Annotated in this window: 53 protein-coding genes, 1 tRNA gene and 1 pseudogene (1 of these 55 running past the window's edge); 35 read left to right on the top strand and 20 right to left on the bottom strand. The window is 63.2% G+C overall.

Annotated features, from left to right (window positions below; genetic code table 11):
- Window positions 1-233 precede the first annotated feature (233 nt).
- From P9230_RS17525 to P9230_RS17510, 4 genes are all read left to right on the top strand, one after another.
- On the top strand, window positions 234-2,189 hold the full coding sequence (locus tag P9230_RS17525; protein ID WP_278120146.1) for an HWE histidine kinase domain-containing protein: 1,956 nt from the start codon (window positions 234-236) through the stop codon (window positions 2,187-2,189).
- 174 nt (window positions 2,190-2,363) lie between these two features.
- Window positions 2,364-3,833 (top strand): winged helix-turn-helix domain-containing tetratricopeptide repeat protein, encoded by a 1,470-nt coding sequence (locus P9230_RS17520; RefSeq protein ID WP_278120145.1) that lies wholly within the window; start codon window positions 2,364-2,366, stop codon window positions 3,831-3,833.
- A gap of 100 nt (window positions 3,834-3,933) precedes the next feature.
- Entirely contained in the window at window positions 3,934-4,179 is a 246-nt protein-coding gene (locus P9230_RS17515; RefSeq protein ID WP_127216273.1) for a hypothetical protein, read from the top strand.
- Window positions 4,180-4,496: 317 nt separating this feature from the next.
- A complete protein-coding gene (locus tag P9230_RS17510; RefSeq protein ID WP_278111189.1) occupies window positions 4,497-4,769 on the top strand; it encodes a hypothetical protein in 273 nt (90 codons plus the stop codon).
- 189 nt (window positions 4,770-4,958) lie between these two features.
- On the opposite strand, the gene P9230_RS17500 is transcribed toward P9230_RS17510, so the two are convergent.
- Complete coding sequence (locus P9230_RS17500) at window positions 4,959-5,324, bottom strand: hypothetical protein (RefSeq protein WP_278111187.1); 366 nt, start codon at window positions 5,322-5,324, stop codon at window positions 4,959-4,961.
- Window positions 5,325-7,322: 1,998 nt separating this feature from the next.
- Here P9230_RS17500 and P9230_RS17495 point away from each other — a divergent pair.
- Window positions 7,323-7,592: a hypothetical protein gene (locus P9230_RS17495; RefSeq protein WP_245459049.1), complete on the top strand. Its 270-nt coding sequence runs from the start codon at window positions 7,323-7,325 to the stop codon at window positions 7,590-7,592.
- A gap of 689 nt (window positions 7,593-8,281) precedes the next feature.
- On the opposite strand, the gene P9230_RS17490 is transcribed toward P9230_RS17495, so the two are convergent.
- Window positions 8,282-8,355, bottom strand: a tRNA-Gln gene (locus P9230_RS17490).
- Between the two features lie 143 nt (window positions 8,356-8,498).
- Window positions 8,499-9,431 carry a YbhN family protein gene (locus tag P9230_RS17485; RefSeq protein WP_067000626.1) on the bottom strand — a complete coding sequence of 311 codons (933 nt, stop codon included), beginning with the start codon at window positions 9,429-9,431 and terminating at the stop codon, window positions 8,499-8,501.
- Window positions 9,432-9,680: 249 nt separating this feature from the next.
- Between P9230_RS17485 and P9230_RS17480 the strand changes: the two genes are divergently transcribed.
- Entirely contained in the window at window positions 9,681-11,015 is a 1,335-nt protein-coding gene (locus P9230_RS17480) for a Ppx/GppA phosphatase family protein (RefSeq protein ID WP_278120144.1), read from the top strand.
- The gene (locus P9230_RS17475) at window positions 11,012-11,707 is read left to right on the top strand and encodes an RlmE family RNA methyltransferase (protein WP_067329957.1); all 696 of its coding nucleotides are present in this window, start codon (window positions 11,012-11,014) and stop codon (window positions 11,705-11,707) included. Before P9230_RS17480 ends, P9230_RS17475 begins: the two co-directional genes overlap by 4 nt.
- A gap of 45 nt (window positions 11,708-11,752) precedes the next feature.
- Here P9230_RS17475 and P9230_RS17470 read toward each other — a convergent pair whose 3' ends face one another.
- Complete coding sequence (locus tag P9230_RS17470) at window positions 11,753-13,174, bottom strand: MFS transporter (protein ID WP_127404114.1); 1,422 nt, start codon at window positions 13,172-13,174, stop codon at window positions 11,753-11,755.
- A 213-nt stretch (window positions 13,175-13,387) separates the two neighbouring features.
- On the opposite strand from P9230_RS17470, the gene P9230_RS17465 reads away from it, so the two are divergent.
- From P9230_RS17465 to P9230_RS17445, 5 genes are all read left to right on the top strand, one after another.
- Entirely contained in the window at window positions 13,388-13,633 is a 246-nt protein-coding gene (locus P9230_RS17465; protein ID WP_127217512.1) for a type II toxin-antitoxin system prevent-host-death family antitoxin, read from the top strand.
- Window positions 13,630-14,079 carry a PIN domain-containing protein gene (locus P9230_RS17460; RefSeq protein WP_278120143.1) on the top strand — a complete coding sequence of 150 codons (450 nt, stop codon included), beginning with the start codon at window positions 13,630-13,632 and terminating at the stop codon, window positions 14,077-14,079. The genes P9230_RS17465 and P9230_RS17460 overlap by 4 nt, the downstream gene beginning before the upstream one ends.
- A 142-nt stretch (window positions 14,080-14,221) precedes the next feature.
- The gene (gene guaB, locus P9230_RS17455; RefSeq protein ID WP_067329968.1) at window positions 14,222-15,724 is read left to right on the top strand and encodes an IMP dehydrogenase; all 1,503 of its coding nucleotides are present in this window, start codon (window positions 14,222-14,224) and stop codon (window positions 15,722-15,724) included.
- A 43-nt stretch (window positions 15,725-15,767) separates the two neighbouring features.
- Window positions 15,768-16,316 carry a hypothetical protein gene (locus tag P9230_RS17450; RefSeq protein ID WP_245322393.1) on the top strand — a complete coding sequence of 183 codons (549 nt, stop codon included), beginning with the start codon at window positions 15,768-15,770 and terminating at the stop codon, window positions 16,314-16,316.
- 14 nt (window positions 16,317-16,330) lie between these two features.
- Window positions 16,331-16,750 carry an MAPEG family protein gene (locus P9230_RS17445; protein ID WP_067000646.1) on the top strand — a complete coding sequence of 140 codons (420 nt, stop codon included), beginning with the start codon at window positions 16,331-16,333 and terminating at the stop codon, window positions 16,748-16,750.
- 105 nt (window positions 16,751-16,855) lie between these two features.
- Here the strand turns inward: P9230_RS17445 and rnd are convergent, their stop codons facing one another.
- The 4 genes from rnd to P9230_RS17425 all read right to left on the bottom strand — a co-directional run bounded on the left by rnd (window position 16,856) and on the right by P9230_RS17425 (window position 20,318).
- A complete protein-coding gene (gene rnd / locus P9230_RS17440; protein WP_278120142.1) occupies window positions 16,856-18,007 on the bottom strand; it encodes a ribonuclease D in 1,152 nt (383 codons plus the stop codon).
- 168 nt (window positions 18,008-18,175) lie between these two features.
- Entirely contained in the window at window positions 18,176-19,414 is a 1,239-nt protein-coding gene (locus tag P9230_RS17435) for an MFS transporter (RefSeq protein WP_127847432.1), read from the bottom strand.
- Between the two features lie 129 nt (window positions 19,415-19,543).
- Window positions 19,544-20,038, bottom strand: a complete 495-nt coding sequence (locus P9230_RS17430) for an MFS transporter (protein WP_278120140.1) — start codon at window positions 20,036-20,038, stop codon at window positions 19,544-19,546.
- A 76-nt stretch (window positions 20,039-20,114) separates the two neighbouring features.
- Complete coding sequence (locus tag P9230_RS17425) at window positions 20,115-20,318, bottom strand: hypothetical protein (RefSeq protein WP_278120138.1); 204 nt, start codon at window positions 20,316-20,318, stop codon at window positions 20,115-20,117.
- Between P9230_RS17425 and P9230_RS17420 the strand changes: the two genes are divergently transcribed.
- A complete protein-coding gene (locus P9230_RS17420; RefSeq protein ID WP_278120136.1) occupies window positions 20,310-20,777 on the top strand; it encodes a hypothetical protein in 468 nt (155 codons plus the stop codon). The genes P9230_RS17425 and P9230_RS17420 overlap by 9 nt on opposite strands.
- A gap of 118 nt (window positions 20,778-20,895) precedes the next feature.
- The gene (aspS, locus tag P9230_RS17415; RefSeq protein ID WP_067329976.1) at window positions 20,896-22,683 is read left to right on the top strand and encodes an aspartate--tRNA ligase; all 1,788 of its coding nucleotides are present in this window, start codon (window positions 20,896-20,898) and stop codon (window positions 22,681-22,683) included.
- A 309-nt stretch (window positions 22,684-22,992) separates the two neighbouring features.
- Here the strand turns inward: aspS and P9230_RS17410 are convergent, their stop codons facing one another.
- Window positions 22,993-24,183, bottom strand: coding sequence for a hypothetical protein (locus tag P9230_RS17410; RefSeq protein WP_278120134.1), 1,191 nt, complete (start codon window positions 24,181-24,183; stop codon window positions 22,993-22,995).
- A gap of 391 nt (window positions 24,184-24,574) precedes the next feature.
- Between P9230_RS17410 and parC the strand changes: the two genes are divergently transcribed.
- Both parC and P9230_RS17400 read left to right on the top strand, forming a co-directional pair.
- Window positions 24,575-26,830 (top strand): DNA topoisomerase IV subunit A, encoded by a 2,256-nt coding sequence (gene parC / locus P9230_RS17405; RefSeq protein WP_278120132.1) that lies wholly within the window; start codon window positions 24,575-24,577, stop codon window positions 26,828-26,830.
- Window positions 26,831-27,073: 243 nt separating this feature from the next.
- On the top strand, window positions 27,074-28,273 hold the full coding sequence (locus P9230_RS17400; RefSeq protein ID WP_067329987.1) for an AI-2E family transporter: 1,200 nt from the start codon (window positions 27,074-27,076) through the stop codon (window positions 28,271-28,273).
- On the opposite strand, the gene P9230_RS17395 is transcribed toward P9230_RS17400, so the two are convergent.
- The 3 genes and pseudogenes from P9230_RS17395 to P9230_RS17385 form a co-directional block, all read right to left on the bottom strand.
- Complete coding sequence (locus P9230_RS17395) at window positions 28,261-29,157, bottom strand: DMT family transporter (RefSeq protein WP_127324739.1); 897 nt, start codon at window positions 29,155-29,157, stop codon at window positions 28,261-28,263. The two genes, P9230_RS17400 and P9230_RS17395, sit on opposite strands and share 13 nt — an antisense overlap.
- Before the next feature lie 121 nt (window positions 29,158-29,278).
- The gene (locus P9230_RS17390) at window positions 29,279-30,043 is read right to left on the bottom strand and encodes an arginyltransferase (protein ID WP_067000678.1); all 765 of its coding nucleotides are present in this window, start codon (window positions 30,041-30,043) and stop codon (window positions 29,279-29,281) included.
- A 139-nt stretch (window positions 30,044-30,182) separates the two neighbouring features.
- Window positions 30,183-30,652 (bottom strand): annotated as a pseudogene (locus P9230_RS17385) (RDD family protein).
- Between the two features lie 199 nt (window positions 30,653-30,851).
- Between P9230_RS17385 and sthA the strand changes: the two are divergent.
- Complete coding sequence (gene sthA / locus P9230_RS17380; protein ID WP_278120129.1) at window positions 30,852-32,240, top strand: Si-specific NAD(P)(+) transhydrogenase; 1,389 nt, start codon at window positions 30,852-30,854, stop codon at window positions 32,238-32,240.
- A 25-nt stretch (window positions 32,241-32,265) separates the two neighbouring features.
- Here sthA and P9230_RS17375 read toward each other — a convergent pair whose 3' ends face one another.
- Entirely contained in the window at window positions 32,266-32,928 is a 663-nt protein-coding gene (locus tag P9230_RS17375) for an alpha/beta hydrolase (protein ID WP_278120127.1), read from the bottom strand.
- Between the two features lie 203 nt (window positions 32,929-33,131).
- Here P9230_RS17375 and opgC point away from each other — a divergent pair, with 203 nt between their 5' ends.
- Window positions 33,132-34,304, top strand: coding sequence for an OpgC domain-containing protein (gene opgC, locus P9230_RS17370; protein WP_067330202.1), 1,173 nt, complete (start codon window positions 33,132-33,134; stop codon window positions 34,302-34,304).
- 9 nt (window positions 34,305-34,313) lie between these two features.
- Here opgC and P9230_RS17365 read toward each other — a convergent pair whose 3' ends face one another.
- A complete protein-coding gene (locus P9230_RS17365; protein WP_067000691.1) occupies window positions 34,314-35,393 on the bottom strand; it encodes a substrate-binding domain-containing protein in 1,080 nt (359 codons plus the stop codon).
- Between the two features lie 173 nt (window positions 35,394-35,566).
- On the opposite strand from P9230_RS17365, the gene P9230_RS17360 reads away from it, so the two are divergent.
- Complete coding sequence (locus P9230_RS17360; RefSeq protein ID WP_082954112.1) at window positions 35,567-35,710, top strand: hypothetical protein; 144 nt, start codon at window positions 35,567-35,569, stop codon at window positions 35,708-35,710.
- A 57-nt stretch (window positions 35,711-35,767) separates the two neighbouring features.
- A complete protein-coding gene (locus P9230_RS17355) occupies window positions 35,768-35,905 on the top strand; it encodes a hypothetical protein (protein WP_095801262.1) in 138 nt (45 codons plus the stop codon).
- Between the two features lie 44 nt (window positions 35,906-35,949).
- Here the strand turns inward: P9230_RS17355 and P9230_RS17350 are convergent, their stop codons facing one another.
- Window positions 35,950-36,324 (bottom strand): DUF423 domain-containing protein, encoded by a 375-nt coding sequence (locus tag P9230_RS17350; protein ID WP_127246935.1) that lies wholly within the window; start codon window positions 36,322-36,324, stop codon window positions 35,950-35,952.
- A 30-nt stretch (window positions 36,325-36,354) separates the two neighbouring features.
- Complete coding sequence (locus P9230_RS17345) at window positions 36,355-37,599, bottom strand: multidrug efflux MFS transporter (RefSeq protein ID WP_278120123.1); 1,245 nt, start codon at window positions 37,597-37,599, stop codon at window positions 36,355-36,357.
- A 118-nt stretch (window positions 37,600-37,717) separates the two neighbouring features.
- On the opposite strand from P9230_RS17345, the gene P9230_RS17340 reads away from it, so the two are divergent.
- Entirely contained in the window at window positions 37,718-38,383 is a 666-nt protein-coding gene (locus P9230_RS17340) for a GntR family transcriptional regulator (protein ID WP_067330206.1), read from the top strand.
- Between the two features lie 114 nt (window positions 38,384-38,497).
- On the top strand, window positions 38,498-39,469 hold the full coding sequence (locus P9230_RS17335; protein WP_278120122.1) for a glycosyl transferase family 90: 972 nt from the start codon (window positions 38,498-38,500) through the stop codon (window positions 39,467-39,469).
- A 39-nt stretch (window positions 39,470-39,508) separates the two neighbouring features.
- On the opposite strand, the gene P9230_RS17330 is transcribed toward P9230_RS17335, so the two are convergent.
- The gene (locus tag P9230_RS17330; protein WP_067330020.1) at window positions 39,509-40,552 is read right to left on the bottom strand and encodes an aldo/keto reductase; all 1,044 of its coding nucleotides are present in this window, start codon (window positions 40,550-40,552) and stop codon (window positions 39,509-39,511) included.
- 264 nt (window positions 40,553-40,816) lie between these two features.
- Here P9230_RS17330 and ppk2 point away from each other — a divergent pair, with 264 nt between their 5' ends.
- A complete protein-coding gene (gene ppk2, locus P9230_RS17325; RefSeq protein WP_095801266.1) occupies window positions 40,817-41,737 on the top strand; it encodes a polyphosphate kinase 2 in 921 nt (306 codons plus the stop codon).
- A gap of 41 nt (window positions 41,738-41,778) precedes the next feature.
- Here ppk2 and P9230_RS17320 read toward each other — a convergent pair whose 3' ends face one another.
- The 3 genes from P9230_RS17320 to P9230_RS17310 all read right to left on the bottom strand — a co-directional run bounded on the left by P9230_RS17320 (window position 41,779) and on the right by P9230_RS17310 (window position 44,592).
- Window positions 41,779-42,426, bottom strand: coding sequence for a dihydrofolate reductase family protein (locus P9230_RS17320; RefSeq protein ID WP_067330027.1), 648 nt, complete (start codon window positions 42,424-42,426; stop codon window positions 41,779-41,781).
- Window positions 42,427-42,565: 139 nt separating this feature from the next.
- Window positions 42,566-43,597: a porphobilinogen synthase gene (gene hemB, locus P9230_RS17315; protein ID WP_278120119.1), complete on the bottom strand. Its 1,032-nt coding sequence runs from the start codon at window positions 43,595-43,597 to the stop codon at window positions 42,566-42,568.
- Window positions 43,598-43,776: 179 nt separating this feature from the next.
- Window positions 43,777-44,592 carry a DUF2066 domain-containing protein gene (locus P9230_RS17310; RefSeq protein ID WP_278120117.1) on the bottom strand — a complete coding sequence of 272 codons (816 nt, stop codon included), beginning with the start codon at window positions 44,590-44,592 and terminating at the stop codon, window positions 43,777-43,779.
- Window positions 44,593-44,759: 167 nt separating this feature from the next.
- Between P9230_RS17310 and P9230_RS17305 the strand changes: the two genes are divergently transcribed.
- The 12 genes from P9230_RS17305 to ribH all read left to right on the top strand — a co-directional run.
- The gene (locus tag P9230_RS17305) at window positions 44,760-45,803 is read left to right on the top strand and encodes an enoyl-CoA hydratase/isomerase family protein (protein WP_067330035.1); all 1,044 of its coding nucleotides are present in this window, start codon (window positions 44,760-44,762) and stop codon (window positions 45,801-45,803) included.
- The gene (locus P9230_RS17300) at window positions 45,800-46,222 is read left to right on the top strand and encodes a DUF6163 family protein (protein WP_067000719.1); all 423 of its coding nucleotides are present in this window, start codon (window positions 45,800-45,802) and stop codon (window positions 46,220-46,222) included. Before P9230_RS17305 ends, P9230_RS17300 begins: the two co-directional genes overlap by 4 nt.
- A 239-nt stretch (window positions 46,223-46,461) precedes the next feature.
- Window positions 46,462-46,977, top strand: a complete 516-nt coding sequence (locus tag P9230_RS17295; protein ID WP_067001002.1) for a winged helix DNA-binding protein — start codon at window positions 46,462-46,464, stop codon at window positions 46,975-46,977.
- A 176-nt stretch (window positions 46,978-47,153) separates the two neighbouring features.
- Complete coding sequence (locus P9230_RS17290) at window positions 47,154-47,606, top strand: hypothetical protein (protein WP_278120116.1); 453 nt, start codon at window positions 47,154-47,156, stop codon at window positions 47,604-47,606.
- Window positions 47,607-47,941: 335 nt separating this feature from the next.
- The gene (locus tag P9230_RS17285; protein WP_067000724.1) at window positions 47,942-49,195 is read left to right on the top strand and encodes a L,D-transpeptidase family protein; all 1,254 of its coding nucleotides are present in this window, start codon (window positions 47,942-47,944) and stop codon (window positions 49,193-49,195) included.
- Between the two features lie 139 nt (window positions 49,196-49,334).
- Window positions 49,335-50,975, top strand: a complete 1,641-nt coding sequence (locus tag P9230_RS17280; protein ID WP_278120113.1) for a Na+/H+ antiporter — start codon at window positions 49,335-49,337, stop codon at window positions 50,973-50,975.
- Between the two features lie 126 nt (window positions 50,976-51,101).
- A complete protein-coding gene (gene glyA, locus P9230_RS17275; protein WP_067330041.1) occupies window positions 51,102-52,415 on the top strand; it encodes a serine hydroxymethyltransferase in 1,314 nt (437 codons plus the stop codon).
- 79 nt (window positions 52,416-52,494) lie between these two features.
- The gene (locus P9230_RS17270; RefSeq protein WP_067330212.1) at window positions 52,495-53,073 is read left to right on the top strand and encodes a hypothetical protein; all 579 of its coding nucleotides are present in this window, start codon (window positions 52,495-52,497) and stop codon (window positions 53,071-53,073) included.
- A gap of 217 nt (window positions 53,074-53,290) precedes the next feature.
- On the top strand, window positions 53,291-53,770 hold the full coding sequence (nrdR, locus tag P9230_RS17265) for a transcriptional regulator NrdR (RefSeq protein WP_059184872.1): 480 nt from the start codon (window positions 53,291-53,293) through the stop codon (window positions 53,768-53,770).
- 2 nt (window positions 53,771-53,772) lie between these two features.
- Window positions 53,773-54,900: a bifunctional diaminohydroxyphosphoribosylaminopyrimidine deaminase/5-amino-6-(5-phosphoribosylamino)uracil reductase RibD gene (gene ribD / locus P9230_RS17260; protein WP_278120110.1), complete on the top strand. Its 1,128-nt coding sequence runs from the start codon at window positions 53,773-53,775 to the stop codon at window positions 54,898-54,900.
- A 61-nt stretch (window positions 54,901-54,961) separates the two neighbouring features.
- Window positions 54,962-55,579: a riboflavin synthase gene (locus P9230_RS17255; protein WP_095778642.1), complete on the top strand. Its 618-nt coding sequence runs from the start codon at window positions 54,962-54,964 to the stop codon at window positions 55,577-55,579.
- Between the two features lie 544 nt (window positions 55,580-56,123).
- Window positions 56,124-56,389: the 5' portion of a 6,7-dimethyl-8-ribityllumazine synthase gene (gene ribH / locus P9230_RS17245; protein ID WP_278120108.1), read on the top strand. 229 nt of this gene lie beyond the right edge of the window; the window shows 266 of its 495 coding nt (coding positions 1-266); it begins with the start codon at window positions 56,124-56,126; its stop codon lies beyond the right edge, outside the window.

Below are 56,389 nucleotides of genomic sequence, written 5' to 3'. Positions count from 1 at the left end.
CGCGTGGCTCCTCTGTCCACCCCTCGGGCGGGACTCTTTGCAACTCAGTGATTTTCGCTTAGCCGCATTGTCTGGCGCCAAGCGGCCTTCGAACTTGGCCATGTTCAGCAGTGTTAATCCAAGCTTGTCGTTCGCCAGCTTGCGGCTAAGCTTGCAGTATTGGGGAAGACAGGGAAACAGATTTGCCTCGTCGATCGGTACGAGCCCATCTGCTTGGACTAATCGCAGCGGCCGTGTTGCCGGTCTGGCTGTTTGCTGCCTATCTGTTCGTTGCCTACGCCCTGCATGAGCAGTCTCGTATCGAGCAGGAGGCGCTTTGGATTGCTCGTCAGGTGTCGCTGGTCGTTGATGGCGAACTCGTCAATCTCAAGACCCTTCTGGAAGGGCTCTCCAAGTCGCCTGCTCTCGCCAATGATGATCTGCAGGCTTTTAGCAACGAGGCGAGCCGCCTCGTCCAGGGTACGGATCAGGTAATCACGCTGCGTGATCTCGGTGGCCGCGCCTTGGCAAGCACTCAATCCGCCAAGGGCTCCGAGCCTTCGGCCGAACCGCTGACGCCCGAGGAGCGCGAGCACCTGGATCTTGCTGGCGTGCTGGTCAGCAACGTGTTCGCCGCGCCGCGATCGAACGCATACCGGATCGCGGTCACCAGACAAGTGTCGGGCTCGAAAGGCCAGTCGTTGCTGCTTTCGATGTCGGTCCCGACGGAACGCATTCGCCTTGCTATGCTGCCCGCGGTCCCAGCGGGGTGGACGGTCGCTGTCGGTGATCGTGAGGGCAACTACGTTGCAAGGTCCAAGTTGCATGGTGAGGTGACCGGCAAGCCCGGTTTGCCGGAATATTTAGCAAAGGTCGTCGGCCGCTCCGGTACGTTCCGATCTCGCAATTTCGAAGGCACCACGCTGCTGGCCGGGTACTATCGATCGCCCTATTCGGACTGGTTCTACACCGCCAATGTTCCGCTTTCTGATGTTCAGGCACCTCTCTGGTGGTCTCTCGCACAGATTGGCGCAACAGGCCTAACTGCGCTGCTTTTTTCGCTCACTCTGGGCTACGTGGTCGGTAAAACCTTCACCAAGGCGACAGTCGACCTCGCCGCGCGCGCCGATGCGCTCGGCAAAGGGAGCGAGGTCAAACCTATGTCGACGTCTGTCGCCGAGTTCGACACGATTGCCCAAGCCATGATCAAAGCCGGCCGTGCAATCGCGGAACGCACGCGCGAGTTGGAAACCGTTCTGGATACGGCGCCGGTGGCGGTCTGGTTCACCTATGATCCGCAAGCGCGACAGGTGATCCGCAACCGGTTCGCGGCGGAACTGATGGGCCTATCGACGGAGTCCCGGAGATCCTTTGGGACGCCCGACTTGGTGATCGAAACGCTGGCGTACAAGGACGGCCAGACCATCAGCCGGGAAGACCGTCCGCTGAGCAGAGCCATGCGCGGCGAGGAAACGGACAGTGAGGAATTCGCCTATACGCTGCCATCCGGGGTGCAACGCTACCTGCTTTCCAGCGCGCGGCCCGTCCGCGATGCGGCAGGCGCGGTAATAGGCGCTGTCCAGATCAGTCTGGACATCTCCGAGCGCAAACGGAGTGAGGAGCAGCGCCAACTGTTGGTCAATGAACTAAACCACCGGGTCAAGAACACGCTGGCCGTAGTTCAGGCAATCGCGAGCCAGACCATGCGCAGCGCAACCAGCCTCGCGCTCGCAAAGGAGGCGCTTTCGGCCCGGCTGGTTTCGCTGGCACAAGCGCATGATATCCTCACCCGGGAGAATTGGAGCGGTGCCGATCTCAGCACGCTCATTGCCGCCTCGATCGACCCGCATGCCTCTCTCGATCGGTTCGATCTCACAGGCGAGCCGGTTTGGTTGCCCTCGAACGTGGCGCTTTCCTTTGCGCTGGCCATTCATGAACTTACCACGAACGCCATCAAGTATGGGGCGCTCTCCAATCCTACCGGATCGGTCTCGATCTCGTGGCGGTTGGAATACGCAGATGGGGGCCGAATTCTGGTCCTCAAATGGTGCGAGGAAGGCGGCCCGCCGGTCGTGCCTGGCAAACACGGCTTTGGTACGCAACTCCTGCAGCGAGTGTTCGACAGCGAAAGAACGGGCGGGGTTGAGCTGGTCTACGATCGCTCCGGGCTGCGTTGCATTTTTAAGGTGGGATTGGACCGCAGCAAGTAGCGTAAGTGCCGACGCAAACACCAGACGGCGACGAGACCCGCGACGTCTTTCAGCACTACCACCTAGGAAGAATGGAGAGTTTGGCCCGGGAATTTAGGGGGTTGCCTGTTCCGACAACTTCCAAACGTCTAATATGCCCAAATGCAGCGGTGTCGCATCGCCTTCGGTCCGTTCGTGCTCGATCCCGACATGGGGACGCTTCTTAAAGACCAGATCCCGATCACTGTTGGGCATCGTGGGCTGACGCTGCTTGCTGCGCTTACCGCACGGCCCGGTGAGATCCTGACGAAGGCCGAGCTGATGGACGCTGCTTGGCCGGGCACCGCCGTTGAGGAAGGCAACCTTACCGTCCAAATCGCGACGCTGAGAAAGGCACTCGGTCCGGCTGATAACGGCGGTGAGTGGATCGCCACAGTGCCTCGCCTCGGGTACCGCTTCACGGGGACTGTCGAGCCGGTGGCGAGCGCGTCCTACGGAGCGATCCCACCGCCCGGCAAGCCGTCGATCGCGGTGCTGCCCTTTGTCAACTCGGGCGGCGATCCGGACCAGCAGTATCTCAGCGACGGCATAACCGAGGACATAATTACGGAGCTGGCCAGGTTCCGCTCCCTGCTCGTCATCGCACGCAATTCATCGTTTCAGTTCCGTCACCCCGCATTGGACACTGCCGAAGCCCACCGCAAGCTCGGAGTTCGCTACCTCGTCGCAGGCAGCATACGAAAGCTCGGTGATTGCATTCGGATCACCACACAATTGATTGATGCCGCCACCGGCACCCACCTTTGGGCCCAACGGTACGACCGGGCCCTCAACGACATCTTCGCATTGCAAGACGAGGTTGCGGCTCTTATCGCCTCGATGGTCGAAGGCCAAGCCGAGGCCGATTCTGCGAGCCGCAGCAGACGCAAGGGTCCGACCGATTGGGACGCATACGACTACTACCTGCAGGGGCGCGCGCACTTCTACCGATATGAACTGGACAAGGCCGAGCCCCTCTTCGCGCAGTGTATCAAGCTCGATTCGGCATTCGCTCAAGGTCACGCCTTCCTGGCGCAGGCCCTCGTCGGCAGATTTTGGTACGACAACGATCTGCGGACGCTACAGAAGGCCTGGGACGCCGCTCGAACGGCGCTCGCTCTCGACAGGAGCGATGGCGTCTGTCATCAGAGCATGGGGCTGGTGCTTACCCACATGCGCCAACACAGCGATGCGGGAGTGCATTTCGAGCGAGCGCGCTCGTTGAACCCGCTGGACGTGAACATAGCGGGGGATTACGCAAGCTGGCTCAACTACGGCGGACGGGCCGAGACGGCGCTCGACGTGCTCGAAACAGCGCTCCTGCGCGACCCGGTACCACCGATGTGGTTCTGGGAGGTGAAGGGTAGCTCCCTGTTCCTGCTTGGAAGGTACTCCGAAGCCGTCGCTTCGTATCAGAAGGCTGGCGACCAATTCTTCGTCCATGCTTTCCTCGCAGCGTCTTACGCACATTTGGGCGAGACGGAGAAGGCGCGCGCTGAAGTCGAGGAGGCACTGACCAGGAAACACGACCTGACTCTCCGGCTGATTTCAAATCTCCCGTTCGCCGACCATGTCGCCCTCGGGCTTTTCACATCAGGCTTCAGAAAGGCGGGTTTTCCCGCCTGAACGCACCCCAGGGAAGGCTATTTTCACACTCGGAGGGGTGGATGCTTTCCCATCTCTCAAATTTGAATGCGGGTGCAGCTCGTGCGGCCCACAATAATGCATGCCGAACTATCTGTTCGAAGTCTTCCGAAATGGGCAAAGCCTCGGCGATGCTTGGGTCGACCTCGGCAATCTCACCGACCTGCGACGAGAAGCGCTGAAGGCGCTTCACGATATCGCTGCAGACGAAATCGCCTCAAGCGACTTGGATGAGACTGTGACCGTTGCCGTTCATGACGAAGCCGGCAGGCCGGTATATTCCGCAAGTCTCACCGTCTCGCAGCCGTTGCCCGCCTTGAACGGCTAGGAGTCGTCCGCTCATCCTCCAGCGGCAGGAACGCGCCCGGTCGCAGCGAAGCCGGAACTGGTAGTTTGATGAGTGTGGGGGAAAGACGGCAGCGGAAGAGAGCCTTTCCTGCTGCTGATCCATCGGCCGCTCGCCGCCCTGCGCACGAGAGTGGCGTTCCTCTGCAGCATATTGGCTTGGAACACCACCAACCAGCCGGTTGAGCCTGAAGCCGCACATTATTCACCGTGGTGATGAGTGTTTCTGCGTTTTCCAAATTGGACGCGTACAACCTTCTTGGGCGATGGTTCGAGCCCGGGAAGCCCGCAGCGGCGATCGTGGCGCGCGATGGCCGATATGCCGGCACCGCGTTTATAGCGCTGCCCAGCGGCCTCAGGGAACGGCTGTGGAAGCGCGTCCAAGAGGCCAGGGCCTCAAAGCCAGCGCAGCGGGTGCCGAGCGCCTTCGCCGACGATGTCGAATGGGTTAAGCCGGGCATCACCGGCTGGGTGAAATTCCTTCGCGGGGAGCACGCGCTTCGTCATGCGACACTGCAGGATTTCCTCGATGGTAGAAGTTCACCGCCGTGGCGGTCCGCAAAAGAGCAGTAGAAGCGGGAATTTTCAATCCGGCTGAGCTGGAACTCCCGGCCTGGGTCTTCGATGGTTTGAAATATGATGGCCAAACTACGGAGCAGCGTGAGGCCCTAGCTTCCCGCATGATCGCCAACTTCATGGCGGGTATTGTCGACGAGCATGAACCCCTTTCGCTATCCCGGCTCCCTTTAGGCGATACAGGGCTCACATCGCGTCGGCCGGCGCGAAGAAGCAATTCTCGTCTTCTTCGGTCGGATGAAGGCAGATGTGGAAATTGTCGTCGCCAGACGGAATGACCACGTCGTAAGCAACGAAGTATCGGTTTTGGTGAGTGACTCTGTGGTGATCGCCTGGTCGAAGGATGATTACATACCCGTCAGGCCGCGGCGTCACGGCGATGGCGGGGATCTTGCCGCATTCTCCGGTGATGGGATCGCCATGGCAACAGGCAGGTGGATACGTCCAGCTTCTACTGTGGCTATGCGCCAGGGCTAGACCACCATTGAGGGCCGCAGCTGTGACCACAATGCTCGCCAGCCCTGCGCGTTCTCGCGTGCTGACCTGATGCATAGTCGCCCTCGCGTGACCACGTCAACATCTAGATTAGCATCTACTAATATGTTAAGCAAATGCAAGGGTCTTTGCGGGCGAGGCCGGTGCGCACGATTGGTATACGGGCAAGAGGGATTCGGTTCTCCAGTACGATTGCTAGGGCCGTTGACCCCACTTATGAATTTCGAGGCCTATCACAGCTTTAGGTGACCTGTTTTTTCGCCCCGACATGCACAAGTTCAACCGGCCAAAGATAGGACAACAAAACAGATGCCCGCCATCCCAGGCAACGGGATGGCGGGCATCTATCCACTCTCTCATGCCGCCGAACGAAGGGACACATGCTCGCCGGCTCTATCAAATGATGCAGCGACGCGAAGGTTTCAGCACAGGGACCAAAGTGTCCGTCTCTACGACTTCTGTCTGAATAGAACATGGTCGCGACGGCACGGGTCGACCTCGCATTCTATCCGTGCCGTCTCAAAGCATGGAGCCCGCTCGTCCCCCTCAAACGAGCGGGTTCTTGCATGCGACGGATTTCGAGGAAGGACCCGAAGGTAGCGGCCAGATTTTCCTCAGTATGAGCGCGCGGGCTTTGAAATTTCTGGACCGATGGATGGCAGAACATCTGCCAAACGTGAGCACCGAAACCCAGGGGCCATTGCCATCTTGTCGTCGAACTCCTGGCTACTGCCGGGCGTCAGGGCATCGCGCCCAAAGAGATATACGAGGAGTTCGATAGCTTGTTTCACCTTCTGAGCGAAGCGATGGAGCGCCGTAGGGGCGGCTTGGCCCGCTAAAACGGCGACTAGATGCCACTCCACTTACATCATTTCTGAATGACGGTGCGCTTCTGCCCTCGCCAGATAACGGGCCATGTTCAAGCACGGGGGTCTGATGGGTTGTCGCCCTTGAGCGATGCTCCAAGCGGAAAGCCAATGAACCATGGCCGACAAGAAAATAGGCAATGGCGGAAACGGCTTTGAGATCACTATGGTCGCCGTCATCGTCTTCGCCGCGATGGGCTGATCCTGGTCGCAGCTACGGCAATACACTGAATCGCCGCCGAGGAAGCCGCTTCAGCTGTGGAAGGCGTCAGCCGGAAAGACTTGCGTTGCTGTTGGAACATACGCGAGGGTAAGCGGCGGCACGGTTCGTCCCCGGCATCCGAGCCGCCTGCATAAGAGCAACGGTCCGTTCGACTTCCCAAGGCGAGCGGGCTTTTGCGTCCGTCCCGGGCGAGCTGAGGCGCCTAGATGGCGGGTGGCGGCCCGGTAGCCTTTGGGTGTGGCTTAGGGGTGGCCACCGGGCCTTGGCCGGCAGGGCCTATCGGGAACGCCATGCCGGCAAAGAAGTATATGCGCATCTCCTAATAAGCCGAAATTCAGCGAAAAGGGGCTGATCGACATGCAGCACTCCGCGCCGCTCAGAATTTTCCATCCAAGCCTGAACCTGTCCGCCTTTCGGTAGTTGGAAAGGCAGGAGGTTCCATGAACGAAGACACCGGCGATGGGGACTTGAGCGACGCTCCGATGAGATCCCGGCCAGCCGATTGGCCAGAGAGGTAGAGATTTCCGAAGAGCAAGCGCGCGAGCTGATCGAGTTGATCGGGACCGATTGGAATGCGCTGCTTCGAGAGGCTCATTTTCTAAAGGCGCGGCATTGAGCGGACGCGGGGCAGAATTCTTTGCCGAATGGATTGCCGACAACTTGATGCGCGGCAGCGTGGGCGCTGGCTTCCTCAAGAAGCATGCCAGTATTCGGCAATCCTATAACCCGCCGCTCGGTGTGCCCCCACACCCAGCGGCGGGCTAAGGTGACCGGCGCCTTTTCTCGTGGGGGAGAATTGCCTGAGAGCCCGGCGCCGGCCTAGCGACTAGTGGTCCGCCGCATATGCAAGATAGCTAATTTCTACCTCAAAAGGACATGGTGTGATCGCGTAACCTCTTTGGCAATCGCCCCGGCGATCAGGAATAATCCTCACCGGTGCGGCGATCCCAATTTGCGAGGATCGCCATGACAATGAAATTTCCCTTCACGGAAGACACACTCGGCAAAAAGCTGGAGGCCGGGACGGGTCTTTCTGTCTATTGCCTCACTTGCCGGCGGTCGGCGGTATTGGACTTTGCCGCACTGGTGAAACGGCTCGGGCCAGACCATAAATCCCTGCTTTGCGTACCAGTTGATGGGATCGCCTACAGGACTGTTGTTCGATGGCGCAAGAGTGATCGCGTAGGCGTTGAATTCAAGGGCACCGAGCCAAAGCCGAAGTTCCATTACGGTTGAATGCCGGCTCCGGCCTTCCTGTCTCTAGTGGCAGAAATGTCACGCAATCTGAATATGCAGCCCTTCAACTAGGGCGCGCTTATGATCCCTCTTACCGAGGCGTACCGTCTTGGCTGCGAGGGATGCGGGGACCACTGGAGGGCTCGCTGCGGCAACGCAGCGGGCGCTTCGCATGGGAGCGATGGCGATGTGCACCAGAGCAGGGCTAGCATCCAGCTTCCGGGCTTTCTGTCAGCTCACTCTCCGGCTGGACCGCCAGCGCGCGGTCTCGATGTCGTCGCGCGAAATCCCCATGTCGCTGAGCATGTCGTCCGGTGAGTCGCTCAGATCGTCAGTTGCCTTCAATAGCGCCCTCTGATCGGCTCGGCGACCAAACCAATCGACAACGGGACCAGCAACGACTAGAGCAAGGTTCATAAGCATAGGAAGGTTCACAAGCATCACGGCACTCCCTTCACTGCACAAGCTAGGCCGATGCGCCAGGAGCGTATGTGACAGGACTCACAGACCCGTTAGTGCCTGCTAATTCAAGAACGTGCCGAGAACATCACCGCCATTCCGTGTGAGCGGGAATGTTTTGCAATGCACGGAAAACAAGGGCTTAGGTGAGAGCGTGTTGCAAATGTGATGTAACCACGGTCCGGAGACCATGTTTTCATCTAAGGCATTGTTCTGCTTGGATATTTCGTTGGCTGGGGAACCTGGATTCGAACCAGGACTAACGGAGTCAGAGTCCGCTGGTCTACCGTTAACCTATTCCCCAGCAGGCGCGGTCGGCATCGCGCGAAGCGGGCGGCTCAAGCGCCGCGAGCGCTGCCTTGTAGCCGCCATCCGAAAATAGTCAACCCCGCGCCGCAGTTCAACCGCAGCCTTTTTCTCATTCGGTCGCGGGCCGCACGGGAACGCTCAACCTTCGCCGCGGCTGTATTGCGAATGCTCGAAGAACAGCACCACGCCGAGCCCGATCAGCAGCGGGATGATCAGGTAGAACAGGCGGAACACCAGGAGTGCGGCGAGCACGCCGACCGGATCCATATGCGACAGTCCGGCCAGGAAGACGACCTCGAAAACGCCGAGGGCGCCCGGCGCATGCGACAGCAAGCCGACCGAAAAGGATATCATGAAGACGCCCAGCACGACGAAATAGCCGGGATTGCCGGCCGCCGGCAAGGCAAAGTAGATGATGGCCGCCGCCGCGAGCAGCTCGACCGGGCCGATCAGCAATTGCCGCGCCACGATCGGCAGTGCCGGGTAATGCAGCTGGAAGCTGCCGACCTTGAGCGGCCTCAGATGCAGCCAGCTGCAGAACACATAGACCGCAACCAGGATCAGCATGGCAAGGCCGGCGGCTGTTGCCAGCTCGTGGTGCGGGGTCGTGGTGAAACGGTCGACGATCTGCGGCTCCAGCACCAGCACGAGGCCCCCGACAAGCAGGCTGGAGAGCACGAAGGTGATCCAGCAGATCGCCACCAGCACGCCGACATCCTGGCCGGTCAGCCCCCGGGTCCCATAGGCGCGATAGCGGATCACCGCGCCAGACAGCACCGAGCCGCCGATATTGTGCGACAGCGCATAGGTGGTGAAGGAGCAGAGCGTGACGAACAGCCACGAAACTTTCTTGCCGATATGGAGCAGCGCAATGTGGTCGTAGCCGGCGAGGGAGGCATAGGCGACGACGGAACTCAGCGCCGCCAGCACCCAGGCGCGCGGGGGGATGGCGACGATACCGGCCCAGACATCGTCGAGTGAGATGCCGCGCAACTCATGGATGAGCAGCCAGAGCGAGAACACCACGGCCGCTATGCCGATGACCGGCCAGAAATAGCGCGTCCAGTTCATGGCGTCGTCGTCATGCGATTAAGCTCATTGCTATGATGTTGCCCAAACCCGTTCCAAGTCTCATTGAGACATGCCTGATTGAAGCCGGCTATTCAACCGGCATGAGGTGGCCCCTGCGTGACGGCGCCAAAAATCGGGGCATGCGCTCTTGGTGATTGCAAAGCGCGCTGCTAGTCTGTTCTCAACTTGAAACAAATCGAGGTGCCTGCTGCGTCCTTGCTGGTTCGCGCGGCGCCGAAAGGAATCGAAGTGGAAGACCACGATACCGGCGCGGGCGCGTCGGCAGTGGGCGTGTCCGGGGCATCGCCGGCGGTACCGGCGGGCCCGCCCGCGGGGCGTTTCAGCCGCCATGCGGGCGCGCACGCAAGACATGCCGACAATCAAGGCGAGAACCCGAAAGGCAAAACGCGCAAGCGCCGCAAGCGCAGGCGCGGCCGCAAGGTTTTCGCACGCGATGAGAACGGCGGAATACCGTCGCCGGGGCCCGTCGCCGCTCCCGCCAGCCTCGCGCCTGAACCCGCGCCGATCGTCCCCCAGCCGCGACCGTCGCTTCCGAATGGCGCGCGCCCGCCGCATCAGGAACTGCCGGTATTCGCAGCGCTCGATCTCGGCACCAACAATTGCCGGCTGCTGGTCGCGGTGCCCGCCCGCCACGGCCAGTTCCGCGTCATCGATGCGTTCTCGCGCATTGTCAGGCTGGGCGAGGGGCTTTCGGCCAGCGGCCGGCTCGGCCAGGCGGCCATGGACCGTGCCGTCGAGGCGTTGAAGGTCTGCGGAGACAAGCTGCGCAACCGCAAGATCAGGAAGGCGAGGCTGATCGCCACCGAGGCCTGCCGCTCGGCCGAAAACGGCGTCGAGTTCCTCGAACGGGTCGAGCGCGAGGCCGGTCTGAAGCTGGAGATCATCGATCGCCAGACCGAGGCCCGGCTGGCCGTCTCCGGCTGCGGCTCGCTGGTCGAGCGCGAAACGCGCGGCGTGGTGCTGTTCGACATTGGCGGCGGCTCGTCCGAGATCGCATTGATCGACCTCACGCGCGGCCAGCGCTCGCCGCAGCTTGCCAACCACATCGTCTCCTGGACGTCGCTGCCGGTGGGTGTCGTCTCGCTCGCCGAACGTTTCGGCGGCCGCACGGTGACGCGCGAGACCTTCGCCGCCATGGTCGATGACGTTGCGGTGCGGCTCAAGGCCTTCGACGGGCGCAACCGGCTCGCGCATGTGCTCGCCAGTCCGAATTTCCATCTGCTCGGCACCTCCGGCACGGTGACGACGCTGGCCGGCGTCCATCTCGACCTCGAGCGCTACGATCGCCGCCGCGTCGACGGGCTGTGGATGGACCGTCAGAGCGTCGACCGCATGGTGGAAAAACTGATCGGCTGGGATTTTCAGCAGCGCGTCGCCAATCCCTGCATCGGCGCCGACCGCGCCGACCTGGTGCTTGCTGGATGCGCCATCCTGGAAGCGATCCGCGGCGTGTGGCCGTCGGAGCGGCTGCGGGTCGCCGACCGCGGCCTGCGCGAAGGTATATTGAGCGAACTGATGGCCGATGACGGCGTCTGGCGTCATGACGGGCGTGGCCGGCAATGAGCAGGAAGCCAGAGAAGCCGGGCTCGGCCGGCATGCGCGTGTTGAAGACCCGGATCAAGAAGAAGAGCGGCCTGAAGGAATCCTCGCGCCGCTGGCTCGAGCGGCACATGAACGACCCATATGTGCAGCGCTCCAAGGCCGATGGGTACCGTTCGCGCGCCGCCTACAAGCTCACCGAGATCGACGACAAGCATCATCTTTTGAGACCCGGCATGAAGGTGATCGACCTCGGCGCCGCGCCCGGCGGCTGGTGCCAGGTGGCGGCGGCCCGCACGAAATCGAGCGCGGAAAACCCGCATGTCGTCGGCATCGACTATCTTGAGATGGACGCGGTGCCGGGCGCTGTCATCCTGCAGTTGGATTTCCTCGATCACGACGCGCCGCAAAAGCTGTCAGAGGCGCTCGGCGGTCAGCCCGATGTCGTGCTGTCGGACATGGCTGCCCCCACCACCGGGCATCGCCGGACCGATCATCTGCGCACCATGCATTTGTGCGAAGTGGCGGCGGATTTCGCCCTGCAGGTTTTGAAGCCCGGCGGCCATTTCCTCGCCAAGACCTTTCAGGGCGGGGCCGAGAACGAGCTGCTCTCGCGGCTCAAGCAGAATTTCCGCTCGGTTCATCATGTGAAGCCGCCGGCCTCGCGCGACGAGTCGGTGGAGCTTTACCTGCTGGCGAAGGAGTTCAAGGGGTAGCGCCTAACCTTCTCCCCTTGTCAGGAGAGAAGGGAAAGGTGGCGCTCATTTCCCCGCGGTCCCCACCGCCTCCAGCGTCTTCGGCGTCGTCAATTTGCCATGTCCCGACACCGCATTGCCGGCGTCCGGCGCCAGCCGCATGAAGGTCAGCGATGCCGCCGCCGAAACCGCCGCGACGATGAAGAAGGCGATGTGGAAATCGCCAAGCGTCAGCGGGCCGCCATGGATCGAAGTCGACACTTCGAGGATGCCGCCGGCCAGCGCCACGCCGAGCGCGATCGACAACTGCTGGAACACGGCAACGATCGGCGTCGCCTTGCTGGTGTCGGCGGTCGATACTTCGGCGTAGGACAGCGCGTTGACGCCGGTGAAGAACATCGAGCGGATGAAGCCGCCGACCAAAAGGATCGCGAGCATCAGCGCATAGGGGGTTGCGGGGGTGAAAAGGCCGTAGATGGCAATCGAGCCGGCGGCGATCAGCGATCCCCAGACCAGCACCCGCCGGAACCCGGCGAGCCTGAAGAGCAGCGCGGTGACGAACTTCATGCCGATGGCGCCGACCGCGGAGACGAAGGTGATCATACCGGACTGGAACGGCGTCAGCCCGAAGCCGATCTGGAACATCAGCGGCAGCAGGAAAGGCACCGCGCCGATGCCGATGCGGAACAGCGAGCCGCCGAGCACGGAGGAGCGGAACACCTGGTTTCTGAAGAGCTCCAGCGCCAACAGCGGGTTCCTGGCGCGCCGAGCATGCAGCAGATAAAGCACGCCCGAAACCAGGCCGACGGCAACGGTAATGAAGCCAGCGATCGGCGGCAAAGCGGGGAGGCTGACCACCGAGAGGCCGAAGACGATGCCGGACGCCGCGAGGCCGCTGAGCACGAAGCCCGGGAAGTCGAGCGGCGGCGTTTTGGCGGGGTCGGTTTCCGGCAAATAGCGGGTGGCAAGCCAGATGCCCAAAAGCCCGATCGGCACGTTGATCAAAAAGATCCAGTGCCAAGTGAAATAGGTGGTGATGAAGCCGCCGATCGGCGGGCCGACCAACGGCCCGACCAGCGCCGGCACCGTCAGCCATGACATCGCCGCGACCAGCTCGCTCTTCGGCGTCGCGCGCACCAGCACCAGGCGCCCGACCGGCGTCATCATGGCGCCGCCCATGCCTTGCAGGAAACGCGACACCACGAAGGCCGGCAGCGAATTGGAGAAGGCGCAGGCGACCGAGCCGGCAATGAAGACGGCGATCGCGGCGCGAAACACCTTCTTGGCCCCGAACCGGTCCGCCATCCAGCCGCTGATCGGAATGAAGATTGCCAGCGACACGAGATAGGCCGTCAGCGCCAGCTTCAGTGCGATTGGGCTGGTGTGGATGTCAATGGCGATTGCCGGCAGCGAGGTCGCGATCACGGTCGAATCCATGTTCTCCATGAAAAGAGCGACCGCCAGGATGAGCGGGATGATGCGGTTCAAGGGAACGCCCTGATTTGACTTCGCGATTCCGGGCCTGGCTTTGGGGGCGAGCCGGCACGCCGGGGCGGTACCACCAATTGGCCCGGATGTCGCATTAATTTGCGGTCACTTTTGTGCGACCGCAACCCTCGCTGGGAATCATCGCGCGCGCCGCTTGATAAACAGAGCCTCTGTCGTTATTGTAGTGAGAATAACTACAGGTTAGGTGCAGACATGGACGAAACCGTTTCGGCAGCCGATGCCAATCGCAGGTTCTCCCACATCCTGCGTGATGTACGCGAGGGCCACAGCTACGTCGTGACCACCCATGGGCGGCCGGTGGCGCGGATCGTGCCTGCGCAGAAGCACGAGGACGTGGCCTCCCGCTCGCACGCAGCATTGCTGTCGCGCCTCGAACGGCAGCCGATACTCAATGCCGTACACTGGACCCGCGATGAACTTTATGAGGACGATCGGTGAAGGTCGCCATCGACACCAACGTCCTGGCCTATGCTGAGGGCGTTAACAACGCGGAGAAGCGCGACGTCGTTATCGAACTGCTACGCAACGTTCCACGAGAGGCCGCAGTCATTCCGGTCCAGGTGCTGGGCGAACTGTTCAATCTTCTCGTCAGCAAGGCTGGAAGACATTCCCAGGAAGCTCGGGATAAGCTGCTTAGCTGGAGCGACGCCTTCGCGGTTGCCGGAACGACGCCGGAAGTGATGATGAAGGCTGTCGATCTTGCGGCAGACCATCGTTTCGGCATCTGGGATGCTGTCATTCTTTCGACTGCTTCGCAAACGGGTTGCCGGCTACTCCTGTCGGAAGATCTGCAGGATGGCTTTACCTGGGGCGGTGTAACCGTCGTCAATCCTTTTGCATCGCCGCGGCACGCTCTGCTGGATGCTCTCCTAGGTGCGGAATAGGAACCTGAAGCGTCTCGCAACGATCGGCTTTTCATCGCCTGCGGGACGTGTTACCAGCCAGCGCCAATCCTGAAAGGGAAGATGAGAGTCGGCGCTGGCCATTTCGGCCCAGCGCCTTTTCCGCATTCAAAAAGGACTGGCCATGGCAAAAATCATCGAGACGTCCACCGGCGCGCTGGCGCTGACCTTCGACGACGTGCTGTTGCAGCCCGGCCATTCCGAGGTCATGCCCGGCCAGACCGACATCCGCACCCGCATTGCCAGCGACATCGATCTCAACGTGCCGATCCTCTCGGCCGCCATGGACACGGTCACCGAAGCGAGGCTGGCGATCGCCATGGCGCAAGCCGGCGGCATCGGCGTCATCCACCGCAATTTCTCGCCGGCCGAGCAGGCCGAGCAGGTCAGGCAGGTGAAGAAGTTCGAATCCGGCATGGTGGTCAATCCCGTTACCATCGGCCCCGACGCCACGCTCGCCGACGCCCTGGCACTGATGCGCGCTCATGGCATTTCCGGCATTCCGGTGGTCGAGAACGGCGGCACCGGCGGTCATACGGTCGGCCGGCTGGTCGGGATCCTCACCAACCGCGACGTGCGCTTCGCCTCCGATCCGTCGCAGAAGGTCTACGAATTGATGACCCGTGAGAACCTGATCACGGTGAAAGAGAATGTCGACCAGGACGAGGCCAAGCGCCTGTTGCACAAGCATCGCATCGAGAAGCTGGTGGTGGTCGACCGCAAGGGCAATTGCGTCGGCCTGATCACCGTCAAGGATATCGAGAAGTCGCAGCTCAACCCGCACGCCACCAAGGACGCTCAGGGGCGGCTGCGCGCCGCGGCCGCCACCAGCGTCGGCGACGACGGCTTCGAGCGCGCCGAGCGCCTGATCGATGCCGGCGTCGACCTTCTGGTCATCGACACCGCGCACGGCCATTCGCAGCGCGTGCTGGACGCGGTGACGCGGGCGAAGAAGCTCTCCAATTCGGTGCGCATCCTGGCCGGCAACGTGGCCACCGCCGAGGGCACGCAGGCGCTGATCGATGCCGGCGCCGACGCCGTCAAGGTCGGTATCGGCCCCGGCTCGATCTGCACCACCCGCATCGTCGCCGGCGTCGGCGTGCCGCAGCTGTCGGCGATCATGTCGGCGGTGGAGACGGCTGAGAAGTCGGGCGTGAGCGTCATCGCCGATGGCGGCATCAAATATTCGGGCGATCTCGCCAAGGCGCTCGCCGCCGGCGCAAGTGCCGCCATGATCGGCTCGCTGCTTGCCGGCACCGACGAGAGCCCGGGCGAGGTCTATCTGCACCAGGGCCGCTCCTTCAAGGCTTATCGCGGCATGGGTTCGGTCGGCGCCATGGCGCGTGGCTCGGCCGATCGCTACTTCCAGGCCGAGGTGCGCGACACCTTGAAACTGGTTCCGGAGGGCATCGAAGGACAGGTTCCCTACAAAGGACCTGTGGCTGGCGTGCTGCACCAGCTTGCGGGCGGCCTGAAAGCCGCTATGGGTTATGTCGGTGGGCGCGATCTTGCCGAGTTCCGCGAACGCGCCACCTTTGTGCGCATATCAAACGCCGGACTTCGTGAAAGCCACGCCCATGACGTCACGATCACCCGCGAAAGCCCGAACTATCCGGGCGGACTTTGATCAGGCAGACGAGCGGCCGGATCGCTTGGGGCTATGGCGCAACCTGATCGTCACGGTGTTGCGCCTGTCGCGTCACGCGGCGGCGCTCTCGATTGGGTCCGCGGCGATCTTCATCGCCATGACGGCGCTCGAGTTCTTTTATTTCCGCCACCTGAGCGGCGGGCTTCCTTCGCTCGACATGCGTGTTACCGGCTTCACGCCGGATGAGGGCATGGCATGGCTGACGGCGCTCGGCCGGCGCGGCAGCGAGATCATCATCGTTTGGCATTATCTGACGTTTGATCTGCTCTTCCCGGCGCTGCTGTCGCTCACCTTGCTCAGCCTGATCCTGGCCTTCGGCAGGCGGCTGAGCACTTTCCGCTCCATGCCCGCGCAATTGAAGGCGCTGTCGGCACTGGTCCTGGTGTTGCCCTATACGATCGCCGACTACGCGCAGAACTTCGCCGTGGCGCGGCTTTTGTCGGATTTCCAGTCGGCCAATCCCGACTCGCTGGCCTTCGCCTCGTCGCTGACCGTGACAAAGTTCACGCTTCTGGCGATCCCCTTCGCGGTCGTTGCGGTCCTGGCGCTTGCCGGGCAGCGGCGGCGTTAAACGGTAGGGGCAAGATGAACCAGACCGCCATCTTCTGGCCGATGCTGGCGCAGGTGCTGCTGGTCTACATCGTCTATCTGGTGATGCTGAAGCGGCGTTATCTTGCCGTGAAGTCCGGCGAGGCCAAGATCAGCCAGTACAAGGTCCGCTCGACCGAGCCGGCCTCAAGCGTTACCGTCGCCAACAACCTCATCAACCAGTTCGAGCTGCCGGTCCTCTTTCACGTGCTATGCTTGGCGCTGTTCGTTACCAATGGCGTGAATTACCTGACGCTGACGCTGATGTGGCTCTTCGTCGTCACGCGCTATGTGCACGCCTGGGTGCATCTCACCAGAAACTATCTGCTGCACCGCAGCCGCGCCTTCTTCCTCGGCGCGGGCATCCTTCTCGTCGCCTGGATCTGGTTCGCGCTGCACCTGCTTGGGGCGGTGTAGATTGATGCATGTCGCCCAGAAGCGTGCGCGGTTCTGGGACAACGACACGCCATGAAATTCAAGTATTTGAAGGGGTTGCCGGAATCCGTTTCGGCGCGACGCGCTTTAAAGGTCGAACACCGCTATCCTGCGCTTGTCGAACTTGATGCCGATCTCGCCGCGCACCAGTCTAAGCGCCTGTTCGCCAAACACGGCACGCCGCCAGCCTTGCAGCGCCGGCACGTCGGCGGCATCACCCTCGGCGGCGATGCGGTCGATGTCGTCGCTCGAGGCGAGCACCTTGGAGGCGACGCCTTCCTTCTCGGCGACAATCCTGAGCAGCACCTTGAGCAGTTCCGCCGCCGCGCTCGAGCCCTCCGGCGGCTGGAATGTCTTCGGCAGTTTGGGCATCGCTTCCTTCGGAAGGGAAAGGGCGGTGTTGACGGCGCTGAGCAGCGCGGTTGCCGTCTCCGAACGCTCCCTGCCCTTCGGCGTCGTCCGCAGCCGCCCCAACGCAGTCGCGTCGCGCGGCGCCTGTTGCGCGATTTCGTAGATCGCATCGTCCTTGAGCACGCGGCCGCGCGGCACGTCGCGCTCGCGCGCCTCGCGTTCGCGCCATGCCGCCACCGCCTGCACGATCGCCAGCTCCTGCGGCTTGCGCAGCCGCATCTTCAGCCGCTTCCAGGCATCCTCCGGATGCGGATCGTAGGTCTGGCGCGAGGTGAGGACGTCCATCTCCTCATTGAGCCAATGGGCGCGGTCCTCGCGCTTCAACTCGGCGCTGAGGTGCTCATATACCTTGATCAGGTGGGTGACGTCGGCGAGCGCGTATTCGAGTTGCTTGTCGGAGAGCGGCCGGTGCCGCCAGTCGGTGAAACGCGAGGATTTGTCGAGCCGCGCGCCGGTGATGCGCTGCACCAGCTGATCGTAGGAGACGCTGTCGCCGAAGCCGCAGACCATGGCCGCCACCTGCGTGTCGAACACAGGATGCGGCACTAGGTCGCCCAGATGAACGATGATTTCGATGTCCTGGCGTGCGGCGTGAAAAACCTTGACCACCGCTTCGTTGGCCATCAGCCGGAAGAAGGGTTTGAGGTCGATGTCGGGCGAAAGCGGATCGATCAGCGCCGTCACGCCTGGCGCGGCCATCTGGATGAGGCAGAGGATCGGCCAGAAGGTCGTTTCGCGGATGAATTCGGTGTCGACGGTTACGAATTCGTACTTTTCGAACGCCGCGATGACGCTCTCGAGTTCTTTCTGGGTGGTGATGACGTGCATCAATTCGCTTTTGGCATCATATCAGGCCTCTTCAATTTCAGCCGCAAGCGCTTTCGTCAAGCCGCAGTTAGAGCAATTCCAGGAAAAGTGACGAACAGTTTTCCGTCCGTAATTGCGTAAAATCAAAGAGATAGAGCGGTTCGGCGTGTCCGCGAAACGCTGAAACGCCTAATCCTGCTTGTCTGAATCGCCACCCCGCCGCGCCAGCCGCGCGAATAGCGTCGACGTGCGCAAAAGCGCGGTGAAGCGGCTGCGGCTGCCGGCCGGCACACTCGACCGCACCTGCATGCGGTAGAGGATCACAATGATGAGAACGGCATAGACGACGGCGTTGAAAACGAACAGCGCGCTCGGCCCGAAATGTTGCATCACCGCCGAGGCCGCAATCGGACCGCCGATCGCGCCGAAGGAGTAGAACAGCATCAGCGCCGCGTTGATCAGCACGAATTCGCCTTTGCCGGCCCGGTCGTTGGCATGCGCGGCCGATAGTGAATAGAGCGGCATGGCGAAGCTGCCGAAGATGAAAACGATGATGAAGTTGAGGAACGGGTCGGCGCGCGCCACGAAGGCCAGCGCCAGCGCGGCAAGCATGGCGCAGCACGTCGTCGCCAGCAGCACCGAGCGGCGGTCTCGGCGGTCGGAGAGATAGCCAAGCGGATATTGGATGAGGGCGCCTCCAAAAATGCCGACGCTGACGAAGGTCACGACATCGGCAACCGACATGCCGATCTCCTCGGCATAGACCGGCGACAGCGTGCGAAAGGCGCTGTTTGTGACGCCGACGGCGATGCAGCCGATCGAGCCGAGCGGCGAGATCCGCCAGACGCGCGGCAGGTCGAGCTTGACGTCTTCCGGAGGCGCCGGGTTCGAGCGGTCCCCGAGCGAGACCGGCACCAGCGAAAAGGTGATCATCATCGACATGACGGCGAAGATGGCGAAACCGCCGGCGCCGAAGATCGGAATCAGGAATTGCGCGCCGGTAACCGAGCCGATGTCGACCATGCGATATATGGCGAGCACCCGCGCGCGGTCCTTGTTGCCGACGCCGGAATTCAGCCAGGCTTCCATGACGGTGAACAGGCCGGCAAAGCAGAAGCCGCCGGCAAAGCGCACCGCGCACCACATGACGGGGTCGATGACGAGCACCAGAAGCAGCGTGCCGACCGAGGCGATCGCGGCCAGCGCGGCAAAAGTCCGGACGTGGCCGACCGCCTTCAGGATACGCGTGACGGCCAGGCAGCCGAGCAGGAAACCGGCGAAATAGAACGTGCCCATCAGGCCGATATCGGAAGCGGAAAAGCCTTCCTGCGCCCCGCGCAAGGCAATCAGCGTTCCCTGCAGCCCATTGCCGCCAAGCAGGATGCCTGCGGCAATCAGGAGCGGAATAAGCGGACGGATGGACGACATTAAAGAGAGGCAATCACGGATCTGTGACCTCTTCTTGGACCATAGATCCTGTCAACGCCAGCGGCAAATGCAACTTCACATCCTTGCACCCGGCCGAGGAGATGGGCTGCCAATTGGGGTAGGGGTGTCCTAAGCCTTGCCGGCCCGTATTTCTATCTCCAGCTCGACCGTAGCAGGTGTCTTGCCCGGAAACGCATGGATGTTCTCCACGGCCGGCCTCCGGCCAAGTGAACCTACCGTCAGCAGGCTGAGCGCGATGAAGGGGATGCCGATGCCATAGGCGGAGCGGATGCCCCAATGGTCCGATACGAAGCCGAGCAGCGGCGGGCCGAGCAGGAAAGCGATGAAGGAAATCTGTGAGAGCGCCGCGACGTTGATCGCCGCCGGGCGATCCGTCCGTTGCGCGGCGGCGGAGATCGCCAGCGGGAAGAGGGCGCTGCTGCCGATGCCCAACAGGGCAAAGCCAAACATCGAAACGGCCGGCAGCGGCGAGAAGAAGACGATGAGCACGCCGGCCGCCATCGCTGCCAAGAGCACGCGCGCGACCCCGCTTGGCGAGTGGCGGTCGACGAAGGAGTCGGCGAAAAGGCGTGTGGTTGCCTGCGAGAAGGCAAACAGCGCCACGGTCAAGCCCGGCGACGAAGGGGCCGGAGTCGAAGACGGTGCGCATGTAGATCGCCGACCAGTCGATGCTGGCGCCTTAGAGGAGCATCGCCGAAAGCGTCACGGCGACCAGGACCAGGATCGGCAATGTCGGCCGCGCGAACATCGGCGCCTTGTCGCCGGAGCTGGCGAAGCGGGCGGGCGCCGGCTCGAAGCCGCCGAGAAACAGGGCCGTTGCAATGGTCACCATCGGCACCACCAGCGCCAGATGCAGCTGCGGCGACAGGCCGAGATGCGCCATGGCGCCGCCGAACAGCCCGGCGCCGAAGAAGCCCGCGCTCCAGAGCTGACGGTCGCTACCAATTCGCCGGGCGTCGCATCGGCACTCGCCGATCTGCCCCTGGTCGAGCTGTTTGTGCTGGGCGGCAGGTATGTCCGCGACCTCGGCACCTGTGTCGGCGGCGATACGCTGGCCGCCGTGGCGCAGCTTGGCGCCGATCTGTACTTCCTTGGCTCCTGCGGCCTCGATGCCTCGCGTGGCGTCACCGCCTTCGATTCGGCGGAAGCGGAGGTCAAGCGCGCCATGGCCGGGAATAGCGCCGGCATCGTGATCGTCGTCACCAACGACAAGCTCGCCACCGCGGCGCCTTATCGCGTCGCCGCGCCCGACGCGATAAGCCATCTGGTGGTGGACAAGACGGCGCCTTCACCCATCCTTGCCGATTTCGAGCGCCTGGGTGCCGAAATCCACTTTGCCTGACCTGGGGCACCGCGCCTGCGTGTGACCGCTTGCCTTGACAAAGCCGGCCTCTCATGCGCTTTTCGCGCCAATTTTCGAGCCGGGCTTTCGCCCGCAATTCCGGACTCCACCAATGACAATGCATCGTTACCGCAGCCACACCTGTGCCCAATTGAGAAAGACCGACGTCGGCAATTCGGTCCGCCTGTCCGGCTGGGTGCATCGCGTGCGCGACCATGGCGGGCTGCTCTTCATCGATCTGCGCGACCATTACGGCCTGACCCAGATCGTCGCCGACCCGGACTCGCCGGCCTTCAAGGTCGCCGAGACGGTGCGCGGCGAATGGGTGATCCGCATCGACGGCGAGGTCAAGGCGCGCCTGCCGGAGACCGTCAACGCCAATTTGCCGACTGGCGAGATCGAGATTTTCGCGCGCGAGATCGAAGTGCTCTCGGCGGCCAAGGAGCTGCCGCTGCCGGTGTTCGGCGAGCCTGAATACCCCGAGGACATCCGCCTGAAATACCGCTTCCTCGACCTGCGCCGCGAGACGCTGCACAGGAACATCGTTGCGCGCACCAAGATCATCGCCGAGATGCGCAAGCGCATGGGCGAGGTCGGTTTCACCGAATTCTCGACGCCGATCCTGACCGCGTCGTCGCCCGAAGGCGCGCGCGACTTCCTGGTGCCGTCGCGCATCCATCCCGGCACCTTCTATGCCCTGCCGCAGGCGCCGCAGCAGTACAAGCAGCTGATCATGGTCTCCGGCTTCGACCGCTACTTCCAGATCGCGCCCTGCTTCCGTGACGAGGATCCGCGCGCCGACCGCCTGCCCGGCGAGTTCTACCAGCTCGACCTCGAGATGAGCTTCGTCGAGCAGGATGACGTGCTCTCCACCATGGAGCCGGTGCTTCGCGGCGTCTTCGAGACCTTTGCCGCCGGCAAGCCGGTGACTCAGCAATTCCGCCGCATTCCCTTCGACGAGGCGATGCGGACCTACGGCACCGACAAGCCGGACCTGCGCAACCCGATCGAGATGCAGGCGGTCTCGGATCATTTCCGCGATTCCGGCTTCAAGGTCTTCGCCAACATCCTGGCCAACGATCCGAAGGCCGAAGTCTGGGCTATCCCCGCCAAGACCGGCGGCAGCCGCGCCTTCTGCGATCGCATGAACTCCTGGGCGCAGGGCGAGGGCCAGCCAGGCCTCGGATACATCTTCTGGCGCAAGGAGGGCGACAAGCTCGAAGGCGCCGGACCGATCGCCAAGAACATCGGTGAGGAACGCACCGAGGCGGTGCGCCAGCAGCTTGGCCTTGCCGATGGCGATGCCGCCTTCTTCGTCGCGGGTGACCCGAAGAAGTTCGTTTCCTTCGCGGGCGCCGCGCGCACCCGCGCCGGCGAGGAATTGAACCTCGTCGACCGCGATCGCTTCGAACTCTGCTGGATCGTCGACTTTCCGTTCTTCGAATGGAACGAGGATGAGAAGAAGATCGACTTCGCCCACAATCCGTTCTCCATGCCGCAGGGCGGCATCGACGCGCTCGGCGGCCAGGAGCCGCTGGGCATCAAGGCGTTCCAATACGACATGGTCTGCAACGGTTTCGAGATCGCATCCGGCGGCATCCGCAACCACCTGCCGGAGACCATGGTCAAGGCCTTCGAGATGGTCGGCCTCGATCGCCAGACGGTCGAGGAGCGCTTCGGCGGCCTCTACCGCGCCTTCCAGTATGGCGCGCCGCCGCATGGCGGCATGGCGGCCGGCATCGACCGCATCGTCATGCTTTTGGTCGGCGCCAAGAACCTGCGCGAGGTGACCATGTTCCCGATGAACCAGCAGGCCTATGACCTGCTGATGAACGCCCCTTCGGAGGCCACCCCGCAGCAGCTTCGGGAGCTGTCGCTGCGCGTCGCCGTCGCGAAGAAGGACTGACGCGGGGGCTCATCCTGAATCGATGGTAGCCCCGGGAGCGATTGGCGGCTGGCCATCGCTCCCAGAGCCATTTTCTCAAGGATTGGGTCAGAGCGTGTGGGCAACCGCCCGGATTTCAACCAATTGCTGCGGGAATGCCAAACCCGAGACCCCGAGGAGGGTCACGGCGGGCCGGTGTGGTCCGACATACTCTTTGTAAAGAGCGACGAACGCCTTCGTCGAGGAGGTCAGGCCCTGATCTTACGAAAACGGCGATCCGGATCATCCGAACCGCCGTTGGATAATGCTGGCAGGTGCGAAGCGCCCCGATCAGTCCTCGTTCGCCTTGACCTTCACGCCCAGCGTCTTCGGCAGGTCGAGCGGGTTGGACATGGCGCCGGCCATGATCAGCGCGAACGGCACCGACGCCGGCGGTTCGGCCGAGATCTCTAGGCTCTTGGGGTCGTCGAGGAACTTGTTGACCGCGGCCGACACCTCGGCCGTCAGTTCGGGATTGTTGAGCTGCGCCATGCCGAACGGTACGATCGCCTTGGCCTGGTTGGCGACGTCCTTGCCGGACATGCCCTGCTGCTTGCCGACATAGTCGAGCACCTTGCTGGTCAGCGAATCGTCGTCGAAGCGCACCGAGGCGCCGTTGAAGGAAAGCTGCTGCAAGAGGCCGAGCATGGCCATGCCCTGCGCGGAATTGTCGGCACCCTCCGGCTGTGCGGCGAACTTCTTTTGCATCTCCTGCATCGACTTGATGAAGTCGAGGGTGTAGCCGCCGAGATTGAAGGTCATGCCGAGCGTGCCGGCATTCTCGACCGAGATGTCGTATTTCGAGAGCTCCATCTTGCCGTCGCTGGGCTGCCAGGTGCCGGCCATCGAGACCGTACCGGAGATATTCTGGTAGCCGAGCGCTTGGATCGCCTCCTTCGACTTCGGGTCCTCGACCAGTGTCAGGTCGGCGTTGAACTTTTCCGTGTTGGCGGTGAAGTCCATCGCCTTGCCGTCGGCCGGCGGGGTGATCTGGACGGCCAGCCCGTCCATCGAGAAGGCCGTCTTGTCGCCGACCTTGACGGTCATGTTGGAGAGCTCGGCCGACTTGTACATCATCAGCGAGCCGAGCGGGTCGGTGCTGCCTTCGGCCGGCACCTTCATGCCGTGAATGACAACGGGGCTGAGGTTGAGCGTCACGCCGTCCTGGCTGCGCTCGAATGCCGAGCTCGAGACGGTCGCGATCTCGAAGCCGCCATTGGCCTCGGTGATGCCCTCCAGCTTCACGTCGCCGATCGGCAGGGCTTCCTTCTCGGCTGCCGGCTTGATGGACACGCCCTGCAGCACCGCGTTCGAATTGTCGCCGGAGACGCCGGTCCAGGAAATGTCGACGCCCTGGGCGGCAAGGGCCGCCTTGACGCGGTCGGCCACCGCCGGATCGGCGGCGAAGGCGGTGTTGAGCGGCAGGGCCAGCAGAATGGTTGAAAAAGCCAGTTTCTTGAGCATTGAGCGTTGAATTTTCATGGCGAGTTCCCTGTCCTGAAAAGTGTTTTTGAATTCTACTCCATCACCATTCCGCGACGAACGGGTCGGGAACAAGGCGTTTCCCGGCACATTTGTCGAAAACGGCGATGAAAAGCAAACCCGGCCGGCACGCTTTGCATGATGCGGTGAATTTGTCATGAAGACCGCGGCTCTCCTGCGCCGGCGCGTTGCCTGCCCAGATAGAGGGCGCATGTAACAGATTGATGTTGGCCGGTTAGCCCGCTTGCTGCCGGGGCCGGTTGCAGAATGGGCAAACTGGAATGTTCAACTTGCCGCTTCCGTGAAATCCTTCACGTCGCCATTTGCGACGAATCCGCCGACTGCCAACCCGGCGCTTGCCGCGAATCACCCGCTCGGCTAGTCCAAATCCATGGGCAAAAGGCATTTGCCGCCTGGAGACAATGGCGGCGGCGACAACATCGAACCGGTCGATCTGAAGGAAGCGCTCGAGAAGCGCTATCTTGCCTATGCGCTGTCGACCATCATGCACCGGGCGCTGCCGGATGTGCGGGACGGACTGAAGCCGGTCCATCGCCGCATCATGCATGCCATGCGGCTCTTGCGGCTCAACCCGGATCAGGGCTTCGCCAAATGCGCCCGCATCGTCGGCGAGGTGATGGGTAAGTTCCATCCGCATGGCGACCAGTCGATCTACGACGCGCTGGTGCGGCTCGCGCAGGAATTCTCGATGCGCTACCCGCTGGTCGACGGGCAGGGCAATTTCGGCAATATCGACGGCGATAACGCCGCCGCCATGCGCTACACCGAAGCGCGCATGACGGAGGTGGCGACTGAGCTGCTTGCCGGCATCACCGAGGACGCCGTCGACTTCCGGCCGACCTATAATGAGGAGGACGAGGAACCCTCCGTTCTACCCGGCGCCTTCCCGAACCTGCTCGCCAACGGCTCGTCCGGCATTGCGGTCGGCATGGCGACCTCGATCCCGCCGCACAACGCCGCCGAGCTTTGCGACGCGGCACTTCATCTGATCGAGCATCCGGACGCGCCGGTGGCGAAGCTGATGGATTTCGTCCAAGGGCCGGATTTCCCGACCGGCGGCATCATCGTCGACAGCCGCGCCTCGATCCTCGAAGCCTATGAGAGCGGCCGCGGCGGTTTCCGCGTGCGCTCCAGATGGAGCCAGGAGGACCAGGGCAGGGGCACCTGGAGCATCGTCGTCACGGAAATCCCCTATGGCGTCCAGAAGGCCAGGCTGATCGAGAAGATCGCCGAGCTGCTGATGGCGCGCAAGCTGCCGCTGCTCGAGGACGTCCGCGACGAAAGCGCCGAGGATATCCGTATCGTGCTCGTGCCGAAGAGCCGCAGCGTCGATCCAGGCATCCTGATGGAATCGCTGTTCAAGCTGACCGAGCTCGAAAGCCGCTTCCCGCTCAACATGAACGTGCTGTCGCGCGGCAAGGTGCCGAACGTCCTGTCGCTGAAGGGCGTGCTGAAGGAATGGCTCGATCACCGCCGCGACGTGCTGATCCGCCGCTCGAGATATCGGCTAGGCGAGATCGAGAAGCGGCTGGAAATCCTGGCCGGCTATCTGATCGCCTATTTGAACATCGACGAGGTGATCAGGATCATCCGCGAGGCGGACGAGCCCAAGCAGGTGATGATGGCCCGCTGGTCGCTCACCGACAATCAGGCCGAAGCCATCCTGAACATGCGGCTGCGCGCCCTGCGCAAGCTGGAAGAGATCGAAATCCGCAAGGAGTTCGACGGCCTTACCGAGGAGAAGAAGCAGATCGAGGCATTGCTTGCCTCCGACGCCAAGCAATGGGCGACGATCAAGTGGGAAGTCGCTGAGGTTCGTAAGAAGTTCGGTCCGGAGACCGAGCTCGGCAAACGCCGCACCCAGTTCGCCGACGCGCCCGAGCATGACCTCACCGATATCGCGCACGCCATGATCGAGCGCGAGCCTGTCACCGTCGTGGTTTCGGAAAAGGGCTGGCTCCGCGCGATGAAGGGTCACCTGACCGACTATTCGCAGCTTGCCTTCAAGGAAGGCGACAGCCTGAAGCTCGCCTTCCACGCGCAGACGACCGACAAGATCCTGGTCTTCACCACCGGCGGCAAGTTCTACACCATCGGCGCCGACCGGCTGCCGGGCGGGCGCGGCCATGGCGAGCCGATCCGCATCATCGTCGACATGGAAAACGACCAGGACATCGTCACCGCCTTTGTCCACGACCCGAAGCGCAAGCTGCTCTTGGTTTCCTACGACGCCAACGGCTTCGTCGTCTCCGAGGAAGAGGTGATCGCCAACACCCGCAAGGGCAAGCAGGTGATGAACGTCAAGGCGCCGGACGAGGCCAAACGCTGCATTCCGGTCGCCGGCGACCATCTCGCCATTGTCGGCGAGAACCGCAAGATGCTGATCTTCCCGCTGTCCGAAATCCCGGAAATGGCGCGCGGCAAGGGTGTGCGCCTGCAGAAATACAAGGACGGCGGCGTGCTGGACCTTAAGACCTTCACGATTGCAGCGGGGCTGACTTGGCAGGATTCGGCCGACCGCACCTTCACCAAGTCGCGCGAGGAATTGGCCGAGTGGATCGGCGCCCGCGCAGCCGCCGGTCGCATGGTGCCGAAGGGTTTCCCGAGGACGGGCAAGTTCGGGTAGCGAGGCTCCCCTTCTCCCCTGTGGGAAATGGTGTCGCCGAAGGCGACGGACGAGGGTGTTCCAGGGAACACAGACGTCTCACACTCCGCTGGAACACCCCTTATCCATCTCGGCGCTACGCGCCGATCCACCTTCTCCCACACGGGGAGGAGGCTAGGCGCAAACATTTGGACTATCGTCACGATTGCTGCACTATGATGGTGCATAAGCAACCATCGGAGCTGGCAGGGGAGAACCGCCGCGTTGAAGCGGGCTGAGATCCAGAAACCAGGGCAGCGACTGTTCGGTCTGTCGGCGCCGCTGAGGGCTGCCGTCATCCCGCCGCTGTCGGCGGCGCGCTGGCTCCTGGTGCTGATCGTCGCCGCCGGCGTCTATTTCTTCCACGGCTTCCTGTTCCCGGTGCTGGCGGCGCTCGTCATCGCCTTCGCCAGCTGGCCGCTCTACCGCCGGCTGCTCGCCGGGGTCGGCGGCAACCGCACGATCGCCGCGACCCTCGCGATCCTGTTCATTCTGACCTTCCTGGTGGTGCCGATAGCGCTCGCCGGCACTTACGCCATCAACGAGCTTCGCGAGTGGGTGGTCTGGGCGATCGAGACCAACCGCCACGGCTCTGCCACGCCCCAATGGATCGCCACCATGCCGGTCGTCGGCGAATGGCTGAACCAGCAGTGGACGGCCAATCTCGGCCATCCCGGCGGCATCGGCGAATTGATCCAGATGGTCAGCGGCTCCAACATCGGCACCATCTATCGCGGCGCGCTGGCCGCCGGCGGCAGCGCCTTCGGGCTGCTGCTCACGCTGCTTTTCATGCTGATCGCGCTGTTCTTTGCCTATCGCGACGGCGAGGGCTTCGCGGCGCAGGTTGATCGCCTCGGCGAGCGCATCCTGCCGACTCGCTGGGAGCGCATCTCGCGCGTCGTTCCGGCCACCATTTCATCGACCGTCACCGGCATGACCGTCATCGCCATTGGCGAGGGCGTGGTGCTGGGCGTCGCCTATTGGCTGGCCGGCGTGCCGTCGCCGGTCACGCTCGGGGCGCTTACCGGCATCATGGCGCTGATCCCGGGCGGCGCGCCGCTCTCCTTCACGCTGGTGTCGATCTACCTCGCCGCCAGCGGCAAGTTGTTTGCGGGCCTTGCGCTGTTCGTCTGGGGCGCGGTCGAGCTTTTCATCGTCGACAAGACGCTGCGCCCGAAGCTGGTCGGCGGGCCGATCAAGCTGCCTTTCCTGCCGACCTTTTTCGGCCTGATCGGCGGCGTCAAGACGATGGGCTTCCTCGGCCTCTTCATAGGCCCTGTACTGATGGCGCTGCTCGTCGCCATCTGGCGCGAATGGCTGCGCGAGGTCGAGCTGATGGATGAGCTTCCACCTGCCGCTGAAGAAGGGAACGGGCCGCCACGGATCGAGACGGCGCCTGAGACCAGGAAAATTCAGGCCGGGTAGGCGACGGCGAGGGCTTCGCGGCGCCTGCGGCCTTCGTGCAATTGCCAGAGCGAGTGGGCTACCAGCGCCACGATCAGGATCGCGCCGCCGATCAGGCTGTTTCGTGTCGGAGCCTCGGCAAAGACCAGCCAGACCCAGACAGGCGCGAGCACCGTCTCCAGAACGTAGAACATCGCCACCTCCGGCCCTGAAATATATTTCGGGCCGGCGGCGAGACAGAAGAACGAGATCGGCATGATCACCGCGCCGTTGAAGATGATCCACCACGGCGCGTTGACGTGCAGTCCTTCACCCGAGACCATGAATGCGGCGAGCGCCAGCGGAAAGACGACGCCGACCAGCGCGGTGAAGCCCATGTCCTTGCCGCTGGCGCGCGAGATGGTGATGGCGAGTGCGACGAAGAAAGCCGAGCAGAGCGCCATGAAATCGCCGAACAGTTTTCCGGTGCCGACCGAACCGCCGACGATGATCAGCACGCCGACGATCATCGCCAGCATTGCGATCACGGTGCTCAGCCGCGGTCGTTCTCTGAGGAACAGCCAGGAGAGCAGCGCCGCGAAGACGGTGTTGAAGGCCAGGATGAAGACGAGGTCGGCGGTCGAGGTATGATAGACGGCGGTGACGAAGGTGATCGAAGTCAGGCCGTAGCAGATCGCCGCCGCCAGGCCCGACCAGCCGGGGATGAGCTTCGGCACTTTGCCGCGCACCGCGCGCCAGACGACCCAAATCAACAGGGTGGCGACAAGCGTTGTCCCGGTCCGCAGCGCCATGATGGTCCACGGGCTGCCATCCGCGAGCCGGATCAGGGGAATGTCGAAGGTGAGCACCAGGCCGCCGATGGCGGTGATCAGCAGGCCTTTCTGATGGTCGTGGTGGGAAGACATGATTGGTCTCGCAATGATTTGCAGGCGGCGGCTGGCTCGATGGCGCACGCTTCCAGCGAGTGGCGGAAACACCAGCTTCCTGCCCCTTGAAACAGTTTAAGAACGGGCTTTGGAAAAAAGGTCAGCGACTGACCGCTTCGTGATCGTAGCGTTCCCAGCCTTTCGGACCGAGATGCTCCTGCGGCATGAACCGCATCTTATAGCTCATCTTGCGCGAGCCGTTGACCCAGTAGCCGAGATAGACGTGGGGCAGTCCCATCGCCTTGGCGCGGGCGATGTGATCGAGGATCATGAAGGTGCCGAGCGAGCGGTCCTCGAAATCGGGATTGAAGTAGGAATAGACCATCGACAAGCCGTCGGCCATCTTGTCGGTCAGCGCTACGGCAATCAATTCACCCTGGCCCTTGCCGGTGATGAAGGTGTCGGGGCCGCGGCGCCGGTATTCGATGATCTTGGTGTCGACATGCGTGTCCTCGACCATCATCGCATAGTCGAGCACTGTCATGTCGGACATCCCGCCGCGGCGATGGCGCGCGTCGAGATAGGCGCGAAACAGCGAATATTGTTCGGTGGAAGGCTGCGCGTCGTGCATGGCGCCGATGAGGTCGGCATTGCGCTGAGTGACGCGGCGCATGTTGCGGCTGGCGGTGAACTCCTGCGCCAGGATGCGCACCGACACGCAGGCGCGGCAGGATTCGCAGGCCGGCCGGTAGGCGATGTTCTGGGAACGCCGGAAGCCGCCTTGAGTGAGCAGATCGTTCATCTCGGGCGCCTTGTCGCCGACAAGGTGCGTGAACACCTTGCGCTCGAACTGGCCCTCCAGATAGGGGCACGGGGACGGCGCGGTCAGGAAGAACTGCGGCGACTGGGTCGGATGCTGCGTCATCGATTCTTGGACACGCTCCTGCGAATAGCCCTACCTTTGGCCCGGCCGGCGAAAAATTCAACAGGATTGTGCTGTCGCGGCCGGCCCAAGCTGTTCATATCTAGCACAACCGGCGCGGCGACGGCGGCCGCACATAGCGTCAGCTATCGGTGCGGGTGACGACGGTGCCGAGAAGCAGGTCGTGCAGCGTGCGCTTGCGATCGGAAAACAGCGTGACCAGCAGCACCAGCGGCGTCAGGATGACGTTGCCGGCCCAGAACAGCACCGAATGCACGACGGCGGTCAGGCCGTCGATGCGCGCGCCGTCGAGCCTCTCAAGCCGGATGCCCATGATCTTCATGCCGGTTGTGGCCTGGTCGCGGCTGCCAGCGTGTTCCAGATGTAGAGGATGGCAACCGCCGGAAGCAGGACGGAGAACAGGGCCCAGCCCAGGCCGAAGGTCAAAAGCCCGAGTAGGGCGACCAATATGGCGAAGGGGATGGTGAGCAGCGCCACGAAGAAATAGTCGAGGATGAAGGCGAAGATGCGCCTGGTGCGCACGCCGCGGTAGACGCGTGTATCCTCGAGCCTTGTGGTGATAATCTCGCCGTCCAGCACGCGCGTGTTCATGTGTCATGCCTCGCAACAGGCCGGAAATAAGTCTCGGCCATTCGCCACTGAAATGGTGAAAGCCGGTGGCGGAATCAAGATGGACTGCTCGTGACGCCCGCGCGGCAGGCTGTGGCGAGCGGCGCTGCGGCGATTGAATTCATGGCGCGGATCGCGTTAGCCTGCTGCGGCGCAACAAGACGCCGAGGGGATGGGGAATATGGACTACGACATGCTGGTCATCGGCAGCGGCCCCTCCGGGCGCCGCGCCGCGGTGCAGTCGGCCAAGCTCGGCAAGTCGGTTTTGGTCGTCGATAGGGGCCGGCGTCTCGGCGGCGTCTCCGTGCACACCGGCACCATTCCGTCCAAGACGCTGCGCGAAACCGTGCTCAATCTCTCCGGCTGGCGCGAGCGCGGCTTCTACGGGCGCGGCTACCGGGTCAAGCAGGATATTTCGGTCAGCGACCTCGTCGAGCGCCTGCACAAGACGCTCGATCACGAAGTCGAGGTGCTGCAGCATCAGTTCATGCGCAACGCGGTCAAAAGCGCGCGGGCCACGGCCAGATTCATCGGCGCAAACAAGGTCAGCCTGACCACCGACAATGGCGACTATAGCGAGATCGGTTTCGCCAATGCGCTGATCGCCGTCGGCACCAGGCCGCACCGCCCGCGCGACGTGCCGTTCGACAAGACGCGCGTCTTCGACAGCGACGAGATGCTGGAACTCGACCGGTTGCCGCGCACGCTGACCGTCATCGGCGCCGGCGTCATCGGCGTCGAATACGCGACCATCTTTTCGGCGCTCGACGTGCCGGTGACGCTGGTCGAGCCGCGCAACACCATCCTCGATTTCGTCGATCGCGAAATCGTCGACGACTTCATCCATCAGATGCGCGACCGCGGCATGACCATTCGCCTCGGCAGCACGGTGAAGGAAATCGCCTCCAAGCCCGATCATGCCGAAGTGACGCTTGCCGATGGCCGTACCATTCGCTCCGAAATCGTGCTTTACGCTGCCGGCCGCAGCGGCAATCTTGGCAGCCTCGGGCTCGACGTGGTCGGCATCGAGGCCGACAGCCGCGGCCGCATCAAGGTCGATCCCCAGACATTTCAGACCAGCGCGCCCAATATCTATGCCACCGGCGACGTCATCGGGTTTCCGAGTCTGGCCTCGACCTCGATGGAGCAGGGCAGGGTGGCTGCCTGCCATGCCTTCGGCGTGGCGCTGCCACCGCCGCCGGAAACCTTCCCTTACGGGATCTACGCCGTGCCGGAAATCTCCACCGTCGGCCAATCGGAGGAGCAGGTGCGCGAGAGCGGGATCGCCTATGAGGTCGGCGTGGCGCGCTTCCGGGAAACCTCGCGCGGCCACATCATGGGCGTCAACTCAGGTTTCCTGAAGCTCCTCTTCTCGGTCGACACGCGCCGCCTGCTCGGCGCCCATATCGTCGGCGAGGGTGCGACCGAGCTCATCCATATCGGCCAGGCGGTGATCAATCTCGGCGGCACGGTCGACTTCTTCGTCAACAACACCTTCAACTATCCGACGCTCGCCGAAGCCTACAAGATCGCCGGACTGGATGCCTGGAACCGGATGGGGCAGGGCTAGCCTCGGCAGCAGCGTCTATCTCTCGTCAGGCGGCCGGCGTCGAGGTCGCGGCAAGCCACTGCCGGGCGATCGCGGCATCCGCGTCGCCGAACTCGTGGCCGGAGGCGACGATGCGCGCATCGACCTCGGCACGGCGCTGGCTGAAGAGCGTCACCAAGGCTGGCGCGAACGGGCCGTAGCTCTGGTCGGCCGCGCCGGCGATGATCAGCACTCGCGTTGCGGCAAGGTTCGTCGCCGGCGCATCGTCGAGCACCGGCATCGCCCTGAGCAGCGCCGCCTGCCTGACGAGGCCCGGGTGAAGCAGCATCAGCGTGGAAACCAGATTGGCGCCGTTTGAGTAACCCAGGAAGCTCGCGCGGGTGAGATCAAGCTCGTGGAGCCGTGCGGCTTCCACTGCGAATTGGGCGAAAGCGGCCGTCTCCGCGCGGATACTCGACTGCTCGAAGCTGGTCGGCGTGATTCGTTCGAACCAGCGAAAACCGTCCTCCTGGCGGATGCGGCCGCGTGCTGCGACAACCACCGCGCGCGGCGCGATCCGCCTCGCCAGCGGCAAAAGTGTCGCTTCGTCCACGCCCGATCCATGCAGCACGAAAAGGCATCCGCCGCTCGCATTTTCCGGTCTGATCAGACGATAGGAAAAGGGCAGATCACGCTGCAGCTCGCTGTTTTTGCTGTCATGTTCGGACATGATCAGATCCTTTTGATTCTACGGTGATTTCGCTGATTTGCCGGCTTCAAAACGGAATGTTTTCAAGCTCCGCGAAAGTTGATTGAACCTGGCGCATTTCGGGCCGTTTCTGCGCCGATACACTCCCGAACGGGAGGAATCGAAGCGGTGCGTCGGGGGTCGCATTGCTGGACATGAAACACCAGCTCTGAGGCCTTTTGTCGATGACCATCCCCGTTTCTCAACGCGATACGCGTATCGATGTGCTGCGCGCGCTCGCCTTGCTCACCATTTTCGTCGACCACGTGCCGGGTACCGTCTTCGAAAACCTGACCTACAAGAACCTCGGCTTTTCCGATGCGGCAGAGGCCTTCGTTTTGATCTCCGGCATCTCGGTGGCGCTCGCCTATGGCACCAAGTTCAAGCCGGGGGGCAGGCTGCTGGCGACCCTCAAGATGTGGCGGCGCGCCGGCGTGCTCTACGTCACCCACATCGTCATCACCATGCTGGTGATCGCCCTGTTTTCCGCCACGGCCGTGTTCGCCCACCGCCCGGAGCTGTTGAAGATGATCAACATCGAGCCGCTGATGAAGGACACGCCGGAGGTGCTTTTCGGCATCGTCACCCTCGGCCATCAGCTCGGCTACAACAACATCCTGCCGGTCTATGCGGCGCTGCTTCTGGCGGCGCCGGCCTTCGTTCTGTTCGTCAGCTACAGGCCCGTGGCGGCACTGACCGTGTCCGGGCTGCTGTGGCTGGTCGCCGGCATCTGGCAGATCGCTCCGCCGAATTATCCCGAGCCGGGTCTCTGGTTCTTGAACCCGCTGTCCTGGCAGTTTCTGTTCAACATCGGCCTTGCCGCCATGCTGCATATCAAGCGCGGCGGCACCATCCCCGTAAACCGGTGGCTGGTGGGTTTCGCCGGCGTCTATGTGGTGGGCGCGGCGATCTGGGTGCACAGCCCACTCTGGGGGCAGATCACCTGGTTCAATCTGCCGGTGGTGATCGGCGGCTTCGACAAGACCTTCCTGTCACTGCCGCGGCTGCTGCATATCTTGGCCGTCAGCTATCTGGTAGTCGCCCTGCCGGCCGTATCGAACCTTTTCCGCGCCAAGCCCGACAATCCGCTGGCGATCCTCGGCAAGCGTTCGCTGCCCGTCTTCGTTGCCGGCACGCTGATTGCCATGGCCGCTCAGGTGCTCAAGCTGATCAATCCGGGCGGCCTCGCCTATGACACGTTGCTGATCGCTGCCGGCATCGCCATGCAGTTCGCACTGGCGCTCTATCTCGAATGGCTCGCCGGTCTCGGCCCGACCCGCATCAAACCGGCGCGTGCGGAGCCGGCGCGCACCGGGTTCGCTGCGCCGCCCATGCCGGCGCGGGTCGGCGGATATTGAGATGTGGTTCTAGGATATGGGAGCAGGGCCCGTCGAGGCCCTGACGACGAGCTCAACGCCCATCGTCTCGCGCCGCACGGCGCCGTCATAGTCGAGGATCATGCGCGCGGCCCGCCGGCCGATCTCGGTGATCGGCTGCGCGATGGTGGTCAGCGGCGGGTCGCAGAGCGCGCCGTCGGGCACCCCGTCGAAGCCGACAACGGAAACGTCTTCCGGCACTTTCAGACCGCGCGCAGTCAGCCAGTCGATGGCGATCATGGCCATCCTGTCCGACATTGCCAGGATGGCGGTCGGCCGCTCGCCGCCGGCAAAGATCGCTTCGAGCCCCGCCCAGGTGCTCCTTTGCTCGTTCTCGGTCTCGAAGACCGGGATGCTCTTCGTGTCGACACCGAAGCCGGACAGTTCCTCGAAATAGCCGGCCAGACGGTCGCGCGTTCCCGTGTAGACGGCCGAGCGGACCATTTCGGGTGTGACGAAGCCGGTGCGGTCATCACCGAGAGTAAGCGACAGCACGGCGAAACGGCGATGTCCGAGTTCGGCAAGATGCCGCGCGGCGAGCCGTCCGCCGGCGATGTTGTCGACGCCGATCGCCGAGATCGTCTCGTCGTGAAAGCCGAGCTCCAACGCCACGAAGGGCAGCCTGCGTTCGCGCGTCAGCTCGACGAGACGCGAGCCACCTTCGATGCAGAACAGGATGAAACCGTCGACCAGCGCGCTCTGGATGTTCCAGGCGAGCTTCTCCTGGTTGGCCGCCGAAACCAATGCGATCCCGGCGCCGGTGGCGTCGCAGGCCTCGGAAATGCCCGCCATCATGACGCGGGCGAAGGGATCCTCGAAGAAGTAGGAAAGGGGCTCGGTCGTGCCGACGCCGATGGCATTGACCTTGCCGGCGCGCAGCAGGCGGCCTTTCGGATCAGGCCCGGCGTAACCCATCGCCTCCGCCACCGCCCTGACCCGCTCGCGCACCTCGGCGCGCACGACCTCCGGGCGACTGAAGACATTGGAGGCCGTCCCATGCGAGACGCCCGCCGCCTTGGCAATATCCGCCAGCCGGATGGGGCGTGCCTGGCCTTCGATAAGTGATGCCATGTCTGTTCTCCGAATCCGGTCGCATGGCGAACATGGACGCGGAATGTCTGACGGTCCACTTACTACTTTTATTGGATCGATTCAAATTTTCGCTTGACTACGGCGGTGCAGGGGTTATGATTTGAATCGATCCAAGTCTCTGACATGAAGCAAGATTCGAGAAGGAGGGTGCCGTGCATCCGGTCAACTTTTTGTTCGAGGACGTCTACCGCAACGATTGGGGCATTGCTTCGGCCGAGCAGAGTGAGCGGCGCCGCGGCAAGACAGGCCCGTGGAAGCGTCAGCCCCGCTTCATCGTGGAGCGCAAGCGCGCCTGAGCAGCCCGTCTTTTTCGCGTCGGTCTATTGGATCGATTCAATTCAAGGAAATAAGTCATGCATCCCATCAGCCATCTCTTCGAGGACATCTATCGCAACTACTGGGGCATTTCGCGGCCAACCGACCGGCCGGAACGGCGGCGCGCGGCGGAGCCGGCGTCGCGCAAGCGGCGGCTGCGTCGGGGAGGGCGGTAGTCGCGGCCCATTTTCCGACGAGCCTCAGCAATGGCAAGGCGGATCTAGGACCCTGGGCGCCACTGCGCCGAGATCGCAATCGCCAGCCAGCCGACGATAAGCAGCGTGCCGCCGATCGGCGCCGACATCGGAAACAGCCGCGAACCGAGGAAATCCCGGGCGAGAAGATCGCCCGAGAACAGCAGCAGGCCGACAAGCAGCGCCAGGCTTGCGATCCTGAGATACCGGCTGCCGCCGATAAGACCGATGGCGAGGAAGACCGGCGCATGCATCAGCAGGAAGGATGCGGCCGTGCCGGTGAAGGCGCCGCCGCGATGCGCGGCCGCCGCCGACAGCGCCACCCCTGCCGCGCCGACGAGACCGCCTGCCAGCACGAGGATGCGGCTGCCGCCGTCTGATGGTTGCCCGGCAAGACTCATTTCGATGCTCCGTCTTCGATCGCGCGCGGCTCAGGATTCGCCGGCCTCGAGCAGCATATGCCGTGCGCGCCGCGTCTGGACAATCCAGTTATAGACCGCCCCCAGCGCCATCAGCACCGATGTGCCCAAGAACACCGCCCGCATGCCGAAATGGCCGCCGACGAAGCCTCCGGCGAGCGGTCCCGCGACCTGGCCGACATACTGCGCCGAGATCGATAGTCCGAGCACATTGCCGCCGACGCCGTCGGGGATGTTGTGACGGATGACGCTGGTGATGCAGGGCAGGAGGCCGCCCAGCGCCAGCCCCATCAGGAAGCGCAACCCGATCAGCTGCCAGCCGTCGGTGACGAAAGCTTGCGGGACAAGCAGCAGCGCAGAAACGGCGAGCGCGCCGACGACCACGTTCCAGTGGCCGACCCGATCGGCAAGCTTGCCCAGCCACGACGAGGACAGGATGGTTCCAAGCGCGGCCGCCGACATCACCACGCCCGCGACCATCGTCACCTTGCTCTGGTCCAGGACGAGCTGCTGCACATAGACCGTGATGATCGGCTCGATCGACATGGTTGCAAAGGCGAGCAGCAAGCCGGTCGTCAGCATCGCGACGACCGGACGCTTGTCGGGGATCTGTGCCCAGCCGCTCTTCGGCTTTGCCGACGAGACAGGTTTGGGAGCCGGCGGGTTTTCCTTGATCAGGAAAGTCGTGGCCAGAAAAGCGAGAAAAATGACAGCGCCCGACAACAGGAAGGTGGCGCGGATGCCGATCAGCGGCGGCAGCATGCCACCGAGCAGCGGTCCGACCAGCGAGCCGGCCGTGATGCCGGCCGACAGCACGCCGAGCGCCCAGCCGGAGCGCTCCTTTGGCGTCTGCATCGCCACCAATATCGTCGAGCCCGAGGAGTAGCCGCCGGCAAAGCCGATCAGGAGCCTCAGCAACACCAATTGCCAGATGCTTTCGACCATACCGGTCAGCGACATGCAGATCGCCATGCCGAACGAGGCGCGCACCAGCATCAGCTTGCGGCCGTAACGGTCGCCGAGCCGCCCCCACAGAGGGGCGACCAGCGCCGCGGCAAAGAAGGTGGCACCGTAAGCAACTCCTGACCATTGCACGATTGCCGCGTGCCCTTCGGCACCCAGCTGTTCGACATAAAGCGGCAGGAACGGCAACAGCAGCGTCATGGCAATCAGCGTGCTGAACGAGCCGGCGAAGCAGACGGCGAGATTGCGTCGCCAATGGATATTGTAGCCGCTCTGGGTGCTATTTTCTGCCATGTCATGCCTGCTTGGTTATCCGGGATTGTTCCGGATACCATTTTGGGATACCAAATCGGTATCCGTCATGAACCTCAACCCCGCCGCTGTCAATGCGGTGCCGAAGAGCGGAACGACAATGTCGCAGATGCAGAATGTCGAAAGGCAGCTTCGCGAAATGATCCTCGGGCTCGAGATCGGCCCGGGCGAGCGGCTGACCGAGCGTTGGATCGAAAGCCGCTTCGGCGCCTCCCGCACCCCGGTCAGGGCGGCGCTGCTGCGCCTCGAGACCGAAGGGCTGATCGCTCGTGACGGCCGCGGCTGGACGGTGGCGCCGATCAATCTCGCCGAGCTCGGCCAGATCGCCGTCTACCGCGAGGCGGTCGAGGTGGCGGCGGTGCGGTTGACGGCGTCGCTGGAAGATCGCAGCGGGATCGAGGTGATCGCGGCGATGCTCGATTCCTGCGACGCCGGTACGCCGCGCGAGGAATGGCACCGCGTTGGTCTGGATTTTCACATCGAGCTGGCCAGGCTTTCCGGCAACGAATTCCTGCTTAGGGGAGTCCGCGATGCAATGACCAGGCTCTCCCGCGCGCGTTGGCTGGAAGTGCGCGACGAGGCGGCGCTTGGCCGCGCCTGGGCCGAGCACCACGCCATCCTGGCTGCCGTGCGAAAGGGTGACGCCGAAAAGGCGGCACGGCTGCTCTCGGCCCACATCGCCGGCAGCCGCGACCGCCTGGTGACTTCGCTGCATGACGAGCGGCGCGGCCTGCGCGCCAGGGGCTTTGCTGTCGTCGGTGGCTGATCTTCGGCCATCGTCGAATATTAGAACTTCAACAAGTTCGTCAGCTTGGGCGGGCTTGCAAGATGTTCGGCACAATGCTGTAGGAGGCGACGGACATCTTTAAACGACGGACGCATGGCCTCGCCCTTACGCACCGCAGCGCGGGTATTTTATTTCATACGCAACATCACCCGCGATGTGGCGCCGCAGGCTCTCTTTCGCCAGCGGCTTGCGAGCCGGCTGGAGCAGGCACGGCTCTCCAGCAAAACGGTCCGTGATCGGGTCAACTACTACAACCGGCTCGACCATAGCTTCGTGCCGAGCGCGGCGGCGGTGCCCGCCAGTCAAATACCCAAGTTCGGGAGCATGTACTATTACGACCTGAAGGAGTTCGCCCGCTACTTCGATCGCCACCTGCTCATCGATCTCGAGTTCGGCGACGTCGTCGACGTTCCGGCGGTGCCATCAATCGTCAAGGATCGCCCGATCCGCAACGACAACGGCAACGCCGTGATCATGAAGCTCGACAAGTTCCGCCATTTCAACATGCCAAAGGACAATCTGTCCTTCGCCGACAAGCGCCCGATGGCGGTCTGGCGCGGTCATTTCAACAATCCGATCCGCAAACGGTTCGTCGATGCCGTGCGCGACCTGCCGTCTTGCGATGCCGGCTCGCCCAAGCCAAGCGCCCCGGAGAACTATCGCAAGCCGTATCTCACGATCGCGCAGCAGCGGCAGTTCCGCTACATCGTCTCGCTGGAAGGCAATGACGTGGCGACGAACCTCAAGTGGATCATGAGCTCGAATTCGCTCTGCCTGATGCCGCCGCCGACCTACGAAACCTGGTTCGCCGAGGCTGAGCTCGAGGCCGATGTCCACTACGTGCCTCTGGCGTCGGATTTTTCGGACGTCGCCGACAAGATCGCCTATTTCGAAAAACACCCGGCGGAAGCCCAACGCATCATAACGGCAGCCAACGCCTATTGCCGCCGGTTCAGCAACGAAAAGGACGAGCGGGCGGTATCGCTGCTCGTCCTCTACAAATATTTCGTGCTCAGCGGCCAGATCGAACCCGACCCGGAGGTCTGGCGTTTTATCGCCGGCTGACCTCCGCGCGTTTTCGGGTGCGGAGCACGGCGCGGATTCTTAGATATCGCTGCGGTCGAGCACCAGGTCGGCGGGGCCGAACCGGTTCTTGGCGGTGAGCTGCTGGTGCCAGTAGGGATAAAGCACCGGCGGGCGGCTGACGTCGTCGAGGCGCAGGCGCTCGTCCAGGGACAGCGTCAGGCTGGCCGCGGCGAGGTTGTCCTTGAGTTGGGCTTCGTTGCGGGCGCCGATCACCAGCGAAGAAACGGCCGGGCGGCCGAGCAGCCAGGCAAGCGCCACCTGTGCCGCCGAAACGCCGCGCGCCTTGCCGATTTCGACCAGAACGTCGACGATCCGCCACAACCTTCCCTCGTCCCGGATCGGCGGTTCGGACCAGCCGCCAAGCTGGCGGGCCGTCGGGCTGTCGCGACGGTATTTGCCCGACAGCAGGCCGCCGGCCAGCGGGCTCCACACCAGCACGCCAAGACCCTGGTCGACCGAGATCGGCAGCAACTCGTACTCCGCCTCGCGCGCTTCCAGCGTGTAGTGGATCTGCTGCGTGACGAAGCGCGGCTGATGATGGCTGTCGCTGATCGAGAGCGCCTTCATCACCTGCCAGCCCGAATAATTGGAACAGCCGACATAACGGATCTTGCCCTGGCTGACCAAAGTGTCGAGCGCAGCGATCGTTTCCTCCAGCGGGGTGACCCCATCCCACTCATGCAGGAAATAGATGTCGATGACGTCGGTCTTGAGCCGCTTCAGGCTCCGCTCGCATTCCCGGATCAGGTGATGGCGCGACAGGCCTTCGTCGTTGGGGCCGTTTCCGATCCGCATGCGCGCCTTGGAGGCGATGAGCACATCGTTCTTGCGCTTGCCGCCGAGCGCCTCGCCGACGATCTCCTCCGACAGGCCGTTCGAATACACGTTGGCGGTGTCGATGAGATTGATGCCGGCATCGATGCAGGTATCGATGATGCGGCTCGCCTCCGAGAGATCGGATTTGCCGACGGCGGCGAACGGGCCCGTCCCGCCGAAGGTCATCGTGCCAAGGGTCAATGTCGAAACCTTCAGGCCGGAACGGCCAAGCGTGCGGTATTCCATGTCAGGTCCTTGCGATTTGTTTTGAAGAGGCGCGCCGTCGCGGGCGCCGGGAAGAGGCGAAAGTATTTGTAGGACAATTCGGGCGGCTTGTCGCCCCGCCATCGATACGGGCCGATCACATATCGGCTGGTCCAGCGTTGCCGGCTCCTGCTCGCAATAAACCGTCATTGCGCGTCTGTATCTCAGTCGGCTTACGGAGTTGTGTTTCCGGCCGCGGCCGGAGCGCATCCGAGGCGAAAGTGGCTGACAGGCAGGAGCTGCGCAATGAACGAGGTCAAGACGAATTCCGGAGCCAAGGACTGGCTGGAAGCCGAACTCGAGGACACGCTCGACGAGGACTATGAGCTGGAGATTTCCGAGCCCGCGCTCTCGCTTGAGATCGCCAGGATCTACAAGAAGTCGCATCCGCCCTCCATCGAGCGGACGACCTATTTCCGCGAGCTGCTGCGTCTGCAGTCGGAGCTCATCAAGCTGCAGTCCTGGGTTGCCTACCACAAGAAGAAGCTGGTAGTGATCTTCGAGGGACGCGACTCGGCCGGCAAGGGCGGCGTCATCAAGCGCATCACCCAGCGCCTCAATCCGCGCATCTGCCGCGTCGTCGCGCTGCCGGCGCCGACCGAGCGTGAAAGATCGCAATGGTATTTCCAGCGCTACGTGCCGCATCTGCCGGCGGGCGGCGAGATCGTGCTGTTCGACCGCTCCTGGTACAACCGATCGGGCGTCGAGCAGGTGATGGGCTTTGCCAATGCGGATCAGGTCGAAGAGTTTTTCCGCGACGTGCCGGAATTCGAACGCATGCTGGTGCGCTCCGGCATCACGCTGGTGAAATACTGGTTCTCGATTACCGACGAGGAGCAGCAGATGCGCTTTTTGATGCGCATCCACGATCCGATGAAGCAGTGGAAGCTGTCGCCGATGGACCTGCAGTCGCGCGTGCGCTGGGAACAATACACCAAAGCCAAGGAAGAGACCTTCGCCCGTACCAACATCAAGGAAGCGCCGTGGTTCATTGTCGAAGGCAACGACAAGAAGCGGGCCCGACTGAACTGCATCGATCACCTGCTGCAGCAAATGCCTTACGAAGACGTGCCGCATGAGGAGATCACGCTGCCGGAGCGCGTCTTCAACCCGGCCTACGAGCGCCAGGTGCTGCCGCGCGCGCTTTATGTGCCGGAAAAGTATTGAGCACTTCCGCATCTCCCACAGGGGAGAAGGGGGAGCCTAGCTTACGCGCGCCCGATCATCACATGCGTCGCGTCGGCGGTCGCGACCTGGCTGGTGCAGCGGTAGCCGAGCTTCGGCATGTCCAGCCCGGCGAAAAGATGCTCGCCGGAGCCGAGCAGGATCGGCGAGATCGCGAGATGCATCTCGTCGATCAGGCTTTCCTTCAGATATTGCCGGATCGTGGCGACGCCGCCGCCGACCCGCACATCCTTGTCCTTGGCGGCCGTCTTCGCCTGTTCGAGCGCCGAATGGATGCCGTCGGTGACGAAGTAAAACGTCGTGCCGCCTTCCATTAAGATCGGCGCCCGCTTGTGATGGGTGAGCACGAAGACCGGCACGTGATAGGGCGGGTTGTCGCCCCACCAGCCTTTCCAGCTCTCGTCCGGCCATTCGCCGCGGACCGGCCCGAACATGTTGCGGCCAAGGATCCAGGCGCCGACATTCTCAAAACTGCGCGCGGCGAAGCTGTCGTCGCTGCCGGTGGTGCCGCCGTCTTTGCCGATCACCATCTCACGAAAGGTGCGCGTGCCGATCATCCATTTATGCAGTCCTTCGCCGCCGACGCCGAGCGGGCTTTCGAGAGTCTGATCGGGGCCGGCGCCGTAACCGTCCAGCGACAGGGTGAAAGCGTTGACGCGCAGCTTTGACATGATCGCCTCGTGAACTAGTTGCATTTTGCAAGCAGTCATGGAGTAGCTTAACTGATTGCAAGCGGAATTTTCCGGCGAGCGATCAACTCGTCGGGCGGCGCCCAGGTGACGCGGCGAGAATTTAAAATTGCGCCTGGGCCTAGCCCCTCAGCATCTCCGCAACGGTCGGCGCGAAATAGGTGAGGACACCGTCGCAGCCGGCTCGCTTGAGCGCGAGAAGCGATTCCAGCATCGCCTTTTCGCCGTCGATCCAGCCATTGGCGCTGGCCGCCTTGATCATCGAATATTCGCCCGACACCTGGTAGGCGAAGGTCGGCATCTGGAACTCGTCCTTCAGCCGGCGGATGATGTCGAGATAGGGCAGCCCAGGCTTCACCATCAGCATGTCGGCGCCTTCGGCCAGATCCTGCTCGGCCTCGCGCACGGCTTCATCGGAATTCGCGTGGTCGATATAATAGGTCTTCTTGTCGCCTTTGAGCAGGCCGGCGGTGCCGACAGCCTCGCGATAGGGGCCGTAGAAGGCCGAGGCGAATTTCGTCGCATAGGACATGATCGCCACGTCCTGGAAGCCGTTGGCGTCCAGCGCGTCGCGGATCGCGCCGATACGGCCGTCCATCATGTCGGACGGCGCGATGATGTCCGCGCCGGCGGCTGCCTGGATGACGGCCGCGGCCGTGACCTGCTCGACGGTTTCGTCATTGACGATGATGCCGTCGCGCAGGATGCCGTCATGGCCATGGCTGGTGAACGGATCGAGCGCTGCGTCGGTAATGATGCCGATCTCCGGCACCGCATCCTTGATGGCGCGGGTGGTTCGGTTGATGACATTGTCGGGATCGAGGATATGCGAGCCCGTCTGGTCGCGCAGCGAAAGCTCGATGTTGGGGAAAGTCGCGATCGCCGGGATGCCGAGCTTGGCGGCGCGCTCCGCTTCCTTCACCGCGAGGTCGACCGACAGACGGTAGACATCCGGCATGGCGGCGATTGGCTCGCGCACATTTTTGCCCTCGACGACGAAGATCGGCCAGATCAGATCGTTGACCGAGAGCTGGTTTTCCTGCACCAGCCGGCGCGACCAGTCGGCCTTGCGCATGCGCCGCAGCCTGCGGCTGCCTGTGATCTCGTCGATGCTGCGGGCGCCGGCGGGCTTTGCGGGGGTGAACTTGTTCATCGCCAAAACTCTGTTGTCGTCCCGGCTTTTACCATGCGCCCCTGCCGCTGACCAATGCGACACGATTGTGCCAGTTGCTTCCGTGAAGGACGAGGGAGGGATCGCCGGCGCTGGAGCACTTCCCTTCTCCCTTGACGGGGAGAAGGTGCCGGCAGGCGGATGAGCGGCAGCGCCGACGTTTACGGCTGTCCATTCCCCGACAGAATCTGTGCCGCGCCCTTCACAGCCACGCGAAAAGCCTCGTCGAAGCTGACGCCACGCACCTGCCATTGATAGGTCTTGCCGTGTTCGGCCAGCCGCCAGTCGGCGATCCAGCCCAATTCCTTGTCGTTCCACACGATGCTGCCGGCGAGCGCCCGGTCGGCACCCGCCTGCCGGGCGAGCTGGTCGAGCTTTGCCATATCGGCAGTGCGCAGCGCCTTGTCGTCGAGGCCGGCGAGCTGGTCAGCCTTTGGAAAGCTGACATGCACCGAGAGCGGCGCCGTGGCATTGGCAAAGGATTCGCGCATTGACTGGCCGCGATCCTCGTCGGTCGTCAGCACGAAATGTTGCGCCCCTTGCTCGGCCGTTATGAAGACGGCAATCAGCGGCCGCTCGCCGTGCCATGGCTTGCTGCCGAGCTGCGCCAGGAGCTTGTCGACGACTGTGGGCTTGTAGAGGCAGGTGAGATCGTGCGGCCGATCATGCGTGCCTTGCTCGTCATGGATCGGAACGCCTTCCAGCCGGTCGCGGTAGCGGAAGGATTGGACAAAGTCGGCCGCCTTATTGCGCAGCGCCAGCATCTCCGGCTTCTGCGTCAGCCGCTGATCGCCTGAAACCTTGACCAGCACCTTGTCCAGACAATCCTTGAAGCCGATCTCGCGATTAGCCTCGCCGGTGCCGGTGACGATCGTCTGCGCCAGGTAGAGTTCAGAGGCTGCCTCGGCGGCGGCCGGCGCAACTCCCAGAAAGAGGAGACCTGTCAATCCAGCAACGAGACGAGAAACCCCAGCCATGTCGATTAGCTCGAAATCTGTCGCGCCGCCTACGCGCGACACTTTGCCGGTTACCTAACACCGGAAGCGGCTGGCCGCCAGCGCGGCGTTGCCGCCATTGACGCATCCTTATGTCGCCTTTAGCACTTCAATCCCCCTGGAAGGGCGGAGAGGAGGATTCTCTGGCGATGGATTTTGGCGGAGGCGACGAGATTCGCTTCGAGCGTCTAGGCAAGGCGGGCGTCGTCACACTGACGCGGCCGCAGGCGCTCAATGCCGTCACCCATCGCATGGTCAAGGCGCTTGGCAAGGCGCTTGACGCCTGGGAGGGCGATGCCGGCGTCGCCGTCGTCGTCGTCAAGGCTGAGGGCAGGGCGTTTTCCGCCGGTGGCGATATTCTGCACATTTACGAGGCGGGCCGCGCCGGCAAGCCGCCGGTCGACTTCTTCGCCGACGAGTATCGTCTCAATGCCCGCATCGCCCGCTTCAGGAAACCCTATGTCGCGCTGATCGACGGCATCGTCATGGGCGGCGGGGTCGGCATTTCCTTCCACGGCTCGCACCGCGTGCTGACCGAGAACGCGCAATTCGCCATGCCGGAAGTCGGCATCGGCTTCTTCCCGGATGTTGGCGCCAGCCATTTGCTGCCCGATCTCGGCGGCAGCTTCGGCATGTATCTGGGGCTGACGGGAAACCGCATCCGCTATGGTGATGCCCTGTGGTCGGGCCTCGCCACCCACACGATCAAGGCCGAGGACCAGGCGGGGCTTCTTGACGAGCTGGCGACAAGCGGCGACGCGAACGCGGAGTTGCGCGATTTCTTCACACCCGCAAGACGCGAGACCGAGCGGCAGGATCTGGAATCGATCGCCCGCCATTTTTCGCAACCCTCGCTCGCCGCTATCGTCGCCAGCCTGGAACGAGCATCCGCCACCGACGCTTTCGCCGCCAAGACGCTGGCGACGATCAGGACGCGTTCGCCGACCAGCCTCAACGTCGCCTGGCGCGAGATCAGCGCCGGGTCGACGCTGTCGATGGACGAGTGCATGAAGATGGAGTTCCGCATCCTCAACCGCATGCTGGCCGGCCACGACTTTTATGAAGGCATCCGGGCCGCCATCATCGACAAGGGTTCGAAGCCGGAATGGCGGCCCGCCAGCCTCGATGCGGTGAGCGCGGCCGATGTCGACGCGTATTTCGCGCCGCTCGGGGCCGGGGAGCTGGAGCTGTGAGCGAGGTCACCTCCAGGCGCGTGGTGCTGCAGCCCTCGACCACCGAGATCATCTTCGCCTGGTTCCAGCGGGTCATTGCCGGCTACTGCCTGCTGTTCGGTGTCCTCTACTGGGTCCGGCTGATCGGCATCTATCCGGGCGAGCTCTGGCGCTTCGATCTGATGCCGGTGCACTGGCAGGTGGCCGCGGCCACGCTTGCCGTTTTCTTTCCTTTCGCCGCCGCGGGCCTTTGGATGCTTGCCTCCTGGGGGCCGGTGATCTGGTTCATCTGCGCGGCGACCGAGACCGTCATGTATGCCGGCTTTCCCAATCTCTTCGGCCATCGGATCCTGATCGTCGTCTCACATGCCTGCGTGGCGCTGCTCTACATCGTCTTCCGCGTGGTCATCTGGCTGCAGAAGCGCCAGCTCAGGCAATAGCTTGCCGGGCGGCGTCAGGAACCTAGATACGGGGTCGGCGACTGCCCCAAAACCCTTGGCTAAATCTTTAGGTTAATTGTTCTTGCTCGCATGACCGTTCGTTAAGCCTCTTTCGAAACCTCTTACCGGTAAGCTCTTGTTAGCCCTGGCGTTTAAGTCGAATTTTATGAGTATTCGATAGTGTCGCGATCAAGGTGAAGAACAAAAAATCACCGGGCGACAAACGAGAGGCAAAGACAATGATCAATTCGCGTCCGGCGGCGAAGACCGCCAACGTTTCCGACGATCGCCGCGAGGCGATCCGTTCGCTGTACATGGAATCGCTGCAGCTGGTGGAGCGTCTGCATCGCCGTCTGCTTGACGTGATCAAGGACGAGTTCGACCGCAACGGCCGCTCCGACATCAACGCTATCCAGGCGCTTTTGCTCTTCAACATCGGCAATTCGGAGCTGACCGCCGGCGAGCTGCGCTCGCGCGGTTACTATCTCGGCTCGAACGTCTCCTACAATCTGAAGAAGCTGGTCGACCTCGGCTTCATCAACCATCAGCGCTCGCGCATCGACCGCCGCTCGGTCCGCGTCTCGCTGACGCCGAAGGGCAACGAGGTGGCCGAGGTCGTCGCCGGCCTTTACGAGCGCCATGTCGGCTCGATCGAGGCCGTGGGCGGCATCAACACCGACGAGTTCAAGCAGATGAACCGCGCGCTCCAGCGTCTGGATCGCTTCTGGAACGACACGATCGCTTACCGGATGTAAGCGGATTCGAAATCTGAGACGATCGAAGTCGCGCCGAAGAAGCGCGGCCGGAGGAAGCAATCAGGGCCGGTGCCGACAGGTGCCGGTTCTTTTCTTTTGCGAAAGCGCGCTGCAGCAGGGCGCTTGACCGCCGAGCAGCGCGCGTGGAAGCTCTGCAGGCAAAAGAGGAGGGCCTCATGCGTCATACCCTGCTTGCGATTTGCGCTGTGATCCTTGTTTCACCGGCCGCTGCCCGGACTCTCGGTTATGGCTCCAAGGCCGGAATGGAGGTTACGGTCGTCAAGAAATCCGGCATCAACACCTCGCATGCCAGCATCCTGACCAAACATACGAGGCAGAACGCCATCGGTTACTGCCGCGACTATGTCGGTAAGGTGACCGAGGATTGCATCGCTAAGGAAATGAAAACGCCCTTGCATCTGGAGGTCACAGCGGACTGCAAGAGCGGAAAATTCACCACCTTTTACGGCGCCAACATGCTGTTTCAGGGGCGCAGCCCCGCCGGAAGCGAGACGGATTATCAGATCACCGACACCGACGAGAACGTGGTGCTCGATGGCTCGGGGGCCGCGGGCTACGACTACACGCTGGAGCAGTTCAAAGCCCTCTGCCCGAACCGGGTGAAATAGGGGCAAACCGAGGATGACGGCGGGCATCTGGTGAACCCGCCGCTATCGGCGATGCCAAAATGCCTCGGTCCCATTTTTTGATCATCTTGCCGGATGCAAATCGCGGGCCAAGGTCACGTTGCCGCCATAATCGCAGTGAAAGCGAGAATGCGGGTGATGCTGCGGGCCGAGGCCCTGCGCTTCCTGGAGCAGGTGTCGTGGTCCTACGTTTTCACGCCCTGCTGACGCAAGTCATGGTTGGCTAATTGTTAAGATTGCCGACCCTAGAGTGCGGGCAACCCGCCAGTAGAGCGAACTGAGCGAGATTAGATATAGCTAAAATGTCTGGAACATCCATGAGAACCAGCCGCCGTTTCTTCCTGACCGGAGCCTCTGCGCTCGCCGCCGCCGTCGTCGCCGGCCATGCCAGCGCGCAGGATGTGATCGGCGACATTCTGAAATCCTCGACCCGCGGTAATTGGGACGACCAGTTCGACGCCCGTGCAAGCGAGACCGGCAAGGTTGCCTCGACGCTGCCGATCTTCAGCCTGCAGACCGTAGCCTTCACCGAGCAGGCGGTGGCGCAGTACCAGGGCATTGTCGGCCAGGGCGGCTGGGAGCAGGTTCCGGCAACCAAGAAATTGCAGCTCGGCGTCGACGATCCGGATGTCGTGCCGCTGCGCAAGCGGCTGATGGTCTCGGGCGACCTGTCGCAGAGCGCCGGCATTTCGACGGCGTTCGATTCCTATGTCGACTCGGCGGTCAAGCGCTTCCAGCTCCGTCACGGCTTGCCGGCCGACGGCTCCATGGGCAAATACACTTATTCGGCGATGAACGTGCCGGCGCCGATCCGGCTTGGCCAGCTGCAGACCAATCTGCAGCGGCTGCGCGAGAAGGCGGGCACGCTCGGCGACCGCTATGTGCTGGTCGATATTCCGGCCGCGCAGGTGGAAGCCGTCGAAAACGACCGCGTCGTGCTGCGCCACACCGCGATCGTCGGCAAGATCGACCGCCAGACGCCGATCGTGAATTCCAAGATCAACGAGATCATCGTCAATCCTTACTGGAACGCGCCGGTCTCGATCGTGCGCAAGGACATCATTCCGCTGATGCGGAAGGACCCGAACTACCTCAAGGACAGCCACATCCGGCTGTTCGCGCCTGACGGAAGCGAGGTCGATCCGATGACCGTCGACTGGTCGACGGACGATGCCGCCAAGTACCGCTTCCGCCAGGATCCCGGCGCCGGCAACGCCATGGCCTCGGTCAAGATCAACTTCCCGAGCCCGGACGGCGTCTACATGCACGACACGCCGCAGCAGAGCCTGTTCGGCAAGCTGATGCGCTTCGACTCTTCCGGCTGCGTGCGCGTCCAGAATGTGCGCGACCTCGTCACCTGGATCCTGCGTGATACGCCCGGCTGGGATCGCCAGCATTTCGAGGCGGCGATCAAGACTGGCGAGAATACGCCGGTTCAGGTGGTCAACCCGGTGCCGGTCCACTTCCTGTATCTGTCGGCATGGTCGACCGGACCCGGCGTCGTGCAGTTCCGCGACGACATTTACGGCCTCGACGGCAACAGCGAGCTGCAGATTACTTCTGCGCTGTAACCGATTGATATAAATCACGAAAAGGCCGCTCTTGGAGCGGCTTTTTTGTTTGCATGTCGCCAAACAGTGCGCAGCGGTTTTGGCAGAGCGACATGCGTCGAAAAGTGAGACATACAGCGCGAACAGCTGGAATAGCATCATGGACGTCGCCGTCTTCATTCTCGTCGTGCTTGCTTTCGTGGCGCTTTCCGGCGCTCTCGTGCGGCTGGTGCGGGTGCCGCTCCCCGTGCTGCAGATTGTGATCGGCGCCGCGCTTGCCTGGCCGGCCAAGGGACTGCATGTCGAGATCGATCCGGAACTCTTCCTGCTGGTGTTCATTCCGCCGCTTCTGTTCGGCGATGCCTTCGCGGCGCCGAAACGGGAGCTGATCGAGCTGCGCCGGCCGATCCTCGATCTCGCCGTCGGGCTTGTCTTCTTCACCATCGTCGGCTTCGGGTATGCTCTGCACTGGCTGGTGCCAAGCATCCCGCTGGCGGTTGCGTTCGCTTCGGCCGCCGTGCTGTCACCGACCGATGCCGTTGCCGTGTCCTCGATCGTCGACCGCAATGTCGTTCCGGCTCGGCTGATGCACATATTGGAAGGCGAATCCCTGCTCAATGATGCCTCCGGCCTAGTCATGTTCCGCTTTGCCGTTGCGGCGGCGCTGACCGGCAGCTTTTCGTTCGCTGCCGCCTCGTTGAGCTTTCTTTACGCCGTGGCGGCCGGCATCCTCGCGGGCATTGCGGCGTTGTTCGTCGCCGCCAAGGCGCTGCAGGTGCTTGGCCGCATCGGCGGCACGCCGGCGGGGGCGCAGGTGCTGGTGATGGTTCTGCTGCCCTTCGTCGCCTATCTCATTGCCGAGCATGTCGGCGCTTCCGGCATTCTGGCCGCGGTCACCGCCGGCCTGGTTACGGGCACCTCCGGCATTTTCCGCCATCTCTCGGTCTCGGCGCGGATTCAGGCGATGTCGCTATGGTCGATGCTGACCTTCGTCTTCAACGGCGCTCTCTTCATCCTGCTCGGCCTGCAGCTTCCTGACATCATCCGCAGGGTCCCGCCGGAGCTCACCAGCCGGCACTGGCTGTTCGAGCCGGTGCTGACCGTGCTCATTTTGACGCTCTGCGTGATCGGCCTGCGCTTCCTCTGGATCTGGATCGGCGACATGGCATCGATGATCGCCGCGCGGCTCGGCAAGCGCAAGGCAGAGCCCTTTGGTTTCCGCGTCAGGCTTGCCGGATCGGTGGCCGGCGTGCGCGGCGCGATCACGCTTGCCGGCATCCTGTCGCTGTCGCTCGCGCTGCAGGATGGCTCGCCCTTTCCAGCGCGAGACGTGGTGATCTTCCTCGCCGCCGGCGTCATCATCTGCTCGCTGGTCATCGCCAGCCTTGCTTTGCCGAGGATCGCCCGCGGGCTGGTCGAGCCAGGCGAGGATCCGGGTGCGGCCGAGGAGCGGCGGGCGCGTGCGGGCGCTGCCAAGGCCGCCATCGCCAAGATCGAGAGCCTCGCCAGCGAGGGCGGCGAAGGCGAGGCGGCCGAGGCCCGGCTCGCGGTCGCCGACAGCATCGTTGCCGGCTACCGGCGCCGCATCGCGGCTTCCGACGAGGCCGAAGAGGCGCGCGCCGAGGCGCGCGAATCCGGGCGGCTGGAGCTTGAGCTCAGGCACGCCGGCATAGAGGCGGAGCGCGCCGCCGTGCGCGCCATGTTCCGCACCCGCCAGATCAACGACCACACGATGCGGGCGCTGCTTTCCGAGATCACTTTGACAGAAGCGCTGCTCAAAAGCCGGCGCGACCGGAAATAGTGTTCAGCCGATTTGCTTGGCGCAATCCGGCCAGCAAATTTCGCGCCGCAAACGTGGCGGGCTCCAAACAACTGTGTTAATGGCGCGGCGACCTCGCAGACCTCCGGCCCCAAGGGAAAGCAAGCCATGTCAAATGCCGCGGCAGCCGCCAACAAATTCGAATCCTTCTTCGAGACCACGCTTGCCGACGCCGATCCGGAAATTTTCGGCGCCATCCGCAACGAGCTTGGCCGCCAGCGCCATGAGATCGAACTGATCGCCTCGGAAAACATCGTGTCCCGCGCCGTGCTCGAGGCGCAGGGGTCGATCATGACCAACAAATATGCCGAGGGTTATCCGGGCAAGCGCTATTACGGCGGCTGCCAGTTCGTCGACGTGGCCGAGGAACTGGCCATCGAGCGCGCCAAGAAGCTTTTCGGCTGCAACTTCGCCAATGTCCAGCCGAACTCGGGCAGCCAGATGAACCAGGCCGTCTTCCTGGCGCTTCTGCAGCCCGGCGACACGTTCATGGGCCTCGATTTGAACTCCGGCGGCCATCTCACGCATGGCTCGCCGGTCAACATGAGCGGCAAATGGTTCAAGGTCGTTTCCTACGGGGTGCGCAAGGACGACCACCTGCTCGACATGGACGCGATCGAGAAGACCGCGCATGAGACGAAGCCGAAGCTGATCCTGGCCGGCGGCACGGCCTATTCGCGCATCTGGGACTGGAAGCGTTTCCGCGAGATTGCCGATTCGATCGGCGCCTATCTGATGGTCGACATGGCGCATATCGCCGGGCTAGTCGCCGGCGGTATGCACCCGTCGCCGCTGCCTTATGCGCATGTCGTGACCACGACGACGCACAAGTCGCTGCGCGGGCCCCGCGGCGGCATGATCCTGTGCAACGACGAGGAGATCGCCAAGAAGATGAACTCGGCGGTTTTCCCAGGCCTCCAGGGCGGCCCGCTGATGCATGTCGTCGCGGCCAAGGCGGTGGCGCTCGGCGAGGCGCTGAAGCCGAGCTTCAAAGCCTATGCCGAGAGCATCGTCGCCAATGCCAAGGCGCTGGCTTCGAGCCTGCAGGAAACCGGCCTCGACATCGTGTCGGGCGGCACCGACAACCATCTGATGCTGGTCGACCTGCGCCCGAAAAACGCCACCGGCAAGCGCGCCGAGGCGGCTCTCGGCCGCGCCAACATCACCTGCAACAAGAACGGCATCCCCTTCGACCCCGAAAAGCCGTTCGTCACCTCCGGCGTTCGCCTCGGCACACCGGCCGGCACCACGCGCGGCTTCGGCCAGGCCGAGTTCCGCGAGATCGGCAAGCTGATCGCCGAGGTGCTGGACGGGCTGAAGGCGGCGAATTCCGACGAGGGCAATGCGGCAGTCGAGGCTGCGGTCAAGGCCAAAGTCACGGCGTTGACGGATCGTTTCCCGCTCTATCCTTATCTCGGTTGACCGGAAGCCGCGCGTCATCTTTTATCCGCCGGCAGTGCGCCGTCCTGATTGGGCGGCGTCGCGAACTGGAGACTTGATGATGCGCATTTTCCATCTTGCCGCCTTGGCCCTGGTCGGCTCGCTGGCCGGTTTCGCCGTGTCCGGCGCGGCCGGGCAGGAGCAGGCGCAGCCAGAACCGGCCACAAACACCTTCGGCAGATGGACCACGATCATCGACACGCTCGACACCGGGCAGGATGCGCACAAGACCTGCGCGGCCTCCGCAGCTTTCGTCGACGGCATCGGCAATGCTGGCACGCTAACGCTGTCGATCTCGACCGGCGACGCGCTGCCGCCGGATGCCTATCCCGCCATCATGATCGCCGTCGACAACAAGGACCTGCCGACCGGCAAGGACATCGCGGCGACCTTCGGCGACCCCGGCATCAAGGTTTCCGCGAAAGTCTATTCGAATGCCGTCGGCGGTCGTCCCAGCTGGACGGTCGACAACCAGGCGAAGACAAGTCTCGCTCTGCTGCGCGCCATGCGCAAAGTCACCTCGCTCGATGTTGTTTTTGGCAAGCAGACCGTCGCCAGCATTCCGATGGACGGCTTCACGAAGGCCTACCGCAACCTCGGCACGTCCTGCGGATTCCCGACCAAGGACGTCGCGCCCTGAACCGACCGGGCACGACAGGGGCAGGGCGCTGGCAATCTTTCTCGCGCCTCGCTATCTCTGAGAAATGAAAGGCTCCAAGCCTTCCGTTCACCAGAGCGAGATGACGCTTCCTTGAATCGCCATCTCGCTCTAAGATTTTGTTTTTGAAGCATGATCTTCTCCGAAGAGTCTGCAACTTTTCGGGATCATGCTCTGAATCGCAAACCCAAGGCTCTCCATGCGCTGCCCCTATTGCCAGTCCGAAGATACGCAGGTGAAGGATTCGCGTCCCGCCGAGGATGGCGCGGCGATCCGCAGGCGCCGCGTCTGTCCGGACTGCGGCGGCCGCTTCACCACCTTCGAGCGCGTGCAACTGCGCGATCTCGTCGTCATCAAGAAATCCGGCCGCAAGGTGCCGTTCGACCGCGACAAGCTGCTGCGCTCGGTCGAGATCGCGGTGCGCAAGCGCAATGTCGACCCCGAGCGGATCGATCGCGCCGTGACCGGCATCGTGCGCCAGCTCGAAAGCTCCGGCGAGACGGAAGTGGCCTCCGGCGAGGTCGGTCGGCTCGTCATGGAGGCGCTGAAATCGCTCGACGACGTCGCCTATGTCCGCTTCGCTTCGGTCTATCGCAATTTCCGTGAAGCCAAGGATTTCCACGAGTTGCTGGGCGAACTGAAGGGCGACGAAGAAAAGACCGAAGAGGACGCCGGCTGATCATGGCGAAAGCTCAATTGGGCGGGGCCGAGCAAGCAGCCCTTGATCGCCGTTTCATGGCGGCGGCCATCCGGCTGTCGCGCCGCAATGCCGGCCGCACCGCGACCAATCCTTCCGTCGGCACCATCATCGTGCGCGACGACGGCGCCGGCCCGATGATCGTCGGCACCGGCGTCACTGCTGTCGGCGGCCGGCCGCACGCCGAGACCGAGGCGCTGGCCGAGGCCGGCGAACTGGCCCGCGGCGCCACCGCCTATGTGACGCTTGAGCCCTGCGCCCATCACGGCCGCACGCCGCCTTGCGCCGCCGCGCTGGTCAATGCCGGCATTGCGCGCGTCGTCGGCGCGGCAAGCGATCCCGATCCGCGCGTTTCCGGCAAGGGTTACGCCATGCTGCGCGCCGCCGGCATCGAGGTCGTGGAGAAGGTGCTCGCCACAGAGGCCGCCGAGCAGATGGCCGGCTATCTGATTCGATCTTTGAAGAAACGTCCCGAAGTGACGCTGAAGCTTGCGCTTTCGAGCGACGGCAAGATCGGCCGCAAAGGCGCCGGCCAGGTCGCCATCACGGGTGAGATCGCCAGGCGCGAAGTCTATCTTATGCGCGCGGAGGCCGACGCTATCCTCGTCGGCATCGGCACTGCGCTGGAGGACGACCCGGCGCTGACCGTGCGCCTGCCGGGGTTGGAGAACCGCTCCCCGGCTCGCATCATCCTCGATCGCCAGATCCGGCTGCCGGAGTCGTCGAAGCTCGTTTCCGGGGTGGATCGTGTCCCGCTCTATGTCGCGGCATGCGCCGAGGCCGACCCGCGGCGGCGGGCTGCGCTCGAACGCGCGGGCGTGCACTTCATCGGCACTGAAACTTACGAGAGCGAAGTAGCCCTGCCGGAACTGCTCGAGGATATTGCAGCCCTCGGCATGGCGAGCGTGCTGGTCGAGGGCGGCGCCAAGGTGGCCGAGGCCTTCCTGGCGGAAGACCTCGTTGACCGCATCGTCCTGTTCCAGGGACCGGAGGCGATCGGCGAGGATGGTATCGCCTCGCCGATCGACGCTGCGCATATCCCGCCGGGTTTCCGCAAATTGCGTGAGATGCGCTTCGGCGAGGACAGCTATGCCGAGTGGGTAAGACCATGATCCCAAAAAGTGGGAAATGGTTTTCGGATAAGAGCATGGTCAAACTGGAAGACACGATCTGATGTTTACGGGAATCGTTACGGATGTCGGCACTGTCGCTTCGGTGAAGCCGCTCAGCGAAGGCGTCGGCCTGCGCATCGACACGGCCTATGACCCGGAAACGATCGCGATCGGCGCTTCGATTTCCTGCGGCGGCGTCTGCCTGACCGTGACGGCGCTGCCCGAGAACGGCTCGAACGCGCGCTGGTTTGAGGTCGAAGCCTGGGAAGAGGCGCTCAGGCTGACGACTGCATCCGGTTGGAAATCGGGCACCAGGATCAATCTCGAACGGGCGCTGAAGATCGGCGACGAGCTCGGTGGCCATATCGTCTCCGGCCATGTCGACGGCACGGCGGAAATCGTGGAGCGCAAGGAAGAGGGCGATGCCGTGCGCTTCACGCTGGAGGCGCCGCGTCACCTGGCGAAGTTCATCGCGCCGAAAGGCTCCGTCGCGCTCGACGGCACCTCGCTTACCGTCAACAAGGTCGAAGCTACGCGCTTCGATGTGCTTCTGATCCAGCACTCGCTGAGCGTCACTACCTGGGGCGAGCGCCAGGCTGGCGATCGCGTCAACATCGAGATCGATACCATGGCCCGGTATGCCGCGCGCCTCGCCGAGGCGGCGAAACAGGGGCTTTGAGCGAAACCGACCGGTTCCGGGGAGGCGGCGCGGATCGCTGAGGCGCCACGTCGCGCCGGCGCCTCAGCTTCCCTTCTGCTCACGCGATCTGCGGCGCCCCGGCTGGCAACGTCTAAGTGATCAAGAACGTCATCCACGGCTGGGACGACGAACCTGCCGGGCTGATCTTGCGACATTGCCGCGGGGCCATGCCAAGGCAGGGCAGGATGCTCGTGATCGACACGCTCGTGCCTCCGGGCGACGAGCCTGCCCAGATCAAACCTATCGATGTCCATGCTCGCGGTTACAGGCTGCCTCGAGCGGACGCAGGCACAATATGCCCGCCTGTTCGAAGGCGCCGGACTGAAGCTTGAGCGGGTGATGGGCCCTCGAGCATCGATCTCGATCCTCGAGGCTTCGCCTGCTAGCTGAAGAAAGCCCGGAAGATCGCGATGCTTGGGATCCGGACCTGTCGGAAGATGCTGGACCTGTGTCGGGCGGCAATCTTGTGCTTGCGATCAATCCGGCTTCGGCCTAAGTCACCGGCAACCCCCCGGAGACGTTTATGGCAGGCATATCCCAACACGGCAAAGCGTTCATTCATCCGCAGGCGAAGGCGCATCTGCTTATCGTCGAGGCGCGTTTCCACGACGACCTCGCCGACGCGCTGCTCGAAGGCGCGACCAGCGCGCTGGACGAGGCCGGCGCCACTTATGACGTCGTGACTGTTCCTGGCTCGCTCGAAATTCCGGCCGTCATCACCTTCGCGCTGGACGGTGCCGGCGAGGGCGGCGTACACTATGACGGCTTCGTCGCGCTCGGCACCATCAT

Origin of the sequence: Mesorhizobium sp. WSM4887 (genome assembly GCF_029625865.1) — a bacterium.
In the GTDB taxonomy this organism is placed as follows: domain Bacteria; phylum Pseudomonadota; class Alphaproteobacteria; order Rhizobiales; family Rhizobiaceae; genus Mesorhizobium.
Note: the sequence above shows the minus strand (reverse complement) of the source record. Positions and strands in the feature narration are given on the sequence as shown.

Bases quoted from the DNA above. Each gene is read 5' to 3' on its own strand.
- P9230_RS17515 (WP_127216273.1), top strand. From the start codon at position 3,934: ATGCCGAACTATCTGTTCGAAGTCTTCCGAAATGGGCAAAGCCTCGGC.
- P9230_RS17500 (WP_278111187.1), bottom strand. From the start codon at position 5,324: ATGCATCAGGTCAGCACGCGAGAACGCGCAGGGCTGGCGAGCATTGTG.
- P9230_RS17495 (WP_245459049.1), top strand. From the start codon at position 7,323: ATGACAATGAAATTTCCCTTCACGGAAGACACACTCGGCAAAAAGCTG.
- P9230_RS17485 (WP_067000626.1), bottom strand. From the start codon at position 9,431: ATGAACTGGACGCGCTATTTCTGGCCGGTCATCGGCATAGCGGCCGTG.
- P9230_RS17475 (WP_067329957.1), top strand. From the start codon at position 11,012: ATGAGCAGGAAGCCAGAGAAGCCGGGCTCGGCCGGCATGCGCGTGTTG.
- P9230_RS17465 (WP_127217512.1), top strand. From the start codon at position 13,388: ATGGACGAAACCGTTTCGGCAGCCGATGCCAATCGCAGGTTCTCCCAC.
- guaB (WP_067329968.1), top strand. From the start codon at position 14,222: ATGGCAAAAATCATCGAGACGTCCACCGGCGCGCTGGCGCTGACCTTC.
- P9230_RS17445 (WP_067000646.1), top strand. From the start codon at position 16,331: ATGAACCAGACCGCCATCTTCTGGCCGATGCTGGCGCAGGTGCTGCTG.
- rnd (WP_278120142.1), bottom strand. From the start codon at position 18,007: ATGCACGTCATCACCACCCAGAAAGAACTCGAGAGCGTCATCGCGGCG.
- P9230_RS17435 (WP_127847432.1), bottom strand. From the start codon at position 19,414: ATGTCGTCCATCCGTCCGCTTATTCCGCTCCTGATTGCCGCAGGCATC.
- P9230_RS17420 (WP_278120136.1), top strand. From the start codon at position 20,310: ATGCGCCATGGCGCCGCCGAACAGCCCGGCGCCGAAGAAGCCCGCGCT.
- P9230_RS17425 (WP_278120138.1), bottom strand. From the start codon at position 20,318: ATGGCGCATCTCGGCCTGTCGCCGCAGCTGCATCTGGCGCTGGTGGTG.
- aspS (WP_067329976.1), top strand. From the start codon at position 20,896: ATGCATCGTTACCGCAGCCACACCTGTGCCCAATTGAGAAAGACCGAC.
- P9230_RS17410 (WP_278120134.1), bottom strand. From the start codon at position 24,183: ATGAAAATTCAACGCTCAATGCTCAAGAAACTGGCTTTTTCAACCATT.
- parC (WP_278120132.1), top strand. From the start codon at position 24,575: ATGGGCAAAAGGCATTTGCCGCCTGGAGACAATGGCGGCGGCGACAAC.
- P9230_RS17395 (WP_127324739.1), bottom strand. From the start codon at position 29,157: ATGTCTTCCCACCACGACCATCAGAAAGGCCTGCTGATCACCGCCATC.
- P9230_RS17390 (WP_067000678.1), bottom strand. From the start codon at position 30,043: ATGACGCAGCATCCGACCCAGTCGCCGCAGTTCTTCCTGACCGCGCCG.
- sthA (WP_278120129.1), top strand. From the start codon at position 30,852: ATGGACTACGACATGCTGGTCATCGGCAGCGGCCCCTCCGGGCGCCGC.
- P9230_RS17375 (WP_278120127.1), bottom strand. From the start codon at position 32,928: ATGTCCGAACATGACAGCAAAAACAGCGAGCTGCAGCGTGATCTGCCC.
- opgC (WP_067330202.1), top strand. From the start codon at position 33,132: ATGACCATCCCCGTTTCTCAACGCGATACGCGTATCGATGTGCTGCGC.
- P9230_RS17365 (WP_067000691.1), bottom strand. From the start codon at position 35,393: ATGGCATCACTTATCGAAGGCCAGGCACGCCCCATCCGGCTGGCGGAT.
- P9230_RS17355 (WP_095801262.1), top strand. From the start codon at position 35,768: ATGCATCCCATCAGCCATCTCTTCGAGGACATCTATCGCAACTACTGG.
- P9230_RS17350 (WP_127246935.1), bottom strand. From the start codon at position 36,324: ATGAGTCTTGCCGGGCAACCATCAGACGGCGGCAGCCGCATCCTCGTG.
- P9230_RS17345 (WP_278120123.1), bottom strand. From the start codon at position 37,599: ATGGCAGAAAATAGCACCCAGAGCGGCTACAATATCCATTGGCGACGC.
- P9230_RS17340 (WP_067330206.1), top strand. From the start codon at position 37,718: ATGTCGCAGATGCAGAATGTCGAAAGGCAGCTTCGCGAAATGATCCTC.
- P9230_RS17335 (WP_278120122.1), top strand. From the start codon at position 38,498: ATGGCCTCGCCCTTACGCACCGCAGCGCGGGTATTTTATTTCATACGC.
- P9230_RS17330 (WP_067330020.1), bottom strand. From the start codon at position 40,552: ATGGAATACCGCACGCTTGGCCGTTCCGGCCTGAAGGTTTCGACATTG.
- ppk2 (WP_095801266.1), top strand. From the start codon at position 40,817: ATGAACGAGGTCAAGACGAATTCCGGAGCCAAGGACTGGCTGGAAGCC.
- P9230_RS17320 (WP_067330027.1), bottom strand. From the start codon at position 42,426: ATGTCAAAGCTGCGCGTCAACGCTTTCACCCTGTCGCTGGACGGTTAC.
- hemB (WP_278120119.1), bottom strand. From the start codon at position 43,597: ATGAACAAGTTCACCCCCGCAAAGCCCGCCGGCGCCCGCAGCATCGAC.
- P9230_RS17310 (WP_278120117.1), bottom strand. From the start codon at position 44,592: ATGGCTGGGGTTTCTCGTCTCGTTGCTGGATTGACAGGTCTCCTCTTT.
- P9230_RS17305 (WP_067330035.1), top strand. From the start codon at position 44,760: ATGGATTTTGGCGGAGGCGACGAGATTCGCTTCGAGCGTCTAGGCAAG.
- P9230_RS17295 (WP_067001002.1), top strand. From the start codon at position 46,462: ATGATCAATTCGCGTCCGGCGGCGAAGACCGCCAACGTTTCCGACGAT.
- P9230_RS17290 (WP_278120116.1), top strand. From the start codon at position 47,154: ATGCGTCATACCCTGCTTGCGATTTGCGCTGTGATCCTTGTTTCACCG.
- P9230_RS17285 (WP_067000724.1), top strand. From the start codon at position 47,942: ATGAGAACCAGCCGCCGTTTCTTCCTGACCGGAGCCTCTGCGCTCGCC.
- P9230_RS17280 (WP_278120113.1), top strand. From the start codon at position 49,335: ATGGACGTCGCCGTCTTCATTCTCGTCGTGCTTGCTTTCGTGGCGCTT.
- glyA (WP_067330041.1), top strand. From the start codon at position 51,102: ATGTCAAATGCCGCGGCAGCCGCCAACAAATTCGAATCCTTCTTCGAG.
- P9230_RS17270 (WP_067330212.1), top strand. From the start codon at position 52,495: ATGCGCATTTTCCATCTTGCCGCCTTGGCCCTGGTCGGCTCGCTGGCC.
- nrdR (WP_059184872.1), top strand. From the start codon at position 53,291: ATGCGCTGCCCCTATTGCCAGTCCGAAGATACGCAGGTGAAGGATTCG.
- ribD (WP_278120110.1), top strand. From the start codon at position 53,773: ATGGCGAAAGCTCAATTGGGCGGGGCCGAGCAAGCAGCCCTTGATCGC.
- P9230_RS17255 (WP_095778642.1), top strand. From the start codon at position 54,962: ATGTTTACGGGAATCGTTACGGATGTCGGCACTGTCGCTTCGGTGAAG.